This window comes from Rhodoferax sp. EU05-FHT12H12 (assembly GCF_058791215.1).
This window is the reverse complement of the sequence record NZ_JBYTDI010000004.1, coordinates 169,552-225,053: the sequence shown is the minus strand read 5'-3', so window position 1 is coordinate 225,053 and position 55,502 is coordinate 169,552. Positions and strand designations below refer to the sequence as shown.

Genomic DNA, 55,502 nt, shown 5'->3' with positions numbered 1-55,502 from the left:
AACGAATGCCTCGTGCAGATGCCCGAGATGCTGGCGGCCGCCGGCTGCAAGACAAAACAACCCGACGCCGTGATTGCCTGCGTGGGCGGTGGCTCCAACGCCATGGGCATCTTCCACCCCTACATCCAGCACGACCAAACCCGCCTCATCGGCGTGGAAGCGGCGGGTGAAGGCCTGGAGAGCGGAAAACACTCGGCCTCCATCCAAAAGGGCAGCCCCGGCGTGTTGCATGGCAACCGCACCTACGTGCTGCAAGATGACAACGGACAGGTCACCGAGACGCACAGCATCAGCGCGGGCCTGGACTACCCCGGCGTGGGCCCCGAGCACGCATTCCTGGCCGACATCGGCCGCGCCGAGTATGTCGGCATTACCGACAAGGAGGCGCTGGACGCCTTCCACTACCTGTGCCGCACCGAGGGCATCATCCCGGCGCTGGAATCCAGCCACGCCGTGGCCTATGGCATGAAGCTGGCCAAGACGATGCGCCCGGATCAGTCGGTTCTCGTCAACCTCTCCGGCCGCGGTGACAAGGACATTGGCACGGTGGCCGACCTGTCCGGTGACGATGTGTACGACCGCCCTTCGATGCGCGGCCATGTGGTGAAGGGAGCCTGAACATGGGACGCATTGACACAACCTTTTCCGCATTAAAAGCCCAGGGCCGCAAGGCGCTGATTCCCTTCGTGACCGCGGGCTATCCCTACGCCGATGTGACCCCCGAACTGATGCACGCCATGGTGGCGGGCGGTGCAGACGTCATCGAACTTGGCGTGCCCTTCTCCGACCCCAGCGCGGACGGCCCCGTGATCCAGAAGGCCGGTGACAAGGCCCTGGCCTTTGGCATTGGTCTGGTGCAGGTGTTGGCCATGGTGCGGAAATTCCGCAAGACCAACAACACCACGCCTGTGGTCCTGATGGGCTATGCCAATCCGGTGGAGCGCTACGACCAGAAACACGCCAAAGGGGGAGTGAGCAGCCCCTTCGTCAAGGACGCGGCAGAAGCCGGTGTGGACGGTGTGCTGATCGTCGACTACCCGCCCGAAGAATGCGAAGCCTTTGCGGCAGACCTGCGTGCGCATGGCATGGACCTGATCTTCTTGCTGGCCCCCACCAGCACCGATGAACGCATGGCCCAGGTGGCGCGCGTAGCCAGCGGCTATGTGTACTACGTGTCGCTCAAAGGCGTGACCGGCTCGGGTGCGCTGGACGTGGGCGCCGTAGAAGCCATGCTGCCCCGCATCCGCCAGCACATCAGCACACCGGTAGGCGTGGGCTTTGGCATTCGGGACGCAGCCACGGCCCAGACGATTGCCAAGGTGTCGGACGCGGTGGTGATCGGCAGCAAAATCATCCAACTGTTGGAGGACCAGCCGCGGGACCAAGTGGGTGCCACGGTCAAGAGTTTCCTGAAAGAGGTACGCGTCGCGATGGATTCAGCGGCGCAAGGCGGCTGACATACAAAGAACCCCAAACAAAAAACCCCGCCATAGCGGGGTTTTTTCAAAGAAGTCGGCTTGTTTACGCTTGCGACCGTGCGCGGCGACGTGCAACAGCACCCACGATACCCAAACCAGCCAGCATCAGTGCCAACGACTCGGGCTCGGGAACGGCCGACACGAAATTGGCAGAGTACTGCATATTGGCAACGCCCCAGCTTGACCAGTTGCTGTCGAGCGTCAGAGGATCCACGCCAGCGGAATTGAGGAAGCGGAATCCCCCGGACATGCCACCATCAGAGCTAGAGCCGGCGATGCCAACATTGGATGCAGCGCCGCTGAAGCCTGCAACAGTCAAATAGGCAATATAGCTACCCGAAGAGAATGTCTTATTGATGCCACTGAACGACAAGGACTGTGCGCCACCTGCGTAGGAGAACACCGAACTTTGGTACAGCGCAGGACCAACAGCCTTGACACCATCCCAGGCAGCGATGACCAAGCCCAATGTGCCAGCATTACCGCTGTCTGCAAAAAAAGACCAATCAGTCAGCGTTCCACCTGCCGAGTTGAACACCTGTCCGTAACTTGTGGTGTCTGGTTGGCCAAAGTAATAAATCGTTGAACCGTGCACATTGGAAAAAGACTGCGCGTTCGCAAGGCCGGCCAACAAGGACATGCATGCTGCTACAACGTATTTGGGTTTCATCATATTTTTCATCGTTCACAAACTCCCGGTCAGAATAGTCGAGTTAAAAACACAGGGGAGTATCCCTACAGGCACCGAGGTCACCAATAGTCCGAATGGACTATTGGTGAGGAAATACAATCACACAAAAACTGATGCTGGATTGAATAATCTGGCAGGACGAAAACCAAAGGTCTATTTATGAGCTGGCTGGAAAAACTGCTACCCCCGAAGATTCAGCAAACCGATCCTGCGGACCGCCGCAGCGTGCCCGAAGGTCTGTGGATCAAGTGCCCCAGCTGCGAAACCGTGCTCTACAAGACCGATCTGGAGCAGAACCAGAACGTCTGCCCCAGCTGCAGCCACCACCACCGCATTGGCGCCCGTGCGCGCCTGAATGCATTTCTGGACAACGAAGGCCGCTTCGAGATCGGCCAGGAAGTCCTGCCCGTGGATGCCCTGAAATTCAAGGACAGCCGCAAATACCCTGAACGCCTCAAAGAAGCCCTGGAAAACACGGGCGAGACCGATGCGCTGGTGGTCATGGGCGGTGCGGTGCACGGTATCAGCCTGGTGGCCGCGTGCTTTGAATTTGAATTCATGGGCGGCTCCATGGGTTCTGTGGTCGGCGAGCGCTTTGTGCGTGGCGTCGAAACCGCCATTGAACAAAAGGTGCCCTTCCTGTGCTTTACCGCCACCGGCGGCGCGCGCATGCAGGAAGGTTTGCTCTCGCTGATGCAAATGGCCAAGACCAACGCGTCTTTGACCCGCCTGGCAAAAAAGGGCCTGCCTTACATCAGCGTGCTGACCGACCCCACCATGGGCGGCGTAAGCGCCGGCTTTGCCTTCCTGGGCGATGTGGTGATTGCCGAACCCAAGGCGCTGATCGGCTTTGCAGGCCCGCGCGTGATCGAATCCACCGTGCGCGTGACGCTGCCCGAAGGCTTCCAGCGCGCTGAATTCCTGCAAACCAAGGGCGCCGTCGACTTTATTTGCGACCGCCGTGAACTGCGCAAAACCGTGGCCGACACGCTGGCCATGCTGCAGCGCCAACCGGCGGATGCCGTGATCTAAACGACCGGCACCCCAAAGACAAAGAGGCCCTCGCGGGCCTCTTTTGCATGGTGCCAGCAGGTTTAGCCTGACGTAGCCACCAGTACGGCAGCCTGCAACGAGCCCAGCACGATCAGCGTAATCTGGATCAACACCAGCAGCACCAGTGGCGACAAATCGACGCCCCCCACCAAAGGCAGCACCCGGCGAATCGGCGTCAGCGGCGGCTGCACCAAGCGGTCCAGCAAATCGGCCAAATACGACTGCGTTTGCACCCACGACAGGATGGCATAGACCAGCACCAGCGCCGTCATGCCCGACAACGCCATGCGCACCACGCCAAACAGCGCCAGCACCACGACGGACACCAGGCTGGCGCCCAAGCCATTGAGCAACCACAGGATGGAGAACTGGGCCAGCTGGATCAACAAGGCCCCCGCCAGACTAGCCGTGTCCCAGCGGCCCATGGCGGGCAGTACACGCCGCAGTGGCAACACCAACCAATCGGTCAACGCAAAGATGAAGCGCCCCAGCGGGTTGCCCGAGCGGGCCGACAGGGGAATGCGCTGGTGCTGCATGTACAGGCGCAGCAAACAGGTGCTGGTGAGCAGACCGGAGACAACTTCGAGCAACAGGGAAATGATTTGGTAGAGCATGGCGGTGTTGGGGCAGTGCGAGCGCATCATAGCGGCTGCCACCCCTCTTACAATGGAGGGTTGCGGCCAAAGCCTACAGGCTGGCCGGTTCTGCCAACGTACTTCCAACGCCCCATGTCCGACCAAAACCAAGCTGCCCCCGCCCCGCAAGACGACAACCAGTTGATCCTGGAGCGCCGCGAAAAACTCAAGGCCTTGCGCCAGCAGCAGGCCGAGGGCAAGGGCGTGGCCTTCCCCAACGACTTCCAGCCCGAGAACAAGGCAGCGGAGCTGTTTGAGGCCTACAACGAGAAGACGGCCGAAGAGCTGGTGGCCTTGGGCGCCACCGCCAAGGTGGCCGGCCGCATGATGCTCAAGCGCGTCATGGGCAAGGCCAGCTTCTGCACGCTGCAAGACTCATCTTTCGGCCCCAGTGGTGGCCGCATTCAGCTGTATGTGCGCGGCGAAGACGTGGGTGTGGACCTGTACGCGGCCTTCAAACACTGGGACTTGGGCGACATCGTGGCTGCCGAAGGCACGCTGTTCAAGACCAAGACCGGTGAACTATCCATCCACGCCACCAGCATCCGCCTGTTGACCAAGAGCCTGCGCCCCATGCCCGACAAGTTCCATGGCATGGCCGATCAGGAAACCAAGTACCGCCAGCGCTATGTGGACCTGATGACCGATGTGGAGGCGCGCCAGCGCTTTGTGGCCCGCAGCAAGGCCGTGAGCGCCCTGCGCGAGTTCATGGTGGGCCATAACTTCCTGGAAGTGGAAACGCCCATGCTGCACCCCATTCCCGGTGGTGCCAATGCCAAACCCTTCAAGACGCACCACAACGCGCTGGACCAGGAAATGTTCCTGCGCATTGCGCCCGAGCTGTACCTCAAGCGCCTGATCGTGGGTGGCTTTGACCGCGTGTTCGAGATCAACCGCAGCTACCGCAACGAAGGCATCTCGGTGCGCCACAACCCCGAGTTCACCATGATGGAGTTCTACGCGGCCTACTGGAATTACCAGGACCTGATGGACTACACCGAGACGCTGATCCGCGACGCAGCCATGAAAGCCACCGGCAGCCTGCAACTCAGCTACGCTGGCAAACCCGTGGATCTGGAGCAGCCGTTTGAGCGCCTGACCATCGTGGAGGCCATCCAGAAATACACCGACGCCGGCGACAACGTGTTCGACGCCACCTGGCTGACCAATGCGGTGAAGAAGCTGGGCTTGACCGAAGCCAAAAACCGCCTGGAAGGCCGCACGCTGGCCAGCCTGCAGGTGCTGTACTTTGAAGAAACCGTGGAAGAGAAGCTGTGGAACCCCACCTTCATCATGGAGCACCCCACCGAGATCTCGCCACTGGCCCGCGCCAACGATGACCGCCCCGAGGTGACGGAGCGCTTCGAGCTCTACATCACCGGCCGCGAGTTTGGCAACGGCTTCAGTGAGCTGAACGACGCCGAAGACCAGGCCGCCCGCTTCCAGGCCCAGGTGAACGCCAAGGACAGCGGCGACGACGAAGCCATGCACTTCGACCACGACTTTGTGCGTGCGCTGGAGTACGGCATGCCCCCCACCGGCGGCTGCGGCATCGGCATCGACCGCCTGATGATGCTGCTGACCGACAGCGCCAGCATCCGCGACGTGATCCTGTTCCCCGCCCTGCGCCGCGAAGTTTGATTCAGGTTTGAAGCCAAATCGGCACCCAGCCCACGCAGAATCTGCGCAAGCAGCTATGAAAATGGTAGCAACGCCCACGCTGCGCTACCTGAACGGCTACCCCGCAGACACGCTGGGCCAGGTGCAACGCATGCTGGATGAGGGCCGCGTGGGCAGTTGGCTGACCCAGCGCTACCCGCAGGCCCATGGTGTGCGGACCGACAAGGTACTGTACGACTATGTGCAAGACCTCAAGTCCGACTACCTGCGCAGCACCGAGCCTCTGAGCAAGGTGGCGTTTGACAGCAAGTTGCATGTGGTGAAAAACGCGCTGGGCACGCACACCACCGTCTCGCGCGTGCAAGGCAACAAGCTCAAAAGCAAACGCGAGATCCGCGTGGCCAGCCTGTTCAAGGACACGCCCGAGCCCTTTCTCAAGATGATCGTCGTGCACGAGCTGGCGCACCTGCGCGAGCGCGAGCACGACAAGGCCTTCTACAAGCTCTGCACCCACATGGAGCCCAGCTACCACCAGCTGGAATTTGAAGTGCGCATCTACCTCACGCACCTGGAAGCCACGGGTGAGCGCTTGTGGGTCGCCGCTGCCGCGGACTGAGTCTGTGCCATGGTTGCAACTACCGACACCCGCCTGCTCTGCTTCAACAAGCCCTATGGCGTGTTGAGCCAGTTCACGCCCGAAGGCCGCTGGCGCGGGCTCAAAGACTTCATCGCCATTCCCGGCGTCTATGTGGCGGGCCGGCTGGATGCGGACAGCGAAGGCCTGCTACTGCTCACCAACGACGGCAAGCTGCAGGCCCGCATCAGCGACCCGCGCTTCAAGATGGAGAAGACGTACTGGGTGCAGGTGGAAGGCGAGCCCAGCGAAGTGGCCTTGCGGGCGCTGCGCGACGGCGTCCAGCTCAACGACGGCCCCACATTGCCCGCGCGTGCGCGGCACATGGAGGCACCTGCCAGCCTGTGGGAGCGCGATCCCCCTGTGCGCTTCCGTGCCAACATCCCCACCACATGGCTGGAACTGGTGATCCGCGAGGGACGCAATCGCCAAGTGCGCCGCATGACGGCGGCGGTCGGATTCCCAACCCTGCGACTGATTCGCGCGGCCGTTGGCCCCTACACGCTGGAAGGTCTGGCGCCTGGCGCGCTGCGTGATGCGCCGCCACCGTAGGGGCTAGCGCGGCTTACGCAGCGGCGTGAGCAAATCGCTCAAGCCGTTGTGGTCGATCTCATGCATCAGTTGTAGCAGGCGGCCAATCTCACTCTTGGGAAAACCTTCCCGCGCAAACCAATTCAAATAATCACCCGGCAGATCGGCAATCAGACGCCCTTCGTATTTGCCAAACGGCATGCTGCGTTCCACCAGTTTCTGCAAATCCTCTGGCTGCATATCAACCGCCCGCCCGTTTGACCGTGTGCCCCTGCGCCTGCAGTAGTTGCATCACGCGCTCCACATGGTCGCCCTGCACTTCAATCACACCGTCTTTCACCGTGCCGCCCGAACCACAGGCCGCCTTGAGCTGTTTGCCCAGCGCCACCAGCTCCGCATCCACCAGCAGCACGCCCCGTACCAGCGTAACACCCTTGCCTGCGCGACCCTTGGTCTCGCGCGACACACGCACCACCCCATCGCCCGCAGGACGTTTGGGGGCGTTGCAGATGCAGGCCGCAAGGGCCTGGCGGCACACCGGGCAGGTGCGCCCTACTTCGGTGGAGTACACCAGCCCACCCAGATCCGACAGTGACAACTTGGCCATGGCGATTGCGACTCAGCGGACGATGATTTCTGCGCGACGGTTGCGTGGTTCGTCCACGTTCGCCTCCGTGGGTACCAGGGGCTCACGCTCCCCGCGGCCCACCGCCTCGATCAGCTCGGGCTGGAACCCTTGCTCCACCAGCAGGGTACGCACCGCCTGGGCTCGCTGCAAGGACAACACATCGTTGGCCTGGGGTGAGCCCGTGCGGTCGGTATGCCCCACCACCACCAACTCGCCGCCGGGCAAGGCGCGGGCTTGCGCCAAGATGGTCGGCAACTGCGCTTGGGAGTCCTGCGTCAGCGTGGCGGTACCCGGCTCGAACTGCATTACAAAACGCTGCACACCGGGTGGCTGCAGTGCCAGCAAGGCACCAAACTGTTTCTGCACCGCTTCGGCGGTCGTCTGGGTGCGGTCCACCGTGCCGGTGCGCTGCACAGCGGCCACGGCGTAAGGCTGGTCCAACTGCTGGGTACCTCCGGCCCCCTGCACCTGTACCGCCGTGCTGCGGCCATCGGCATCCGGCAGGAGCGTGACCCGGCTCAGCGGAGCACAGGCTGCCAACAACGCCGTCAGCGTGACGGGCAGCAGTGTTTTGAACCACAGAGCGCGCATCACAGCACCTCCACAATAAAGTCGGTGCCCCGCACACTCACGGTAGACGAGGGTGTCTGCACCTTCACGTTCTCCGGATGCAGCTTGCCCAGCAAGCCGGTCACCATGCGGATGGTGCCCAACAGCACCTGCACGGTCAGGCTGCCGGTCTGGGTCGTGGCATCGAACTGGAAACGGGTGATGTCCACTTGCGAATTGGGCCCGATGGTGATTTGCGTGCCGTCACGCAAGAGCAAAACCGCTGAGCCCTGGGGGCCGGTCACGATGCGCTCGGCCGCTGCCACGCCCCCACCCGGGACAGCGGGGCGCACGGTGTCGCCCTTGGCCACCTGCACGCTGCCATGCACATTTTTTAGCGTGCCGCTGCGCACGTCTTGGGCCCAGCCGCTGCCCACACTGGCAACCACCAGCAGCAGCATGGCAGTCCGCTGTATCCATCGCATTCCTATTTGGCTCACCCACATCCCCTTGTTACAGGGAAGGAATGGTAACGGATGTCGGTATGCCCGGTGGCGCAGCAGCAGGCGCAAATCACTATCATTTTGATAGCTGCTCGCGCAAATTCGACGGGGGCTATGTGCCAAAATGCAGCTTACTCTGAACGCCATGTCCAAAAACACCAATTCCCGCCAAAGCGCCTGGGCCACCAAGGTCCTGGCCATCATCCGCAGTGGTAACAGCCAAGCCGCAGTGGCCCAAATCAAGGTGGCCCCCACGGTAAAAGACTTGCAGCAGCTGCGCAAACTGATGCAAGCCCAGAAACTCCCCGCCGACCGCCTGCTCGATGAGGCCATTGACGCCAATCTGGCACTGCTGTCAGCCCCTCGCCTGCACCGCGCCCCCTGACATCGTTACACCCGTTTACCAGTCCCTGGTACGGAGCTGCCACCTACAATGCGGGCGGCCGAATAAAAAAGTCAGGAAGACACGCGGTCACACATCGCATCTTGGGAGTCAGCACGTGAACTATCGACTACGTTTGGGGGCTTGCCTCATCACCACGGTGATGGCCGCCTGCGCCCAAGAGCCACCGCGCCTTGCGCCCCAAGTACAAACGGCCAGTGTTCAGCGGCTCATCATCCGTTTCACCACGGCACAGGCCATTTGGGGTGGGTCCGAATTGGCCCAACTGCGCACAGCGCTGATGGCCGACGTACAGCCCATCGCGGCCGTCTCTGATACGGCCTGGGTCTATGCCGTTCGGGCCCAGCCAGGCCAAACCTCTGCCGCTTTGCTTCAAGCCCTGCGCGCACGCCCCGAGGTGGTCCATGTGGAAGCGGACCGGCTGGTCCGAAATCCTTGAGGGCCTCCCGCATGCGTATATGGAAAATCCTGGCATGGGCAGTGGCGTCGCTTGGGGGCCTGGGAGCCTCCTTGGTCGCCCTCTCGCAGACGGACAGTTGGCAGGAGCCCCGCGCAAAAGACGCCGAGGAGCGCGCCCGCCCCGCCGACTTACCAAGAGCACAGGTGCTGTACGAACGCGTGATCGTGAAGTTCAAGACACCAGCAGCGACGCGTTTCGCCGCCGTCAACACCCAAGACCGCGTCCGCGCACTCAATGCGCCAGGCGGCGTACAAGTGCTGGGGCAAAAAGCAGTGTCACTGGACTATCTGAAGTCAGTCTCTGCACAAACCCATGTGCTGCATGTGGACCAAGCCCTGAGCCGCGACGAAATCACGGCACTGACCCAGCAGCTGGCACAAGATGCCAACGTGGAATACGCTGAAGTGGATGAGCGGGTGCTGCCCCATTTCGCGCCCAATGACCCAGAATACGGGACCAGCCAGTGGGCCTGGCAGTCCTCCGCCACCTATGCCGGGGCGACCAACACTAGCGCAGCCTGGAACAAGTTCACCGCCGGCGTGCAAGCTGTCAGCGGCAGTGGTGTGGTGGTCGCTGTGCTGGACTCCGGCCATGTCACACACGCTGACCTCAGCGCCAACATCCTGCCGGGCTACGACTTCATTTCTGCCGACGTGCTCCCATACGCGCCGTTCAGCACGGCCAACGACGGCACGGGACGTGACGCCGACGCGGGAGACCCTGGCAACTGGAACACGGATACGCGCAACGGCTGCAGGACCTCCGACTCCAGTTGGCACGGAACGCGGGTTGCCAGCATCGTCAGTGCCGTCGGCAACAACACAACAGGCATGATCGGGATTGCATATGGTGCCAAAGTGCTACCGGTGCGGGTTCTGGGTACTTGTGGCGGTTATGTTTCAGACATCGCCGCAGGTATGCGATGGGCAACGGGTCTGGCAGTGGCAGGAGTACCCAACAACGCCAATCCCGCCAAGGTGCTGAATCTGAGCCTGGGCAGTGAGGGCACATGCCTCAACACATTCCAGGATGCCATCAACGAAGTTCGCGCAGCGGGTAGCATCGTCGTGGTATCGACTGGCAACGAGGGCACCACCAACAGCATTACACAGCCCGCCAATTGCAAGGGGGTGGTGGCGGTGACCGCCCATGCGCAAAACGGCGGTAGTCCCAGTTTTGCCAATGTGGGGCCAGGCACCACAATCAGTGCGCCAGGGGTCAGTATCCTGGGGGCAACCAATAGCGGACTGACCGTACCCAACGCATCCCCCGCCGGCGACACCTACGTGGCTGGAAGCGGCACCAGTTTCTCTGCCCCCATGGTGTCAGGGGTTGCTGCCTTGCTGTTGCAGATCAAGCCCACCATGGGCGTCGACGAGCTGACTTCTCGTCTGGTCGATTCCGCCAGGGCATTCCCCTCGGGAACTTACTGTGCGGGCAAAACGGCATGCGGCGCTGGCATGCTGGACGCCGATACGGCAAGTGCCCTGGTTTTGGCGGATACGGCGCCCACTACCAGTGCAAGCGCCAGCAGCACCGACCCGGTGGCACGCGGCACACTGGTGACATTGACGGGCACCGCGACTGCAGGCGCCTCCGGTGGCAGCACCATCAGCAGTGTGGGCTGGACCCAATTGTCGGGTCCTGCCGTGACGCTGACCGGTGCCAATAGCAGCTCTGCCAGCTTCACCACACCCAGCACGTCGGACGCTACAGGCATCACGTTCCAATTCCAAGCCACTGCGTCCAACAGTCTCACCTCCATCAGCAGGGTGTCCATCACGATGGTGTCAGCACCGTCCCCGGTGAGCAGCTCGGGTGGAGGGGGTGGCGGAGGTGCGCTGCATTGGATGGAAGTAGCGGCTCTCGTCGCCTTGGCCCTAGCGTCCCGATGGAAGCACCGCGGGATACCAGCGCCGCACCAGTAAAAGCGCCAGCACCGCCATCGCCCCACCGGCGGCTCCCGCTCCATGTGCAGGGTAATAGATCGGGATGTCCAGCCAGTCGACGGAGGCTGCTATTCCCGCGTGTTGCCAAGCCAGCTTGGCAAACAGGACCAAGCCGAGCCCCGCCCCCGCAAGCCGCATTCGCCCCTGTGCGGCCAGCATATGCAGTGCGGCGCCGCTCACCGCACCATGCAGAGCCCCGGAGGCACCGGCGTAGTAGTGGCAGTCAGTATCGGCCACCACCTGCAATACCACCCCCAGCATGCCTCCCGACAATGCCAGCAGCTGGCAACGCAGTGGCACCCAGCCCCGCAACGACCAGCACAGCAGCACGGCAGCCAACGCATTCACCACGGCATGCGGCAGAGTCAGGTGCACCGCTTGTGCGGTGATCGGTAACCACACAGCACCTTGTGCGAAGGCGGGGCGCACATAGCGCAAAGCGCCGCTGGCCCCCGGCCAGAGCTGCAAAACGACGACCACTAAGGCCAGTGGCCCACCCCAGCACCACGACAAGGGCTTTGCGGGAGTCCGTGGCGGCACTGGCAGAGTGCTCAGGCAATCCAGTCCAGCGCCTGCATGTAGTCGGGGTGCACCATGAGCGCATCCCAGTCCATGGCGGGCGTGGTGGGCAGCAGGGCTCGGCGGCGAGCTTCGCTGGCTTCCAGGGCTTGCCATTGTCCCTTGAGCTGGGCTTCGGTCAGGCCGTCAATCAACTCATCCACGGCCTTGCCACCGCCTTCTGCGCTGGGCATGGACTGGTTGCACAGCAGCACCAGGTCGCAACCCGCATTGAGCGCCACTACGGCCGCCTCGGTGTAGCTGACCTGTTTGCCATCAATCAGGCGTGCACCCGCCATGGACAGGTCGTCGCTGAAGATGGCACCGGCAAAGCCCAGTTGGGCACGCAGGATGTCATTGAGCCAGGTGCTGGAGAAACCGGCTGGGCGCGCATCCACCTTGGGGTAGATCACATGGGCGGGCATGACACTGGTGGTCACGGTGTTGAGCCAACGGTACGGTGCGGCGTCGTCCGCCAAAATGGCTTTGAGGCTGCGCTTGTCGACCGGGATCTCGGTGTGCGAATCGGCCTTCACAAAGCCGTGGCCGGGGAAGTGCTTGCCACAGTTGGCCATGCCGCTTTTTTGCAGGCCATGCATCAGGCTCTTGGCGAGCAGACTGACCACGCGCGGGTCGCGGGCGAAGGCGCGGTCGCCAATCACGCTGCTCTCGCCGTAGTCCAGGTCCAGCACCGGGGTAAAGCTCAGATCCACGCCACAGGCGCGCAGCTCGGCGCCCAGCACATAACCGGTGGCGGTGGCGGCATTGGTAGCGTCCAGCGGGCCTGCTTTTTTGGCCGATGCGGTGCCAGCTGCTTCGCGCAACCACATCTCGCCCAGGGCGCGCATGGGTGGCAAGTGGGTAAAGCCGTCGGTCTTGAAGCGTTGCACACGGCCACCTTCGTGGTCTACGCAGATCAGCAGATCGCCGCGCAGTTTTTTGATGTCGCGGCACAGGGCGGTGAGTTGTTCGCGGTTCTGCCAGTTGCGGGCAAACAGGATCATGCCGCCCACCAGGGGGTGCTGGAGGCGCTGGCGGTCCAGCTTGGTGAGGCTGGTGCCGGCAATGTCGATGATGAGAGGGGCGTGAAAGGTCATGGTGCGGGCCAATATTTGCTATGTATTTAGGAGCTGCTTGCGCATATTTTACGAGGGCTAGCGCTTCTTTTTATGCCTATCTTTAGGTAAAAATCGGGGGCAGCAGTGCGCTCGCACCAATTTGTTACAGGTTGTCCCAAATGCTGCTGATAGACTCATTCCCGAGCCTCGGCGCCCCTGGCGCCGCCCCACCAACGCAGCCCTGGAAACGCCACCCACCGTGTTTGGATTCCTCAAAAAACGTGAGAACAGCACGCCGATACAGGCCGTGCTACTGGAAGAACCTGTCGTTCGGCGCATGGAACTGGAAGAACGCATGGCCTACCGCCGCGAGCGGCTCTACCAGTCCATCCGCGAGACCTTTTTGTCCATGGAAGTGGTGTCCCATATGTACCGCTTCAAGGTCATGCCGGTGGACGAGCGGCACCACCGCTTCATTGCCATGATCGATGTCGCCAAATCGTTTGTCACCGGCGCCAACAGCAAGACCAAGAGTTTTGCGGCGATGGAGCACGACATGCGCATCAATACCTACAAGCGATTTGGTATCCTGATTGATGGCATTTACTGGCGTGTGAGTGAAACCGAAGACCAGTTTGAGCGGCATGCGCGGGCCAGCGACCCGGCACGGCGCGGTGATTTTGAACCCGTTGGGCAAAGCGCCCAGGACAAGCGCCCCAGCGGCACCTTGTCGCGGGCGGGCTACCAGCCCATTTCGGTGGAAGAGCAGGCGGCCTTCATGGAGGCCCTGCAGCGCGGTGCCGCCTTGCCAGCGGTGCATGTCGGCGATCTGGAATACCAATCGGACTTGGCGCCTCTGGACGGCGGCATCATGATTGGCGGCACCCAGTACGGCAAGCTGTAGCCAGGGTTTAAGGCGTGGTCTCCACCACGCAAAAACTCGCCGCGTAGTCGGTCTCGTCGGTGACCGTGATATGCACCGACAGCGCTTTGTCTTCACACCAGGTCTTGAGCGCGCCATGCAGCACGATGATGGGCTTGCCGCTGCGCTCATTCGCGATTTCACACAGTCGCCAGGTCATGGGCATACGCATGCCCAGGCCAATGGCCTTGCTGAAGGCCTCCTTGGCGCTGAAGCGCGTGGCCAGGTAGCGCACACCGCGCTCGGGCCAGCGGGCACTGCGGGCCTTCCAGGCTGTGAACTCGGCATCGGACAGCACCTTGGCCGCAAAGCGGTCGCCATGTTTGTCCAGGCTGGCACGGATGCGGCGCACATCGCAGATATCGGTGCCAATGCCGTAGATCACACGCCGCCCTTCATTGCCCCAGGCAGGCCAGGTAGGCTTTGACCGTCGCGTCGTAGCCCAGCTCCAGTGCATCGGCAATCAGCGCGTGGCCAATCGACACCTCTTGCAGCCCGGGCACCTGCTGCGCAAACGCAGCCAGGTTGTCGCGGTTCAGGTCGTGGCCCGCATTGACACCCAGCCCCACATCCAACGCCGCCTGTGCAGCGGTGGCAAAGCGAGTCAGTTGGGCGCCCTGCTCCGCCGTGCCCCAGGCCGCAGCATAGGGCTCGGTGTAGAGCTCAATGCGGTCTGCGCCCACGGCCTTGGCGGCGGCCATGGCAGCGGGGTCGGCATCCATGAACAGGCTCACGCGCAGGCCCAGCGCATGCGCATCGGCGATCAGGGGCTGCAGGCGTACGGCATCGTCGGGGAAGACCCAGCCGTGGTCGCTGGTGAACTGGCCTTCAGAGTCCGGGACAAAGGTCACCTGGTGCACCGGCAGACCGCGCTGGCGCAGGTCGCGCACGCAATCCATGAGGTTGTGGAAGGGGTTGCCCTCCACGTTGTATTCACGGTCTGGCCAGGCCTTGAGCAGCTCGGCCAGGTCCAGCACGTCTTGTGCGCGGATGTGGCGCGCATCGGGCCGCGGGTGCACGGTGATACCCATCGCACCCGCCTGCAGGCACACACTGGCAGCGCGTGTGACGCTGGGAATGCCCAGGTGGCGGGTATTGCGCACCAAAGCCACTTTGTTGAGGTTGACTGAGAGATGGGTTTTCATAGTCAAAGGTTCGCTATAGCGCCTGAATGTCGATCATCATCTGCCGCGTGCGCAGCGTCTTTACGCCGCAATGGTAGTGCAGCAGCGCGCGCAACTGGGGTTTGAGGGCGCCCATCAGTTCGGCACAGGCGCGCAGGGTGGTGGTGAAAGGGGCGTCATCGTGCAAAGCATGCTGCAGACGCAACCACTGGGCGCCTGTCAGGCTGGCCCGGTCCTCGGCGTGGGCCTGGCGCAAACCGCCTTCGGGTACCAGCACGTAGTGCGCATCGGGCGCCAACGCGCCCAGGGTCATGGTCTGCACATCCAGACGTGGTAAAAAGCCCACCTCGCGCAACAGCAGCAACTCAAAGGTGCGCAGCGCCCCCTGCAGCACTTCGCCATGCTCGCTGGCAATGATCTGCACCACATTGGCATACACATCGAACAGCACCGCATGGGGGTCGTCGCGCGCCAGCAGGGTCAACAGCAATTCATTGAGGTAGTAGCCGGAGAGCAGCGCATCGCCCGTGGGCATGACATGGCCACCCTGCCACTCAGCACTGCGCAGGGTGCGGATCTCGGCATCGCCCCCATACGCCACGTGCAACGGTTGCAGCGGCAGCAAAATGGGGCGGAAGCTGGAGCTGGGTTTTTTGGCCCCCTTGGCCACCAGCGCAATACGCCCGTAGTGGCGGGTGAACACTTCCAGAATCAGGCTGGACTCGCTCCAGTCGTAGCGGTGCAGCACATACGCGGGCTCGTCGGAGATGCGCTTGGTGGCCACGCGACGAAAAGTTACTCGTAACCGAAGGAGCGGACGCGGGCCTCGTCATCGGCCCAGCCAGAGCGCACTTTCACCCACAATTCCAGAAACACCTTGGCGTCGGCCAGCTTTTCCAGCTCCACACGGGTTTCCATGCCGATGCGCTTGATGCGCTCGCCCTTGTCACCGATCACCATGGCCTTGTGACCGTCGCGTTCCACCACGATGGTGGCGGCAATGCGCAGCAGGCGCTTCTGGCCTTTTTTCTGCGGTGGCTCTTCTTCAAACTTGTCGATCACCACGGTGGAGGTGTAAGGCAACTCGTCACCGGTCAGGCGGAACAGCTTTTCACGCACCAGCTCGCTGGCCAGGAATTTCTCACTGCGGTCGGTGAGTTCGTCTTCGGAGTACCACCAGGCTTGCTCGGGCAGGAACTTCTCGCAAATACCCAGCAGGCGGACAATGTCTTTGGAGTTTTTGGCCGACAGAGGGATCAACTCGGTAAAACTGCCGCGCGCCTGCATAGCCTGCAACCAGGGTGCCAAACCGGCACGTTCTTTCACGTTGTCCAGCTTGTTGGCCACAAGCACAACCGGAATGCCAGCCCCCAACAGCTTCAGCACCTTTTCGTCGGCCGACGTGAAACTGCCCGCCTCAACGACAAACAGCACCAGGTCCACATCGGCCACCGCGCCCTGCACCGTTTTGTTCAGCGACTTGTTCAGGGCGTTGCCATGAATGGTCTGGAAGCCGGGCGTGTCGACAAACACAAACTGCGTCTGCCCTTCGGTGCGCATACCGGTGATGCGGTGGCGCGTGGTCTGTGCCTTGCGCGAAGTGATGCTGATCTTCTGGCCCACCAGGGCGTTGAGCAGCGTGGACTTGCCCACATTGGGTTTGCCCACGATGGCCACCAGGCCACAGCGTTGGCCCGCGCCGTCGGCACCGGGTGTGGACAGCTTCGGTGTGCTCTTGAGCAGGCCCTGCAGCATGGTGTCCAGATCGTTCTGCACTTCAGGTTTGGGGTCTTTTTGACCACCAGCCCCCGTGGAATCTGCGCCAGCAGCTATATTTTTAGGAGCATTCATGGTTTGACCTTTGATTTGATGGTTTGCAGCATGGCGGCAGCGGCGGCCTGTTCTCCGGCTCGGCGGGACCCGCCAATACCGCGCTCGGACAGGCGGAGCTCCGGGATCTCGCATTCCACATCGAAGCTTTGCTTGTGGGCCGCGCCCTGGGTGCCCACCACGGTGTAGACCGGCAACTTCATTTTGCGACCCTGTAGCCACTCCTGCAACTCGGTCTTGGGGTCCTTGCCAATGGCCTCCATTTGCGGGTTGATCTCGACCGCCTCAAACAGGCGGTGAACCAGGGCCTGCGCCTTGGCAAAACCGGCATCCAAATAGACAGCGCCAATGATGGCCTCCAGCGCATCAGCCAGGATGGACGCGCGCTTGGGCCCACCCGAGCGCATTTCGCCTTCGCCCAGTTTGAGCACATCCGGCAACCCCAGGCCCAGGGCCAGTTGGTGCAAGGTGTCCTGCTTGACCAGATTGGCCCGCACCCGGGACAAGTCGCCTTCAGGCAGCGCGCCCAGCCGGGCGTAAAGCAAATCGGAAATGGCCAGCCCCAGGACCGAGTCGCCCAAAAACTCCAGGCGCTCGTAGTGGTCGGCCGAAAAGCTGCGGTGGGTCAGTGCCCGCGACAGCAAGGAAACGTTCGAAAATTGGTGTTGCAGGCGCTGCTGCAACGCGGTTAAACCAGCTGCCACGTTATTTGGATTGCCCGGTGTACTTGAGCGTCAGAAACGCGGGGCCAACGAGGTGAATTTCGCGCTGGTAGGCAAAGGACACCACCACCTTGTCGCCCTGTTTGCCCACTTCCAGGTCTTTGCCGGTGATGGAACTGATCGCATCAATCTCGGTCGCCTTGTCAAAAATGGAACGCACTTCCACCACCGACTGGCCTGCCGATGCACGTTGTACCGCTTTTTGCACGGCCATGAATTCGAGCACGGTAGGAAACACCTGCGCGGCCACCACGCCGGCCATGGCCAACACACCACCGACAAAGATCAGGCCGATGAAGGAAATGCCGCGTTGCTTGGATTTGGTTTGCACTGTCATTGTTGAATCCCTACCCATGGTTTGCGTTGAAACGTCAATTAAAGCTGCCAATCCGCTTGAGGTTGCCAAAGTTCATCCAGACAAAGAACGCCTTGCCCACAATGTTCTGGTCTGGCACAAAGCCCCAGTAGCGCGAATCCAGCGAATTATCGCGATTGTCACCCATCATGAAATAGTGCCCCTCAGGGACTTTGCAGGTCACACCTTCCACGGTGTAACTGCAAGCCTCGTATCCCTCGAATTTGTCGGCACCAGGCACAAAGGCCGGGCGGTCTGGATCATTGAGGACCCGGTGCTTCCGCTCCCCAAAGGTTTCTTCGAACTGCTTGAAGTAGCGCATGGCGTCTTCGTCGAAAAACTCTGGCAAGGCCGCAGTGTCCACCACCTGGCCATTGATGGTGAGGCGCTTGTTCAAGTACGCCACGGTATCACCTGGCACGCCGACCACGCGTTTGATGTAGTCCAAACTGGGCTTGGGCGGGTAACGGAACACCATCACATCGCCCCGCTGGGGCTTGTTGCCCTCGGTGACCTTGGTATTGAGCACCGGCAGGCGAATGCCGTAAGTGAACTTGTTCACCAAAATCAGGTCGCCCACCAGCAGTGTGGGAATCATGGAGCCCGACGGTATCTTGAAGGGCTCGAACAGAAACGAGCGCAGCAGGAACACCACAATAATCACAGGGAACAGCCCCGCGGTCCAATCCAGCCACCAAGGCTGCATCAGCAACTTGACTTTGGCCTCACTGATGTCTCCATCCACCTGGGCAATGCCCATCTTGCTGAGATCGGCGCGGCGCTGGATGTCGTTGGTCTCCAAAGCAGCAACCGCCTGCTGGCGCTGCGGCAAAAAGTAAAAGCGCTCAGCCAGCCAGTACACCCCCGTAACCACGGTCGCCAAAAACAACAACAGGGCGAAGTTGCCATCTACCAAGCCCAAGTACCACGAACCCGCATAGAGCCCAAATGCCGCAAGAACGGCTGCCGTCAACGCTTGCATCAATCTTCCACCTGCAAAATGGCCAAGAACGCTTCCTGTGGTACTTCCACCGAGCCGATTTGTTTCATGCGTTTTTTACCCGCTTTTTGTTTTTCGAGGAGCTTGCGCTTGCGGGAAATATCACCGCCGTAACACTTGGCCAACACGTTTTTGCGCAGCGCTTTGATTGTCTCACGCGCAATAATGTTGGCGCCAATGGCGGCTTGGATCGCCACGTCGTACATCTGGCGTGAAATGATCTCGCGCATCTTGCCCACCACGGCCCGGCCGCGGTACAGGCTTTGGCTGCGGTGCAGCATGATAGACAGGGCATCGACCTTCTCACTGTTCAGCAGAATGTCAACTTTGACAACATCGGCCGCACGGTATTCCTTGAAGTCGTAGTCCATGGAGGCATAACCCCGGCTCACGCTCTTGAGCTTGTCAAAGAAGTCCAGCACGATTTCGGCCAGCGGCATCTCATAAGTCAACACGACCTGGCGGCCCTTGTAGGCCATGTTCATCTGCACGCCACGCTTCTGGTTGGCCAGGGTCATCACCACGCCCACATACTCCTGTGGCATGTAGAGGTGCATGGTGACGATGGGTTCACGGATCTCGGCCGTCTTGCCAACCTCAGGCATCTTGGAGGGGTTCTCCACCATGATGACTTCGCCGTCGTTCTTCATCACCTCGTAGACCACGCTGGGCGCGGTGGTGATCAGGTCCTGGTCGAATTCACGCTCCAGGCGCTCCTGCACGATTTCCATGTGCAACAGTCCCAGGAAACCGCAGCGGAAACCAAAGCCAAGCGCTTGGGACACTTCGGGTTCATAGTGCAGCGACGCATCGTTGAGTTTGAGCTTTTCCAGTGCGTCGCGCAGGGAGTCGTATTCGCTGGCCTCGGTCGGATACAGGCCCGCAAACACCTGGGGCTGGATTTCCTTGAAGCCAGGCAAGGCCTCCGTGGCGGTAAACGCAGCGCCGCCCGTGCCGGCTTTCACCAGGGTCACGGTGTCACCCACTTTGGCGGCCTGCAGTTCCTTGATGCCGGCAATGATGTAGCCCACCTCACCTGCTTCGAGCGACTGGCGTGGCTGGTTGGCAGGCGTGAACACGCCCAGGTTGTCAGCGTTGTAGGTCGCCCCCGAAGCCATCATCTTGATGCGCTCACCCTTGCCCAGGCGACCATCCACCACGCGCACCAGCATCACCACACCGACATAGCTGTCAAACCAGCTGTCGATGATCATGGCGCGCAGTGGGCCGTCGGGATTGCCCTTGGGCGACGGGATCTTGGCCACGATGGATTCAAGAATGTCGTCGATGCCCAAGCCGGTCTTCGCAGAGCACACAATCGCCTCGGTCGCATCAATGCCAATCACATCTTCGATCTCGCTGCGTGCGTTGTCCGGATCGGCATTGGGCAGGTCAATCTTGTTCAACACGGGCAGCACTTCCACACCCAAGTCGAGTGCGGTGTAGCAGTTGGCTACGGTCTGCGCTTCCACACCTTGTGACGCATCCACCACGAGCAAAGCACCTTCACACGCAGACAGTGAACGGCTCACTTCATACGAGAAGTCCACATGCCCCGGCGTGTCGATCAAATTGAGGTTGTAGACCTGCCCATCCTTGGCCTTGTATTGCAACGCAGCGGTCTGCGCCTTGATGGTTATCCCACGCTCTTTCTCGATGTCCATCGAGTCCAGAACCTGGGCCTCCATCTCACGCGCCTCCAAGCCACCGCAACGTTGGATCAAGCGATCGGCGAGCGTGGATTTGCCATGGTCAATGTGGGCAATGATCGAAAAATTTCTGATGTGATTCATCAACGACAAGCTTCAAGTGATTGAATTAAAACGAGCAGGCAAGAAAAAAGGGCGCATCGTTAGACGACGCGCCCTGAACCAACAATCTTTGGCAACTGCGAAGGTTGGAAGCCCATTGTAGGCAAAAAGTCCAGAGAGCACAGCCCAAAAAACCTGATTCAGGGGAAGTTGCGACACCGCAACAAAAAACTTATCAACAACTTATTAACAAATTTGACGCAAAAGCACTGGACAACTTGTGGGGGAGTTGTGGATCAACTGTGGGGTTCTTCCTACCGTCCCATATGATGGACTTTGGAGCTACACATATATCCAATGACTTCCGTAGAAACCCCATATTCTAACCAGTGCTTTCAACAAACCACGGAAGTTAGCGATCGCCCACATCGGGAGAGATGGGGCGACCATGTCAAAAAACTCGACGAACAGCCCAACAACCCCAAACCCAACTGTGGTTTAGGGTCTTGGTATTGGCCTATCGCCCAGGCCGGATAACCGCGAATTGGGTCCACTCCCCGCGGCGGAACAACACATTCAGTGGCTTGGTTTTGTCCAGCTTGCCCAAGGCAGCCTCAAATTCCTTGACAGAAGCGACTTCAGTATTGGCCAACTGCACAATCACGTCCCCCTCGCGCAAGCCTGCACGTGCGGCCGCATCTGCCGCAGCCTCGACACGCACGCCGCCCTTGAGGTTGGCCTCCTTCTTTTGAGCGTCCGTCAAATCGGCCACACTCAAGCCCAATGTCTGCGCAACAGTAGAGGCACGAGGCTTCTCTTCCTTGCCAGCAGCCTTGGCCACCGGTTTGTCACTTTCCACCTCCGCAATCACCACACTGAGGTCTTTGCTGCTACCGCGACGGAACACAGTCACCGTACTCTTGGAACCCGGCTTGGTGCTACCCACCACACGTGGCAAGTCACTGGATTTCTCAATGGCCTTGCCATCGAACTTGGTAATGATGTCACCGGCTTCGACGCCAGCCTTTTCAGCGGGTGACCCAGCCTCCACACCGCGCACCAAAGCCCCAATGGGTTTACCCAGGCCAATCGACTCAGCCACTTCTTTACTCACCTGGTCAATCTGCACACCAATGCGGCCACGCGTGACGCGGCCATTGCTACGCAGTTGGTCACTCACTCGCACGGCTTCGTCCATGGGGATGGAAAACGAAATACCCATCGAACCACCCGAACGCGAATAGATCTGGCTGTTGATACCGACGACTTCGCCACGCATGTTGATCAGCGGGCCACCCGAATTACCGGGATTGATCGCAACATCGGTCTGAATGAAAGGCAGGTAGTCGCCAGTATCCCGCTGTTTGGCGCTCACGATGCCGGCGGTCACGGTGTTGTCCAGCCCAAAAGGTGACCCAATCGCCATCACCCACTCCCCCACGCGCAGCCGGCTAACGTCACCCACCTTCACGGCTGGCAGGCCGGAGGCGTCAATCTTCACTACGGCGACATCAGTCCGTTTGTCGGCCCCGATGATGCGGGCTTTGAATTCGCGCTTGTCCGTCAAGGTGACCAACACTTCATCCGCATCCTCGATCACATGGGCGTTGGTCATGATCAGGCCATCCGAAGTCAGAATGAATCCGGAGCCCACGCCACGTGGCTGGGCCTCTTCGGGTTGCTGCTGGGGACGGTTCTGGCGTGGGGCTTGGCGAGGCGTGTTCGGAATGGGCAATCCAAAACGTCGAAAAAACTCAAGCATTTCTTCTTCGTTCGGTGCACCTGACGGCGTGCGCACACTGACTTTTTCCAAGGTCCGGATATTCACGACCGACGGCCCGACTTGGTCCACCAAATCCGTGAAATCCGGCAGCCCCCGGACGCCCTGCGCGAAGACAGACGTCACAGGCAGTACGGTGCCCACAACCCCCAGGCACAGCGAAGCTGCCACCCACAATGTTCTCAAAGGTTTCAGTTGCATAGATTCCATTGCTCCAGTTTTTCGTGAACGTGTTTCAGACCATGAACGCGGCATCGAGACTCAGCGATGACTTACTTCTTGCGCTCCAGGCCCTGCACAAACAGCGCCAATGTGGGGGCCGGCGCTTCGCCCACCGCCGTGATCCACCAGGCATCCAAGCGCCGCGTGTGCGTCCGCGTGGCGCCGCCCAATTCCGTGGCGCCTTCGCGGCTATGGCGGCGGACATCAAAGGCCTCTACAAACAGTGACACTGTGGCCAGCCCGTCGGAGAACATCCACTGCATGGTCTGCTCCGCACGCCCCGCAGCTCCCGCCAGCAGCGCCACCGGTCGGGTGTAACAGCCCATCGGTTTAAAACCCGGTACCGCTTTGGCCATGTCCCAGCCCTGCGCCTTGGCGGTGGTCTTTTGCAGATCGCGGCGCTCCACGCGGTAGCCATCTGTGGCTGCCATCATCTGGGTAAGCTTGGCCTTGTTGACGGGGGCATCCAACTGCAATTCGGAAAAGGCAGCCTGCTCCAGAACTTTGCCGTCCGGATCCAGGGTTTGCAACTGCACCACCAGGCCGGATCGTTTCTCACTCCAGACCCTGTAGCCGTAACGCAAGGCATCTTTGGGGAGCAACTGCACCACCTCAGCGTCCAGGCCAGCAATACGCTCACTACCCACCAGTTTCATTTGGTAATGGTCACCAATGCCCGCCGTATTCGATTTGAGCAAGTTGGGAAACAGTCCCAGTGACTCACGGTTCTCGGTTACTGCCACCTTGGACTCAGGGAAGAATGTCACGACCTCATCGTTGCGGCGAAAGGTTGCACGTGGCGTGCCACTCAAAGATTCCACACGCTCCACCTGCTGGTCACCATCGCACACATGCCAGATCCTGGCACTGGCCATCTGTCCGGCGGCGGACACAACAAAAGTACCGGTGTAAGTGCGATGCCTGGATGCCTCATGCAGACGCATCAGCCAGGCGTTGATAGAGACCTCTTCCGCTACTGCAGAAGACGACAGCACCCCCATCCATAGCGCGAACAAAGGAGCCGCAAACAAACGCAGGCGTTTCACCGCGCGGGCCTTTCATAGGTGGCATTTCGCAAGAAGCCCGAAGGCATTTGCCATGCCGAATGGCCGCCCATTTGCTGGTGGGCCGCCATCAAAGCATCCAGTTCAGGGTCGCGCAGCATCACGGGGGCGACCTGCAAGGCTGCTGTGTCCACGATAGGCGCAGGCACTGCCGCCAGTTGTGACGGTGACGTGGGCGCAGCGCCCCACCACATGCCCACCGACACGATTCCCACCAAGACCGTAAAAGTGGCGCCTGCGGCCCAGCGCCACGGACCATTGGCGGATACATGCGCCAATGGCAACGTCGCCGGAAGCCCGCGCGCGGGCTGAAGCACCACCGGGGAAGCGACGATCTCCTGGGCCAGACGCAGCTCCAGGCGCCCCAGAAAGGCGAGGTCTGCACGCTGTGGTGCCAAAGCCTGGCTACGCAGCACGTCCCCTGCCACATGGTAAAGATGCCAATCATTGGCCGACGAGTCCTGCTGCGCCAAGTCGGCAAGCAGCGCATCCAGCTCGGCAGCGGGCAAGTCTCCGTCCATCAGGGCAGAAATGCGCTCATTCAAGGGCTGGCTGTGCGTGTTCATAATTCCATTCCTACCAACGTTTTCCGGTCTGCTTTTCCAACAAGGGCTTCACTTTTGCCGAAATGGCCTCCCGGGCCCGGAAAATCCGGGACCGCACGGTGCCAATCGGACAATCCATGGCCACAGCAATCTCCTCGTAACTCAAACCTTCAATTTCGCGCAGTGTCACCGCCTGGCGCAACTCTTCGGGCAAAGCGTCCATCGCGGTGTTCACCACACCGGCAATCTCTTTCGCCGCCAGCTCCGATTCCGGGGTCTCTTCGGTACTTGGTTCGTATTTGGGCCCGGAAGTTTCATCTTCCTCTGCAGAGGACAAAAAACTCTCCGACATCGTGGGGTTGCGCTTGAGCTCCAGCAGAAACTTCTTCGCTGTATTTACCGCAATCCGGTAAAGCCAAGTGTAAAACTGGGCATCCCCTCTAAATTGGTGCAGAGCGCGGTACGCGCGGATGAAGGTCTCCTGGGCAATGTCTTCGACCAGGTCCACATCCCGTACCATGCGCCCCACCAAACGCTGTATGCGACGCTGGTACTTCAGTACCAGCAGACCATAGGCCCGCTGGTCCCCGGCCAAGGTCCGCTCCACCAGGAGCAGGTCGACATCGTTGGGGGAGGCCGACGGCTCCGTCATGACAACAACCCTTCAGGATCGGTCGAAGGAGATGGCGTCAAGCCATGTACCGTGGAATGCACCAACGCGCGCCGCAAGGCATGCCAGGTTTTGGGTGGGCCACCAGGTGCCTGCTCCAGCCAGACGAACACAGAAAAGCGGCCCGTACCTTGCAGCGAGACAAGCACCACGCGCTGAAAATCCAACACGATACGCACACGGGAGACTGGGGTATCTTGCGAGGTCACCCAAAGCCAGTGCTCACCGTCCCATCGCAAGATACCCGCTGGCGAACGATGCCAAGCCCAGGCAGCGCTGGCCGCAGTCAAGAGAAGCAGGATCGCTTGCACCCCCAGCGCCCACGCCGAGAATTCCACAGAGGTGGCCCATGCCATCGCGCAGAGGCTGGCCAGCGCCAGCAACACACCTGCCAACACCACGCGGGCATGCCAACGCGAGCGGCCTACCTGGAAACTAACCGCAGGAGGTCGGTGCATCGTCCCTTGGGGCAATGGCGAAAATCAGACGCGCTTGAACACCAGCGTGCCGTTGGTGCCACCAAAGCCGAAGTTGTTCTTCACGGCCACATCGATCTTCATGTCCCGCGCCGTGTTGGCACAGTAGTCCAGATCGCACTCGGGATCTTGGTTGAAGATGTTGATGGTGGGCGGGCTCTTCTGATGGTGCAACGCCAGCACGGTGAACACCGACTCCAGACCACCCGCACCACCCAAAAGGTGACCCGTCATGGACTTGGTGGAGTTCACCACCATCTTCTTGGCGTGGTCGCCCAAGGCCGCCTTGATGGCGTTGGTTTCGTTGATGTCGCCCAGCGGTGTGGAGGTCCCGTGTGCGTTCAGGTAGTCCACCTGGTCGGGATTGATCCCCGCGTTACGCATGGCACTCAGCATGGCGCGGCGCGGGCCGTCCATATTGGGGGCGGTCATGTGGCCAGCATCGGCACTCATGCCAAAGCCTGCCAGTTCGGCATAAATCTTGGCGCCACGCGCCTTGGCGTGTTCGTACTCTTCCAGCACCATCACGCCTCCGCCTTCTCCCAGTACAAAGCCATCACGGTCTTTGTCCCATGGGCGCGAGGCCGTTGCGGGGTCGTCATTGCGGGTAGACAGTGCGCGCATGGCGGCGAAACCGCCAATGCCCAGTGGCGACACCGTGGCTTCCGAGCCACCGGCAACCATCACATCGGCATCGCCATACTCGATCATGCGACCGGCTTCGCCAATACAGTGCAAGCCGGTGGTACAGGCGGTCACGATGGCAATGTTCGGGCCCTTGAAGCCAAAACGCATGGACACATGGCCCGCCGTCATGTTGATGATGGAGGCCGGCACGAAAAATGGGGAGATGCGGCGGGGACCGCGGTTGGCGTACTCGGCGTGGGTATTCTCGATCATGGGCAAGCCGCCAATGCCGGAACCAATCACACAACCAATGCGGGTGGCTTCTTCGTCGCCCAACGCGTCACCCGTCTTCAAGCCGCTGTCGTTGACGGCCTGCACTGCGGCGGCAATGCCGTAATGGATAAAGGTATCCATGGTACGGGCTTCTTTGGACGTCATATAAGACTCCAAGTCGAAGTTGCGCACCTCACCGGCGATCTTGCAGGCAAAGGCCTCGGGATCGAACTTGGTGATCGTGGAGATGCCTGACTTGCCAGCCAAAATATTCGACCAGGCTTCGGACACCGTGTTACCCACGGGACTGATGCAACCTAAACCTGTAACAACGACGCGGCGACGGGACATAGAGATCTGAAATTCAGCAGTTCGTCAATGAAATGCCGCCAGCAGCGGCATGGGGAGCATACGGGATGCGGCAGCACCCGCCGGGTGCTGCCCAAGCCGATTAGGCCTTTTTGTGGGACGTCGCGTAGTCGATCGCGTTTTGCACGGTCGTGATCTTCTCCGCGTCTTCGTCGGGGATCTCGATCCCGAATTCGTCTTCCAAAGCCATCACCAGTTCCACGGTGTCCAGGGAGTCGGCACCCAGATCGGCCACGAAGGCTTTTTCGTTGGTGACTTGAGACTCTTCAACGCCGAGTTGTTCAGCAATGATTTTTTTGACACGGACTTCGATATCGCTCATGGGTTCCCTCTAAGGGTTGTAAAAGAATCCGAGATTTTACCCGCCCTAGAGACTTGTCTCTAACCGGGCCGCCGCTCAGACTTCGGCGGGGTTGAATCACTTACATGTACATGCCGCCGTTGACGTGCAATTCCTGCCCCGTCACATAGCTGGCTTGAGGCGAGGCCAGGTAGGCCACCGCGTGCGCAATATCACTAGGTTTGCCCAGATGGCCCAAGGGAATTTGACCCAGCAAGGCTTTTTGCTGGTCTTCGCCCAGGCTGGCGGTCATGTCGGTCTCAATAAAGCCAGGGGCCACACAGTTGACGGTGATGTTGCGCGAGCCCAGCTCGCGCGCCAGCGCCCGGGTCATCCCGGCCACACCGGCCTTGGCGGCCGCGTAGTTGGCCTGGCCAGGGTTGCCAGAGGCTCCCACCACCGAGGTGATGCTGATGATGCGGCCATAACGCTGCTTCATCATGGTGCGCAACACCGAGCGGCTCATGCGGAACACCCCCTTGAGGTTGGTGTCCAGCACCGCGTCCCAATCGTCATCCTTCATGCGCATGGCCAGCGTGTCGCGGGTGATGCCGGCGTTGTTCACCAGCACGTGCAGACCGCCCTGCTCCTTGGCAATGGCATCCACCAGCGCATCACCAGCGGCACCGTCCGTCACGTCCAGTGTGCGACCGTCGCAGCCCGGAAAGGCCGACAGCGCCTCACGAATCTTGGCCGCGCCTGCGTCGGACGTGGCGGTGCCAATCACTTTCACACCCTTGCGGGCCAGCTCCAGCGCAATGGCGGCGCCAATGCCGCGCGAGGCGCCGGTCACCAGGGCTACCTGGCCTTCAAATTTCACTTCGCTCATGCCAATACTCCCTTGACGTCTTCCAAGCTGGCGGGGTCGAACAGCGCAGCACCGTTCATTTCCGCATCGATGCGCTTGACCATGCCGGCCAGCACCTTGCCGGGACCGCACTCTACCAAGGTCGTCAGACCACGTGCCTTGATGGCTTGCACACACTCCACCCAGCGCACTGGGCCAAAGGCCTGGCGGACCAGGGCGTCGCGGATGCGGTCTGCATCCACCTCTACGGCCACGTCAATATTGTTGATGAGGGCGATCTGGGGCGCGGCAATCTCGATATCTTCCAGACGTGCCTTGAGTTTCTCGGCCGCGGGCTTCATCAAACTGGAGTGAAACGGTGCCGACACGGGCAGCAGCAGCGCACGCTTGGCACCATTGGCCTTGAGGATTTCGCAGGCCTTGTCCACCGCCGCCTTGCTGCCGGCGATCACGGTCTGGGCAGCGTCGTTGAAGTTCACGGCTTCCACCACTTCAGAACTATCCGGGCCGAAAGCCTCCGTCGCCTCTGCGCAACCCGCTATCACTTTTGCAGCGTCCATGCCCAGAATAGCCGCCATGGCGCCCACGCCCACGGGCACGGCCTCTTGCATGGCCTGGGCGCGCAGGCGCACCAGCGGCGCGGCTTGCGCCAGCGTCAGCGAACCTGCCGCCACCAAGGCGGAATACTCGCCCAGCGAGTGGCCAGCCACGGCCTGCGAGGCCACGCCGGTTTCAGACATCCAGACACGGTAGGCGGCCACACCGGCCACCAACATCACGGGCTGGGTATTGGTGGTCAAGGCCAGAGCTTCTTTGGGGCCCTCATGGATCAACTGGGCCACGTCTTCGCCCAAAGCGTCGGAGGCCTCGCGCAGAGTCTCGGCCACCACAGGGTGATCGCCCCAAGCGTCCAACATGCCCACGGATTGGGAGCCTTGGCCGGGAAATACAAATGCAAATGGTTTCATAGAGATTGGCAATGAAATAGGGCTTTAGCCCGCATGGAATATGCACGAGCAGCTACAAAGTCAGGAGCACCGCACCCCAGGTGAAACCACCGCCTACACCCTCGAGCATCAGGGTCTGGCCTGGCTTGACCTGGCCAGCTCGCACCGCCGCGTCCAACGCCAGCGGAATCGAGGCCGCCGAGGTATTGCCATGCTGGTCCACCGTCACCACCACTTTATCCATGGGAAGTTTCAGTTTTTTGGCGGTGCTCTGCATGATGCGGATGTTCGCCTGGTGGGGAATCAGCCAGTCGATGTCCGCCTCGGTCTTGCCGGCCTTGGCCAGCGTGGCGCGGGCCGCGCTTTCCAGAACGCCCACCGCCAGCTTGAAAACCGCCTGTCCATCCATCTTTAATAGAGGGTCGCCCAGAATATGGCCGTTGGCCACATGGCCCGGCACACACAAAATGCCCACGTGTTTGCCATCGGCATGCAGATCGCTGGCGAGAATGCCGGGCGTTTCCGAGGCTTCGAGCACCACGGCGCCCGCGCCGTCGCCAAACAACACGCAGGTAGTGCGGTCATTGAAATCCAGCAGGCGGGAGAACACCTCGGCACCCACTACCAGCGCCTTGGTTGCGGCGCCCGTCTGGATCATGGCGTCGGCAACTGAGAGAGCGTAAACAAATCCGCTGCATACGGCCTGCATGTCAAACGCCGCGCCGCCGTTGGCACCCAGCTTGTTCTGCAAAATACAGGCAGTGGAAGGGAAAACCATGTCCGGGGTGGACGTGGCCACAATGATCAGGTCAATGTCCTTGGCTTCCAGGCCAGCCGCTTGCAGCGCACCTTTGCAGGCCTCCAAGGCCAAGTCGCTGCTGTACACACCGTCGTCCACAAAGTGACGCGCGCGGATGCCAGTGCGCTCCACGATCCACTCGTCTGAAGTTTCTACACCAGTCGCAGCCAGTTGGGCCACCAGGTCGGCGTTGCTGAGGCGGCGGGGAGGCACATAGCTACCAGTGCCGGTGATTCGCGAATATCGTCTCATGGGTGTTATGGCGGGCACCCGTTCAGGCTACTGCGTTGCTTCAGACGCAGCCAACAAAGGGGCTGCATGGGCAATGCGGACCTGAACGCGGTCCAGCAAGTTGTTTCGGGCTGCATCATACGCCCGGTTCAAAGCGTTGCTGAAAGCCAGCACATCCGCCGAGCCATGGCTCTTGAACACCAGGCCACGCAAGCCCAACAACGCAGCACCGTTGTAACGACGGTGATCTACGCGGTTTTTCAGTGCTGTTAGCACCGTATAAGCCGCAATAGCCGCCATTTTGGTGAAAATATTTTTAGAGAACTCGGCTTTAAGGAAGTTGCCGATCATGGATGCCAGACCTTCGCTGGTCTTCAGCGCCACGTTGCCGACAAAACCGTCACACACCACGATATCGGCGGTGCCTTTGAAAATATCGTTGCCTTCGACGTTACCCACAAAGTTCAAATCGCCGGATTTAGCTGCATTTCGCAGCAATTCACCCGCTTTTTTGATGACTTCGTTGCCCTTGATGACTTCTTCACCAATATTGAGCAAACCCACCGAAGGCGATTCCTTGTTGGTAAGCACAGACACCAGTGCCGACCCCATGACCGCGAACTGCAACAGGTGCTCGGCCGTGCAATCCACATTGGCGCCCAGGTCCAGCACCGTGGTGGCGCCGCCCGTGGCATTGGGGATTTGACCTGCGATCGCCGGACGCTCGATGCCGTCCATGGTTTTGAGGATGTAGCGCGAAATCGCCATCAGTGCGCCCGTGTTACCCGCCGAGACGGCCGCCTGGGCAGCCCCATCCTTCACCTGTTGAATCGCCACGCGCATGGAAGAGTCTTTCTTCTTGCGCAACGCCACCTCCAATGGGTCGTCCATGGCAACAACTTCAGTTACGGTGATCCGTGTGGCACGGGGGTGCGAGAAGCCTTGGAGTGCATCGGGCAAACCGACCAGTATCAGCGCAGCATCTGCGTGCTGCTCCAGGAACTGGGTACAGGCGGGCAAGGTGACCTGGGGACCGTGGTCGCCCCCCATGCAATCAACGGCGACAGTAATCATGCGAGCATCATTCCAACGACAAGGAAGTCAAACATCCGAATATAGAGGCCATAAATGACAAAAGCCCGTTGCTACAGGAACTGTAGCTTCGGGCTTTTGGAGATTCAGGCGAATCAGGCTTCGGACTTGGTCTTCAGCACCTTGCGACCACGGTAGAAACCGGTGGGGCTGATGTGGTGACGCAGATGGGTTTCACCGGTGGTGGATTCCACGGCAATACCGGGCACAACCAAAGCGTTGTGCGAGCGGTGCATACCGCGCTTGGAAGGAGATTTTTTGTTTTGTTGAACGGCCATGGTCGGCTCCTGAGCAAAAGTGCTGCACAGGGTGTGGCAACACGGGTTAGGTTGGTAAAACGCGGCGGAGTTGCGCGCGAAGCCTCAGATTATAGCCCAATGTAGGCCTGTTAGCCAAGGCCCTTGTCTTTGAGCTTCTGGAGCACGGCAAACGGATTGGGCTTTTCATCGGCGATGTGCTCAAAATCCGCATCCACGGCTTCCAGCTTCACGGCCTGGGGGCAGGTCTCGTGCTTGGGCACAGGGGGAATGGACATCAACAGCTCGTCCTCCACCAAGTCCACCAAGTTGAATTCCCGGCTCAGCACCAGAACATCCTCTTCCGATTCTTCGTCCTCGACTTCGGCCAAGGCTTCCGTGGCGACAAAGCGGAAATCACGCGTGAACGCGATGTCCACATCCACCGGTGTCAGACAGCGCTGGCAGGTCATGGTCAGGACGGTACGCCCAGACAGGTGTACCCAGGGCTCATCCACCCCGGCGGCATCCGAGCGGATGGTGCCTTGGGCGCCAAAATGCACGGCGACAGCGTCTGCGGCTCCCTGGGTTTCTTCGCACAAACGCAGCATCTGGGCCAAAGGCACTTGGCCCTTCAACTGGCCGTCGATCTTGGCGAAAGTCAGGATGTTCAGGCTATGGGCTGAATATTCATGTGTCATGCGCGCAGTGTAAGAGAATCGCCCCATGCAAGACTCCGCCCCCCGCCAACTCGTTTTAGGCTCCACCTCGGCCTACCGCCGCGAACTGTTACAGCGCCTGCGCGTCCCCTTCACCGTCGCAGCCCCTGATGTGGACGAAACCCCACAGCCCGGCGAGACCCCTCTCGCATTGGCGCGCCGACTGGCACTGGCCAAAGCGCGGGCCGTCGCCGCACAACACCCAGACTGCGTGGTGATCGGCTCTGACCAGGTGGCCGATCTGGACGGCGAACCGCTGGGCAAGCCCGGCACCCACGAACGTGCCGTTGCACAACTGCAGAAAATGCGCGGCAAAACCGTGGTTTTCCAGACGGCTGTGGCCGTGGTGTGCCAAGCCAGCGGCTTCCAGCAGGAGGATGTGGCCCCGGTTCGGGTCGTATTCCGAGACCTGAGCGATGCGGAGATTGAAAATTACCTGCGCGCCGAGACTCCGTATGACTGCGCAGGCAGCGCCAAAAGCGAGGGCTTGGGTATCGCATTGCTGGCGTCGATTGACAATGACGACCCCAGCGCCCTGGTGGGCCTGCCGCTGATCCGCACCAGCCGCATGCTGCGCGCGGCCGGCATCCCACTGCTGGGATCGGTATGACACAGACGCCCTCCCCCAAAGGTACGCTGTACTTGGTGCCTGCGCCGCTGGACTTTGGCTGCGTCACCCAAAGCCCGCTGGACCAAAGCATGCCTGCCCACACGCTGGCCGTGGCAGCCCGTTTGCGGCATTGGATTTGTGAAAATGCCAAAAGCACACGTGCTTACCTCAAACGCGTAGATGCCAGCCATCCGCTGGGCACAGCTCTACAAGAACTGACCATTCAGGAACTGCCGCGCGAGGTGCACAAGAAAGGCGACCATCTGGGTGGCTTTGATGCCACCCCCCTGCTGGCCGCAGCACGACAGGGGCACGATGTGGGACTGGTCAGCGAGGCGGGCATGCCCGCCATTGCAGACCCCGGTTCATCGGTGGTGCGTGCAGCGCACGACCTGGGCCTGCGTGTAGTACCGCTGGTAGGGCCGGTGTCGCTGCTGCTGGCGCTAGCCGCCAGCGGACTCAATGGGCAGAACTTTGCGTTTGTGGGTTATGTGCCGGCCGATCCGGCCGAACGCAACAAGCGTATCCGCGAGCTGGAATCGCTGGCGCTAAAAACCGGGCAAACCCAGCTCTTCATCGAAACACCCTACCGCAACACCGCCCTGCTGCAGGGCCTGCTGCAAACCCTGCAGCACAACACACGCTTGGCCACCTCCAGCGGACTGACGCTGGAAACGGCCAATACCCACAGCAACCTGGTGAAACAGTGGAAGCAAAGCGGCTGGACGCTGGACAACGCCACCCCCACGGTCTTTGCGATCGGCCGCTGAGGTCGGGCGGCTAGCGCCCCAGGCAGGCAGTCGAGCCTGGGTGCGTACTTAGTGGATGGCCGGCAAAGAGCGCAGGGCACGCACCGCGCCATCACCAATCGAGGCACCAAAGCGCTTGACCAGGCGCTCGGCCACGTTGTCCTTGCGGGTGTAGTCGATGATGTCCTCGGCCTTTACCACCTCACGCGCTACGTAGTCCAAGTTGCCCAGCTGGTCAGCCAAACCCAGTTCAATGGCTTGCTGGCCGGTCCAGAACAGGCCGCTGAACATGTCGGGAGTTTCCTTCAGGCGTTTGCCCCGGCCATCCTTGACCACCGCAATAAATTGCTGGTGAATCTGGTCCAGCATGGCTTGGGCAAAGGCGCGCTGCTTCTCGGTCTGCGGGCTGAAGGGGTCCAAAAATCCCTTGTTCTCACCGGCTGTCATCAGGCGGCGCTCCACGCCCAGCTTGTCCATCAGACCGGTGAAGCCAAAGCCGTCCATCAGCACACCAATGCTGCCCACGATACTGGCTTTATCCACAAAAATCTGGTCCGCCCCCGCGGCGATGTAATACGCGGCCGAGGCACAGGTTTCTTCCACCACGGCGTATACGGGTTTGTTGTACTGGGCCTTGAGGCGTTTGATCTCGTCGTTGATGATGCCGGCCTGCACCGGGCTGCCACCGGGCGAGTTGATCAAGAGCACCACGGCCTTGGCGCCGTCGTCTTCAAACGCGGTACGCATCGCAGCCACCACAAACTCGGCGCTGGCATCCGCACCCGCCGCAATCTCCCCCTGGATGGACACCACCGCAGTGTGGGGCGTACTCACGTCGGTGGTGGTTCCGCCTTGCTGCAGGCCGAACCACAGCAGGGCCGACAGGAACACCAGCCATGCGATGCGGATGGCATTGCGCCAGCGCCGCGCAGCGCGCTGCTCCACCAGCGTCGCCATGGCCAGTTTCTCCAGCGTGGCCCGCTCCCACCCAGCCGCCGGGGCAGCCGCGGAAGACGCTACGTTATTGATAGCTGCTTGCGCAGCATCCACGGGGGCTGATGCCGGATTTGATGCAGATTCAGGGGTCGGCGGGACAGAATGTTCAGACATATCAGAAGGCGACAGGTTGTAAGTTGGGGGCAGTATGCCAGTGCACGACACCATCGGCCTCCGTGAGGGCAATGGAAACCAGCCCCCCGCGGCAGGGACCAGTGCGGCACTGGCCCGTTTGTGGGCTGTACATGGCGCCGTGGGTGGCGCAGATCAGCCAATTGCCGGTCATGTCGAAAAAGCGGTTGGGCTGGTAGTCCATTTCCATGGGCACGTGGGAGCAGCGGTTCAGGTAGGCATAGGCCTTGTCGGCATACCGAATGGCAAATCCGTAACAGGTCTGGCCGCAATAGACCACATCAAACGGCACGGCCTCGCCGCTATTCACCAGATCGGCGCTGTTGCACAGGGCAATGGCCACACCAGCAGGTCCGAGTGTCATGGCTGTCTCCTCAGGCGTAGGCCAGCAACCAAGCCTGCAGCTCAGCCACCGAATGCGCCACATGGCGCGGCTGCAGCGGCGTAAAGGCAGCGGGTTCATGTGCCCCGTAGCTCACGCCCACACTGGCACAGCCGGCATTCAGGGCCAATTGCAGGTCGTGGGTGGTGTCACCAATCATCAGTACGCGCTCGGGCGGCACCCCAAACTCGGCCATCAACTCCTGCAACATCAGCGGGTGGGGCTTGCCGGCAGTCTCGTCCGCAGTGCGCGAGCCATCGAACACCCCCCGCAGCTCCACCGCCTGCAAGGCTTCATTAAGTCCCGAACGGCTTTTGCCGGTGGCCACCGTCAGCAAATGGCCCGCGTCTTTCAGCGCACCCAACATGGGCAACACGCCGTCAAACAGGCTGATGTCGTTCTGGTGCAGCACATAGTGGTGTTTGTAGCGCGCGCCCAGCAGCGGGTACTTCTCTTTGGGCACATCGGGCGCGGCGTGGGCCAGTGCCTGCATCAGGCCCAGACCAATCACATAGGCGGCGTCCTTGTCGCTGGGCACGGTGCCCCCCACATCGGCCACCGCTGCCTGGATGCAGCGGGTGATGATGGCCGTGGAATCAAACAGGGTGCCGTCCCAGTCAAAGGCGATGAGGTCAAACTGGCGGGTGCGGGTGGGATTGGCAGACATAAAAACGGTGGGTTTGCTAAAAATCAGGCCGCCGCCGGTACGGCAACGTGCAAGAAATCGGACAGTTCGGGCGGTAGCTCGGCAAACAACTCGACCTTTATGCCGGTGAGCGGGTGCTTGCACTGAAAGCGCCAGGCATGCAAAAACATGCGCTTGAGCGGCGCTTGAGCGGCGCCACGCGCCAATTCCTTGTTCAGGACGAAGTCGCCGTACTTGTCGTCGCCGGCAATCGGCATGCCTTCGGATGCCAGATGTACGCGAATCTGGTGCGTGCGCCCGGTCTTGATGGTCACCTCCAGCAGCGAGTAGCCGCGCTGACCCGTGGCATCGGCAACAGCCGGCACGCCAGAGGTGGCGCGAACCTTCACCAGCGACAGGGAGGGCATAGCATCCGGGTGGTCCTTCTCGACCACCTTCACACGGCGCTCGCCCGCATCCGCGCCACCGTCTTTGCTGGCCAGCAGGTACTTGTGCAGGGACTTGTCCAGCACCTTCTTATTGCTGGGCCACTGCCCCACTACCAGCGCCAGGTAGGTCTTGCCGGTTTCGCGCTCGCGAAACTGGTCTTGCAGGTTTTTCAGGGCGCTGCGCTTCTTGGCAATCAGCAAAATGCCGCTGGTTTCACGGTCCAGGCGGTGCACCAGCTCCAGAAAGGTGGCCTGAGGCCGCGCCATGCGCAGTTGCTCAATCACCCCAAAACTGACTCCCGATCCGCCATGCACCGCCACGCCGGCAGGCTTGTCGATGACGAGGAAATGGTCATCTTCAAATAATACGGAGAAGGTTTTGGCGGGGGTCCGGCTGCTCGCCTGGGCTGCCACCTGCTCCGCCATGGCCTGGGCTTTTTGCTCCACCCGCTCGGACATGCGCACCGGTGGCACCCGCACCACGTCCCCTGCCTCGACCCGGGTGTCGGCGCTGGCACGGCCTTTATTCACACGCACCTCGCCACTGCGGATGATGCGGTAGACATGGGTTTTGGGCACACCCTTGAGCTCGCGCATCAGGAAGTTGTCCAATCGCTGGCCAGCGCTGTCTTCGTCCACCGTCACCGATTTGACTTGCGGCAGGGTTGGGGCTGGATTGCCCTCTATAATGTGTTTCACTAGCGTCGCGCCGTAAGTGGTTGATTTGTCTGGAGTTTAGTCCACACCCCACCAAACGTTACGCTGGAAGGTCGATGCCGCCACGCTGCCTTGCTTGCAAATCACACGCCACTTGCCTGTGATGGCCCGCAAACAGCAGGGTCAAGCCGACGAATTGAAACCCTGAAACGGAATACCCCAAACTCGCAAACCCACGGTTTGCGAGTGGAATGAAACGAGATGTTTGTGTTGCTGAGCCTGATGACCTTGTGCCTGCGGAGCGTCTACGCCCCGTTGGGTGGCACATATCGGCCTGCAGCCCCGGTACAACCTGCGCAACGTGCTACTATTTTGATAGCAAGTTCACAAACCCATCCCCTCGTCCCCATCCCTGCGCCTACGCTTCGTCACCTCGTGTGACCTGAAGTTCTCCGGCAATTCCACCTCACTTCAATTCGTCAGTCCGGCACCGTACGCCCATCCCGGGCATGTGCTTATTGAAGAAGGATGCAATCCATGAAACGGATGCTGATCAACGCCACGCAGGCTGAAGAACGCCGCCTGGCCATCGTCGACGGACAAAAACTCCTCGACTACGAAATTGAAATTGAAGGGCGCGAACAGCGCAAGGGCAATATCTACAAGGCCGTCGTTACCCGCGTCGAGCCTTCGCTGGAAGCCTGTTTCGTCGACTACGGCGAAGACCGCCACGGCTTCCTGCCGTTCAAAGAAATCTCCAAGATGTACTTCAAGGAGGGCGTGTCAGCCTCCCAAGCCCGCATCCAGGACGCCATCCGCGAAGGCCAGGAACTGCTGGTGCAAGTGGAAAAAGAAGAACGTGGCAACAAGGGCGCAGCCCTGACCACCTTCGTCTCGCTGGCCGGCCGTTATGTGGTCTTGATGCCCAACAACCCCCGTGGCGGTGGCGTTTCGCGCCGCATCGAGGGCGACGACCGCGCGGAGCTCAAAGAAAACATGGACCAGTTGGAATACCCCAACGGCATGTCCATCATCGCCCGCACCGCCGGCATCGGCCGTAGCGCACCTGAGTTGCAGTGGGACCTGAACTACCTCTTGAAGCTGTGGACCGCGATCGACGGCGCCGCCAAGGGCGGCAAGGGTGCTTACCTGATCTACCAAGAGTCTTCGCTGGTAATCCGCGCGATCCGTGACTACTTCAACCACGACATCGGCGACATCCTGATCGACACCGACGACGTGTACGAACAGGCCCAGCAGTTCATGGCCCACGTGATGCCCGAGCACGCAGCGCGCGTGAAGCGCTACCGTGATGACGCACCGCTGTTCAGCCGCTTCCAGATCGAACACCAGATCGAATCGGCCTACGCCCGCACGGTGCAACTGCCCTCCGGCGGCGCCATCGTGATCGACCACACCGAAGCCTTGGTGTCCGTGGACGTCAACTCGGCCCGCGCCATCAAGGGCGGCGACATCGAAGAAACCGCCACCCGCACCAACCTGGAAGCCGCTGACGAAGTGGCGCGCCAGATGCGTCTGCGCGACTTGGGTGGCCTGATCGTGATCGACTTTATCGACATGGAAGAGTCCCGCAACCGCCGCGAAGTGGAAAACCGCTTGCGCGACGCGCTGCGCCAGGACCGTGCCCGCGTGCAATTCGGCACCATCTCCAAGTTCGGTCTGATGGAAATGAGCCGCCAGCGCCTGCGCCCGGCCCTCTCCGAAGGTGCCTCCATCCCCTGCCCGCGTTGCGGTGGTTCCGGCCACATCCGCGACACCGAGAGCTCGGCGCTGCAGATTCTGCGCATCATCCAGGAAGAATCCCTCAAGGACAACACCGCCTCCGTGCTGTGCCAGGTGCCCGTCGATGTAGCGTCCTTCCTGCTGAACGAGAAGCGTACCGAAATCGCCAAGATTGAGCTCAAGCAGCGCATCAACGTGCTGATGGTGCCCAACAAGACACTGGAAACACCGAACTACAAGCTGGAACGCCTGAAGCACGACGACCCGCGCCTGGACCACATCGAAGCCAGCTACAAGATGGCGGATGACATGGAAGAGGCCACCGGCGTGACCCGCCGTTCGCAAGAGCCGACCAACAAGCAGACCCCGGTCATCAAGGGCGTGCTGCCGGACGCACCCGCCCCCATCGCCCCGCCCAAGCCCGAAGTGGCCAAGCCGCAGGCTGCAGCGCCTGTCGCCAAGCCCGTTGTGGCGGCGCCTGCGCCCGCAGGCAAAGGTTTCTTTGGCTGGATCAAGGGCCTGCTGGGTATGGAAGAAGCCGCACCCGTGGCCAAGCCCGCACCCGCGACCGCAAAGACCGAAGACAAGCGCGAAGGCCGTGACGGCCGTAGCCGTGATGGCAACCGCAACGGTGGCCGTGGCGGTGAACGCAGCGACCGTGGTGGCGAACGTGGCGAAGGCCGCAACAGCCGCGGTGGCCGCAATGAGCCCCGCGCCGACGGCCGTGGCCCACGTGACGAAAACCGTGGCGAAGCCCGTCCCGAAGGCGGTGCAGAGCGTGGTGAACGCGGTGGTCGCAATGGCCGCAACCGTGGTGAACGCGGCGAGCGTGGTGAGCGCCAGGGTGGTGCCCAGCGCAACGAGCGCATGGACGCCGGTGCAGCCGTAGCAGGCCAGGAAGTTCAAGTGTCCGCAGGCGCTGACAACGGCAACGCCCCCCGCGGCGATGGCCGTGGCGAACCGCGCCAAGACCGCGCCCCCCGTGGTGAAGGCCGTGGACGCAACCGCGGCGAAGGTCGCGGCCCGCGTGAAGAGAACGCTGAGCGCAGCGCCGAGCCCCGCCAGGATACACGCGCCGAGGAAACCACAGACGCCCGCCCAGAAGGTGCCGCAGATGTGAACACCGAGGTCCGGGGAGAAGGTCGTGAAGGGCGTGGTCGTGGACGCAATCGCAATGGCCGCCGCGACGAACGTGGCCCACGCCAGGACGAAGGCAACCGCAGCGATGCGGAGCCGCAATCCGCACTCGCTTTCGCTGACACCACCCCCAGTACCCAAGGTGATGCTGAAGCAGCCCCTGGTGAAGCAGGCACACCCGCCGACGGGCGAAATGCCAGCGGAGAAGGCCAACGCCGCTCACGTGACCGCTATGGTCGTGACCGTGGCAACCGCCAGGAACGTGGCGAGCAGCCAGACGCCCAGCAACAGCCCACAGACGAAGCGCCGCAAGTAGCCGTGGCCGTCCCTGTTGAGCCACAGCCCGCCGTTGCGGTAGCCCCCGCCCCTGTGGCGATGGCCGTTGCACCGACCGTTGCACCCGCCACCCCTGCAGTGACTGGCAGCATGCCCAAAGTAGCAGGTTATGCACTGCCTACCGAGTCCTTGCAGCAAGTGGCCCAAGGTTCAGGCCTGCAGTGGGTGAACTCGGATGCAGCCAAGATTGCTGCCGTACAAGCTGCCATTGCAGCCGAGCCCAAGCCCGTACATGTGCCCCGCGAGCGCCCTGCCCCTGTGGTGGTGGACGCGGGACCGCTGGTGCTGGTGGAAACCCGGCGCGATCTGCGCAACATGAGCTTGCCGTTTGAAGAAAACACGGCAGGCTAAGTAAAAAGGGGCACCGCGGTGCCCCTTTTTTTGGTCTGTCAAAAGGCCGTTAAAACAGGTCCACAGCGCCGATCTTCAGCGCATCCCCAAAAAAGCCCTTGCGCACCAGCTCCGCGTGGCTGAACACCTTGTTTCGACCGTTGTGCTGGGCATAGTCCACCGCACGCTCGGCGTGCTCCAGCGCCGTGCTGGGCGAGTCGTCCGGCGTGATGCGGGTAAAGCCGGCACAAATGGTGACGCGTCCCACCTGAGGGAAGTTGAACTTCTCGATGTTGGCGCGAAAACGTTCAAATGCTGCCAACACCAGGGCTTCGTCGGGGCAGTGCATGAGCACGGCAAACTGCTCTCCGCCCAAGCGGTATAGCCGGTCATAGGTGCGGAAGGTGTTGTTCATGATGCGTGCCACCAGCAACAGTACCTCTTCGGCAATCAGGTGGCCGTTCTTGTCATTGAGCAGGCCAAAGTTGTCGATGCTGATGGTGCCCATCCAGTAGTTGGGCGGCACCCGGTGACGGCGCTCCTGGCCCGGCGCCACGGTCACCTTCAAAGACTCCGACTGGGACTCGGGCCCCTCGCCAAGCTCGTCGAGCACGGCGCTGTAAAAGGTGTCGTCCAGGGACTTGCGGTTGAGCAAGCCGGTCAGCGCATCGCGGTCGCTGTAGGCCAGCAGGTGGTACATATTGCGAAACACATGCTGAACCTGCGCCAGTGTTTGTACCTGCTCCTCCGTCAAGGCCGACGCGGAGTGAATCTCCAGCACACCTTCGTCCTCGTTGAGGGTCTCGGCAAACAATGGGAAGTAGGTGATGCGAGGACCGTCTTCGCCAGCCCAGGCGATCTCGATTCGCTCACGGTTTTGCAGGGCCCGCAGGCGATCCCGGTTGTCGTCGAGCAGAGGCAGTTTTTGGAAGTCCACCCGCAGCGGGTCCACCACCTTGCCCCCTCCCTTGGCGTCCAGCGTCGCCACTTCCAGCCAGCGTTTGATGCCTTCTTCGCTAACCACCCGCGCAACAATGACACGTTGAATGGGTACCAGGTCAATCAAGGCCTTGGACAGCGTGAGCTCCAGCAGATCGCGGTCGCGGTGGTCTGTGAGCTTGATCAGGTGGTCTATGAGTGTGGCCATGGGCCGGATAATAGCCCTGAAAGTTCAGCGCGTCACGCTTTGGCGGCCGCCTTGTAGGCCTGTGCAGCAGCGGCCATGTCCTGCCTCTGTTCCGCCAGTTCGGCCAGGGCGCACCAAGCATCCCGTTTGAGGTCAGCGTCCTTGAGCATGGTCAAAGATTGGCGCAGCATCTGCTGGGCTTTGCCCCACAACTCCAGCCGTGCACACATGACACCGGCCAAGTACTGCAGCAAAGGGTCGCCGGGGTTGGCCAGTTGCAAGGACTCAATACGCTGCAGCCATGCAGCATCGGGTGTGCCGGTGGCCTGGGCAAAGCCTTTTTCCAGTACACGCACCACGCGCACCCGCAGTGCAGGGCTCAATGCGTCCAGACGTTCACCGATGGCAGTCCACAATGGCAACACCCACTGGCGCGACAGGGCCACATCGCCGCCCAACTGGAGGCAACGCTCCGCCGCCTCCAGCGCGACCTCAGGCATATGCCTCTCGGCCATCTCCAGCGCCTCCCAAGCGCGCTGCAGTTGCATGGGGTCATGGGCCGATCGCAGAACTTCAAGTGCCAGTCCGCGTGCAATCCCGGCACCGGCCACCTCCGAAAAGGCACGGTGTTTGGTTAGCAAACGCACGGCATCGAGTGCTGCACGCGACTGCCCCGCCAGGCGCGCCGCCTTGAGGCGCAGGCGCAGGGCGATGGTGCGGCGAGCTGTGCCCTGCGGCAGTTGGTCCAGCCACTCCAGCGACTGCGAGGCATCGCGGTCTTCAAAGGACCAGCGCGCTGCGCGCATCAGCACGCCATCCCGTCCATCCTGTGCATCACGCGGCCGTGTCAGCTCCAGCGCACTCTGGAAATGCTGCTCGCGCCGGCTGCGGTCTTGCAGGGCGTGGGCGCTCTCGGCCGCAATCAAGTGAGACATGGTGCGCAGCCGCACGCCGTGGGCGGTGTGCTCTTCGCTGCTGCGCAAGGATTCTTCCAGCGTCACCACCAGCTCGGCTGCCTTGCGAGCCCGCACAAAACGCCCCGCCACCAGGTTGGAGAGGGAGTCCAGCAGCGCCTCGTGCATCGCGCGCTCTTTGTAGAGCAGACGCCAACGCTTGGCCTGCACCGGAATATGCAGCAGGCCCGACAGGGCACGCAGTGCGAGGTGCAGGGTTACAAACAACACCGCCAGCAACACCAGCACCAGGTTCAGCGACAGGTCGATACGGTACGGTGGCCAGTACAGCGTCACCGTGCCCTGGTTGTTACCCGCAAACAAGGCGCTTGCCACCGCCACCGCAAACAAGGCGAGAAGCCAAAGTGCCGCCCGCATCTCAGCGCCCCGCCGCTGCAGTGGTGAGCGCCGCCAGGGTCTCGTCCACACGCGGCAGTTCCAGCGCACGCGTCTGGCCTTGCAGCTGCTGCAACAAGGTCTGGGCGGACTGCGTCTTGCGCGAAGACGCATCAAAGTAACGGGCCAAGGCCGCGGAGGCTGCGGCCAGATCCGAACGCGCAGCATCGTTGTGACGCGTAAGCAGGCCCAGCCGGGCATTGAGCAATTTGAGCTTGAGGTTCTCGCGCAGGAAAAACGCCTGCTCTGGCGTCAGCAGAACCGCGTCGGGGTTGTCAATGCGGCTCACCCGCACCAGGCTGCGCAACTCGGCATGCACCACCGCAATGGCACGATTCCACCAACCGGCCATCGATTCCGCGTCCTTGCGCTTGAGGCTCTCAGCCGGGCGGGCCAAAGACACCGCGTTGGCAACCGGCAGATCGTCAGTGAGCTGCACCAGTTCATCAAGCTTGACCAACAAAGCGGGCAAATCGGCCAGTGCCGTGGCCTTGATGCGCGCCACATCCTTGGCGATGGCGCGCTGCACCGGGGTCAGGCGCGGCTGGGCCGCACGGGCCACGCGCAGTTCGGCGGTCTTGAGGGCGGCCAGCAAGGGCTCGGCACTGCCGGTGAGTTGTGCCTGTTGCTGCGCCAGGCGCACGGCGGACTCAATGTCGACCACCAGGTTCTCGTCACGCGAGCGCGACAGGCTTTGCATCAGCTCTTCGAGCTGGCTGCGCTGCAGGGACACCTCGCTCAAACGCGCCTCCGTCATCGCCAGCTTGGCCGCAGTTTCTATCGCCAGCTCCTGAGCTTGGCGGGCGATGGTTCGCGCCTCGTTGGCCTGGGAGCCGGTATCTGCACTCTGACGCGCCAATTGCTCCTGGATCGTGCTGAGCTTTTGCCACAACAAGGCGCTGGCCACCAAGCCCACGACGGCCACCACCGCCACACCACGTAACCACCGACGCGAGGACTTCACGGTCGGCAACAAAGCTGCAGGCGGGGACTGCTCCAGAAAGGGGGCTTCAACAGGGACAGCAGACTCGGCGTTCATTGCAACGATTCTATCGACGCCATCAGCGCCGGCAGCGCGGGGCGTGACTCCCGCACCACACCAAAGCCGGCTTCACGTGCAGCCTTGCCAATACGCGGATGGGTCACTACTGCGCGGGCGGCCTGCCACGGCTGCGCCGGGCACTGGGCTTGCAAATTGGCAATCGCTTCTGAGCTGCTGAACAACCAAACCGTGCCATCGCTGGCAGCGGCATAGGCCTGCTCCCGCTGCCGGGCATCCAGTTGCGGCTGCTGGCGTTGGTAGGCCACCACAAAATCCACCTGTGCACCGGCTGCCGTGGCCTGTTTGGCAAACCAGTCTCGACCCACACCCTCGTCACTGCCAGCACCGTCCACCGTGGTACCACGCACAATCAGCAGGCGAAAGCCCGGGCGCATTTGTCCGCGCACCACATGCCACAGGGCCTCGGAGTCAAACAAACCGGCGGCATGGTCGGGCGAGTCGATCCAGGGCGCCTCGGCCCCCGCACGCAAAAGCGCCGAATAGCTGCCTGGGCCGGTCACATATGCTCTCTTTTTAATAGCTGCTTGCGCAGTAAACACGGGGGCTAGGTCGGGTTTTAATGCAAAAAAATGGTCAACCGCATTGCGGCTGACAAACATCACCGCATCCCACTGCGCGATCTGCCGCCAGGCCTCTTGCACGGCCTGCGGCTGCGCCGTAGGCCGCACCTCGATCAAGGGCAGGCTCGTGGCTTGGTAGCCGGCACCTTGCAAGGTGCTAACCCACTTTTGGGCTTCGCCTTCGGGACGGGTCACGATCACACGCATGGCTTCAAACTCCGGGTGGGGACATGGCCTGTACACCGGCCTGCAGGTGCAGGGCCACCTGCTCGCCCAGGGCCGTGGCATCGGCCAGGCTCTGCACCGGGCCCTGGGCCTGTGCGGTGACCAGGGGATGTTGGCCTTCGGCATCACCCCAAGCCGCGCGGATATGCAGCTGCGTGCCCTCCAGCGTGGCGTAGGCCGCCAGCGGCATGGAACAGCTGCCGCCCATCATGCGACTGACCGCGCGCTCGGCGGCCACGGCCAGCCAGGTGGGCGTGTGGGCCAGATGCTGCAGCGCGGCGCGTACATCCTCACGGCCCGTGCATACCTCAATACCCAAGGCGCCTTGCCCAGCTGCTGGCAGCAGCTGCTCCACCGCGAAGGTACTGCGGATGCGGGAGGCCAGCCCCAGGCGTTTGAGCCCGGCAGCCGCCAGCACGATGCCGTCGTACAGGCCTTCATCGAGCTTGCGCAAACGGGTGTCCAGGTTGCCGCGCAGGGGCTCAATCGTCAGGTCCGGGCGCATGGCGCGCAACAGAGCCACGCGGCGCAGGCTGGAAGTGCCCACCACCGCACCTTGCGGCAAGTCGAACACACTCGCGTAACGGCTGGACACCCAGGCGTCGCGCGGGTCCTCACGCTCCATCACGCAGGCCAGCTCGAACCCTTCGGGCAGCTCCATGGGAACGTCTTTGAGCGAGTGCACGGCGAGATCGGCGCGCCCCTCTTCCAACGCCACTTCCAGCTCTTTGACGAACAGGCCCTTGCCACCCACTTTGCTCAGCGAGCGGTCCAGGATTTGATCACCCTTGGTGGTCATGCCCAGCAGGGTGACAGAGGCGCCTTGCTGCTCCAGCAAAGCTTTGACATGTTCTGCTTGCCAAAGGGCCAGCCGGCTCTCGCGTGTGGCGATCGTAAAATGAGGCAAAGTCGTAACCTGCTAGTAATCGGTGGAATGCCTTCGATGCTAGCATGGGCGCGATCCTTGCTTCCCTCGAAGCCCCTCCCACCCCCCTCGATCCAGACCCATGAAAAAAGCACCTGCCGCAGAGACGGCCAAGCGCAGCAAAGACAACGAGCGTCCCTTGGTTGAAGACATCCGCCTCTTGGGCCGGATTTTGGGCGATGTGATTCGGGAACAGGAGGGCGTTGAAGCCTACGAACTGATCGAGCAGATCCGCACCTTGTCGGTGGCATTTCGCCGCGATGCCGACCACGAGGCCGACAAAGCACTCAAGAAGCTGCTCAAGGGCCTGAGCGGGGACCAGACGGTCAGCGTGATTCGCGCCTTCACCTATTTTTCGCATCTGGCCAACCTGGCCGAAGACCGCCACCACATTCGCCGCCGCGATGTGCATGAGCGCGCTGGTGACACACAAGAAGGCAGCATCGAAGTCGCCATGTCGCGCCTGCGCTGGGCCGGCATTGCGCCCAAGACCATCTCGCAAACCCTGGCGCAAAGTTATGTCTCGCCCGTGCTCACCGCCCACCCCACCGAAGTGCAGCGCAAGAGCATTCTGGACGCCGAACGCGACATCGCACAGTTGCTGACCACACGCGACGAAATCAAGCAACGCGCGGTGTCAATCGACAGCCGGAAAGACGCACTCACCCCCAAGGAACTGGCCGCCAACGAAGCCCAGATGCGCGCCCGCGTGATGCAGCTCTGGCAGACGCGCCTGCTGCGGTTCAGCAAGCTGACTGTGGCCGACGAGATTGAGAATGCGCTGAGCTACTACGAGTCCACCTTCCTGCGCGAGATTCCCAAGCTCTACGCCGACCTGGAAGACATGCTCGGTACCCAGCCCGTGCACAGCTTTTTGCGCATGGGCCAGTGGATTGGTGGCGACCGTGATGGCAACCCCAACGTCAGCGCCCAGACCCTGGAGTACGCGCTGCGCCGCCAGGCCGAAGTGGCGCTACGCCACTACCTGACCGAGGTGCATTACCTGGGCGGTGAGCTATCCATCTCCGCCATGCTGGCCGACTGCACCCCCGAGATGCAGGCCCTGGCCGAACGCTCCCCCGACCAGAACGAACACCGCAAGGATGAGCCCTACCGCCGCGCCCTGACCGGCATGTACGCGCGCCTGGCGGCCACGCTGAAAAGCCTGACCGGCACCGAGGCCGCCCGACACGCCGTCGCACCGCAAAACCCCTACCTGCTGGCACAGGAGCTGGTGGCCGACCTGCGCACCATCGCCGCCTCACTCAAGGCCCACCACGGTGCCGCCCTGATCAAGCAGCGCCTGCACCCGCTGATCCGTGCGGTGGAAGTGTTTGGCTTTCATCTGGCTACGGTGGACTTGCGCCAAAGCTCTGACAAGCACGAGGAAGTGGTGGCCGAGCTGCTGGCCACGGCCCGTGTGGAAGCTGACTACAGTGCGCTGGACGAAGCCGCCAAGCGCACGCTGCTGCTGGGTCTGTTGAACGATGCACGCCCGCTGCGCGTACATGGCGTGGAGTATTCGGCCCATGCCCAGGGAGAACTGGCGATTTTTGCCGCCGCCAAAGTCATGCGCGAGCGCTTTGGGCATGAGGCCATCCGCCACTACATCATCAGCCACACCGAAACCGTGAGCGACTTGCTCGAAGTGCTGCTGCTGCAAAAAGAAGTGGGGCTGATGCGCGGCACACTGGACGCACAAGCCACGGCCGACCTGATCGTCGTGCCGCTGTTCGAAACCATTGAAGACCTGCGCAACGCCGCGCCCATCATGCGCGACTTCTACGCCCTGCCCGGCGTGGCGGAGCTGGTCAAGCGCAGTGGCTCCGAGCAGGACATCATGCTGGGCTACTCCGACTCCAACAAGGACGGCGGCATCTTTACCAGCAACTGGGAGCTGTACCGCGCCGAGATCGCATTGGTGGAGCTGTTCGACGTGCTGGCGGCCCAACACAAGATCCAGCTGCGCATGTTCCACGGCCGTGGCGGCACGGTCGGACGCGGCGGCGGCCCCAGCTACCAGGCGATTTTGGCCCAGCCCCCCGGCACCGTGCGCGGCCAGATCCGCCTGACCGAGCAGGGTGAGGTGATTGGCTCCAAATACGCCAACCCCGAAATCGGCCGGCGCAACCTCGAAACTTTGGTGGCCGCCACGCTGGAAGCCACGCTGCTGCAACCGACCAAGTCCGCCACCAAGGCGTTTCTGGAAGCGGCAGCCGAGCTGTCGCAGAACAGCATGTCTGCCTACCGCGCGCTGGTGTACGAGACCCCGGGTTTCACCGAGTATTTTTTCAGCTCCACCCCCATTCGCGAGATTGCCGAACTCAACATCGGCTCTCGTCCCGCCTCGCGCAAGGCCTCGCAAAAGATCGAAGACCTGCGCGCCATTCCCTGGGGCTTCAGTTGGGGCCAGTGCCGCTTGACATTGCCCGGCTGGTTTGGCTTCGGCTCTGCGGTGCAAAAGTTCATCAGCAACGGCACCGCAGCCGAGCAGAAAGAGCGCTTGGCCCTGCTGCAGAAGATGTACAAGCAATGGCCCTTCTTCGGCACCCTGCTCTCCAACATGGACATGGTGATGGCCAAGAGTGACTTGGCACTTGCGTCACGCTACTCCGAACTGGTGGGTGATGCGCGCCTGCGCAAGAAAATCTTCACCGCCATCGAGGCCGAATGGCACGCCACAGCCCAGGCCCTGGCCACCATCACCGGCGAGAAAAACCGCCTGGCCAACAACGCCGCCCTGCAGCGCTCCATTCGTCACCGCTTCCCCTACATCGACCCCTTGCACCACCTGCAGGTGGAACTGGTGCGCCGCTACCGTGAAGGCAAGGCCGACGAACGCGTGCAACGTGGTATCCACATCTCCATCAACGGCATTGCCGCCGGGCTGCGCAATACGGGCTAAAGTGACCCTGCGCATCGTCGGATGCGCAGGACCCCACTACCGCCAACGCGCCTCGATGCGTGCGTACTCGCCCGATTTGTAGATTTTTTCCAGCCCGGCATCAAACCGGGCGATCAGTGTCCGCAGACCTGGCTGCCGCTTGGTGAATGAGAGGTACAGCAGTGGCTCCACCAGCACGCCGCGCTGTACGAACGCTTGTCCCAGTTCGGGATGTACGCGGGCGATTTCCTGCGCAACGCGGTCATACACCAGCACGTAATCCACGCGACCGGCCACCAGCTTGCGCAAGGAAATGAGGTCCGAAGGTGCCACATCGCGCACCATGCGAGAGTCGTTGTCAAACGCCTCGCCATAGTCGTAGCCATTGGTCACACCAACACGGCGCCCCAGCAGGTCAGCGGGCTCCACCCGGGTGGCCGTGGCACCCTGCACCCGGCCATAGATGGCAATGCGGGCCTTGAACAAGGGGCGCTTGTGCCAAAGGTATTTGCCTTCGGTGCGGGCATCGCGCAAGGTGTCGAAACACCCTGCCAACGTACCGTTGTCCACCTCTTTCATGCAGCGGGCATACGGCAGAGACACCAGCTCAACATCCACACCCGCAGCCGCCCAGGCTGCGCGCGCCAAGTCCACGGCCAACCCCACCGGTTTGCCCTCAGCCACATACGAGTACGGGCGCCAATCGTCCTCCGCGCCGATGCGAACACGCTCCGCCGCAGCCACATGGCCGACACCTGCGGCACAAAGTGCCAACCACATGGACGGGAACACCCAACGGAAACACCGGAACAACAAGGCCGCCCTCATTGGGCAATCAACCCACGCACCGTCGCCAACTGCCTGCGCGACACCGACAGCAGCTCCTCGACCCCTTGCAGCCGCACAGCCCAGCCCTCACCCTCTTCGGCGTCATAGTGCTTTTCCAGCGCACGAATGGCCCAGCGCGCCACGATGGCGTTGCGGTGGATGCGCAGGTAGTGCTCGGCGTATTTGGTCTCCAGGTCGTTGAGCGCACCATCCAAGATGTAGCTGCGCGCCGCGGTGCGCACGGTGATGTATTTCAGCTCGGCCTTGAAGTACAGGACCTGCTGCAGCGGCACGCGCTCGGTGCGGTGCCGCTCCTGGATCACCAGCACTTCGTTTGAAGCAAAAACACCGCCCAGCCCCGATGAAACATGCGCAAGCCGCTCTGCTTTTTGTAGCGCCGCTTGCAGCCGCTCCAGCCGGACCGGCTTGGTCAGGTAATCGGCGGCCTCCAGGTCAAAAGCCTGCAGGGCGTGCTCGGCATGCGCCGTGACAAACACCACCACCGGCGGCTGCGGCAGGGTCTTGAGGGTTTGCGCCAGTGCCAGCCCATCAGCCCCCGGCATGTGGATGTCCAGAAACACCACATCCAGCCGGCGCCCGCGCAAGAACTCCAGTGCCTGGCCCGCATTGGCAGCTTCGGCCACCACCTCGGCACCCGGGTTGTAGCAGTCGCCCAGCAGGGTGCGCAGGCGGGCACGGGCCAGGGCCTCGTCATCCACCACCATCACCTGCAAACGACGAGAGAGAGGGACTGTTGCAGTCATGCGGGAAACTCCATGCGAACCTGGTACACACCATCTTTGAGGCCACAGCGAAACTGGGCCTGTACATCGTGCAACAGGGCCAGACGGTCCTGCACATTGCGCAACGCCAGGCCATGGCCTTCCGAGCCCTGGCCTGCCGGCACCGTGTTGGTGATCTTCACCACCACCATAGCACCGCGGCGCTGGGTGGAGATGCGAACAGCCGCCCCTGTGGCGCTGGGCTCCACGCCGTGGCGCACGGCGTTTTCCACCAGCGGCTGCAGCAAGAGTGGCGGCAACTTGGCGTGGTCCGCCTCGGGGTCCAGCGCCCACTCGACATCCAGGCGCTCGCCAAAGCGCACCTGCTCAATGGCCAGGTAGCGCCGGGCCAGCGCAATTTCATCGGCCAGCGTCACGGCAGCGCCCTGGTCCATCAGCGCATGGCGAAACAGGTCACTCAGGTCTTCCAGCAGCGCCTCAGCCTTGGCGGGCTCGGCGCGCACCAGCGCAATGGCGCTGTTGAGTGTGTTGAACAAAAAGTGCGGGCGAATGCGCGACTGCAGTTCGGCCAGGCGCGCCGCGGTATCGGCTGGGGTGCGCCCCTTGGCGCGCATCACCAGCGCCGCCACCAAAATAGACGAGAGCAAGGCACCGCTGCTGGCACTGCCCACCCACGGCGCATCCAACAACAGGCCCGAAACAACAAGCAGGCCACAGCCATAGAGCCCGGCCACCGCACCCAGCCCGATGGCCACGGCGTACTGCATCGCAGGCCGCAGGCGCGCCAGCCAGCGCTTGGCCACACAGGCCGACAGCAGCCAGGCCAGCGTGGCCGGCAGAGCCCCCCCGGTGACGAGCGAAAAGCGGAGCACCCAATTCCACGGCGTAGCGGCGGCAAACATCGATGCCACCCCCAGCGCAAGTTCCACAAACAGCACCGCCCGCAACACCACACCGATTTGGCAGGCATCGAACACCAACGCCGGAGCCTTGCTGTCGGCCACGGGCTCTGGGCCCAGCTCCTGGAACGTCGATAATATTTGGGTGTCGTTCATGTTCAGCAGATTTTGACTCCATTCTGAGAAGCGTCTCCCATGTCCCAAAACCAATTCGATAAAAAGTCCCAGGCGTGGTCCGCGCTGTTTTCTGAGCCCATGAGTGATCTGGTCAAACGCTACACCTCCAGCGTGTTCTTTGACAAGCGCCTTTGGCAGGCCGACATTACCGGCAGTCTGGCGCATGCCGAGATGCTGGCAGCGCAGGGCATCATCAGTGCCGAAGACCATGCATCCATCCAGAAAGGCATGGCCCAAATCTGGGGCGAGATCGAATCCGGCGCCTTTGAATGGAAGCTGGACCTCGAAGACGTGCACCTGAACATCGAAGCCCGCCTTACCCAGCTGGTGGGCGATGCCGGCAAGCGCCTGCACACCGGCCGCAGCCGCAACGACCAGGTCGCTACCGACGTGCGCCTGTGGCTGCGCAGCGAAATTGACCTGATTGGCGAGCTGCTGGTGGACCTGCAAAAGTCGCTGGTCGATGTGGCCGAAGCGAATGCCGAAGTCATCCTGCCCGGCTTCACCCACCTGCAAGTGGCCCAGCCCGTGAGCTTTGGTCACCACATGCTGGCCTATGTGGAAATGTTCAGCCGCGATGCCGAGCGCTTTAACGAAGTGCGCCGCCGTACCAACCGCCTGCCGCTGGGCAGCGCCGCCCTGGCCGGTACCAGCTACCCGCTGGACCGCGAGCGCGTGGCCAAGACCCTGGCCATGGACGGCGTCTGTCAGAACAGCCTGGACGCCGTGAGCGACCGCGACTTTGCGATCGAGTTCACCAGCGCCGCCACCCTGACCATGGTGCACATCAGCCGCATGAGCGAAGAACTCATCATCTGGATGAGCCAGAACTTCAGCTTCATCAAGATTGCCGACCGCTTCACCACCGGGTCAAGCATCATGCCGCAGAAGAAAAACCCCGACGTACCCGAGCTGGCACGCGGCAAGACCGGCCGCGTGGTCGGCCACCTGATGGGCCTGATCACGCTGATGAAGGGCCAACCCCTGGCCTACAACAAGGACAACCAGGAAGACAAGGAGCCGCTGTTCGACACAGTGGACACACTCAAAGACACGCTGCGCATCTTCTCCGAGATGATTGGCGGTCAGGTGAATGCAGCCACCGGCCAGAAGGAAGGCGGCATCAGCGTGAACGCCGAAGCCATGGAGCGCGCTGCCCTGAAGGGCTACGCCACCGCCACCGACCTGGCCGATTACCTGGTGAAAAAAGGCCTGCCCTTCCGCGATGCCCACGAGACCGTGGCCCACGCCGTCAAGGCCGCCCAAACCCACGCCTGCGACCTGTCCGAGCTGCCACTGACGGTGCTGCAAGGCTTCCACGCCAGCATCGAGAAAGATGTCTACGAGTGCCTGAGCCTGCGCGGCTCGCTGAACGCCCGCAACATTTTGGGCGGCACGGCGCCAGCGCAGGTGAAGACGCAGATTGCGCGGCACCGCACCCGCCTGGCTTAAGGCGCACATGCTGCGCCGCCACCTGGGACTTCTGGCCCTGTGCCTGGCCGGCAGCAGCTGGCTCGGGCTGGCCCGGGCCGCAGAGCCCACGCTGCAGTTTCTGAACCGCAGCGAAGCCGCAAGCCTGATGGCGGGACCCGGCGCCCAGCCCTACTTTGAGGCCATGCAGACGCCCGAGCTGGTGGCCAAAACCCGGCTGGACCTGCTGAACCTGCCCCTGGCCACCGCACGTGAACAGGCCCGCGCCCACTACGCCAGCGAAGTACAAGAGTTCTCTGCCGACGAACAGGCCATGCTGCGCTGGGCCGTGGGTGCGCTGTGGCCCACGCTCACCGAGAAGGCCCCGCTCTACACCCGCACGCCCTGGAAGTTTGCCAAGGTCAGCGACAAGGTGGAAGGCGGCTTGCCCCATACCAGGGGCGACACCATTGTGTTCAGTGCCGGGCTCATGCAGAGCCTGCTGGCACCCTACCGCGCCAAAGAGCTGGCCGGATTGCAAGGCTTTCTGAGCTACCTGCTGGTGCACGAGCAAACCCATGTGCTGCAGCGTACCCAGCCCGCACTGTTCGACACCTTGGCCAGCGAGGTGCTGGGCTTTACGCGCGTTGCCGCACCACAAACGCCGTCCTTGCTGGCGCGTGGCGTGGTCAACCCCGACGCCCCGTTGAGCGAGTGGATATTTCCGTTGCCCGACACGCCCGGCCAAGCCGTGCTGCCTTACCTGCAGCTCAGCAACCTGAAGACGCCCAGCATGCCGCGCGACTTTCAAATGCTGGCCGTGATGTACCAGCGGGACCAAGGGGAGTGGCGCATGCAGGAGCGCGATGGCCAGCCTGTGACCCAGCCGCTGCTGGGTGTTGCCGCCTATGTGAATACCTTCCCGGACCGCAACGGGCTCTACCACCCCTACGAGATTGCGGCCGACCTGCTGGGCTACTGGCTCGGTGGCCGCGCCGACGCCAGCGCCCGCCACCCGGTGCGTCTGGCCCTGCAGGCTTGGGCCAGCAAGTCGCTGCACTAGAACTTACAATCCAAATAGACCTCTAGCGCCCGTGGAATATGCGCGAGCAGCTACTGAATTAATAGCACTCGCAGCACCCATCACCCCGCCAGCACCGTCTCCAAATCATGCGCCAAATGGTCCACGGCCTCTTCGGTGGTGGCCCAGGAGCACATGAATCGGGCACCGCCGCCGATGAAGGTGTAGAAGGTCCAGCCCAGGGCCTTGAGGCGGGCAATCGCGGGGTCGGGCAGGTTGACGAATACGCCGTTCACCTCGGTGGGCAGCAGCAACTCGGCTCCGGCGATGCCGGCAATTTTTTCGGACAGGCGGTGGGCCATGGCGTTGGCATGCGCCGCATGGCGCAGCCAGGTGCCGTCGGTCAGCATGGCCAGCCAGGGGGCGGAGAGGTAACGCATCTTGGAGGCCAGCTGCCCGGCCTGCTTGCAGCGGTAGGAAAACTCTTCGCCCAGCTTGCGGTCAAAAAACACAATCGCCTCACCAATCGGCAGGCCCATCTTGGTGCCGCCAAAACACAGCACGTCCACGCCGGCACGCCAGGTGATGTCGGCCGGCGCCACCTTGAGGGCGGCCACGGCGTTGGCAAAACGTGCGCCGTCCATGTGCACTTTCAGGCCGTGCTCTTGCGCGATGCGGCTGATGCCGCTGATCTCGCCCTTTTGGTAGACCGAACCCATCTCGGTGGACTGGGTGAGCGTGACGACCTTGGGCCGCGGGTAATGCACATCGGTGCGGCGGGTGATGACTTCCAGCACCCCGGCCGAGGTGAGCTTGCCGTGGCGGTGCGGGGCGGAGAGCAGTTTGGAGCCGTTGGAGAAAAACTCGGGCGCGCCGCACTCATCCGTTTCCACGTGCGCGGTGTCGCTGCAAATGACGGCCTGGTAAGACTGGCACAGCGAGGCCAACGCAATCGAATTGGCCGCCGTGCCGTTGAAGACGAAGAAGACTTCGGCATCGGCCTCAAACACCTCACGCAGGCGGTCGCAGGCCAGGCGGGTGGCGTCGTCGTTGCCATACGACGCGGCAAACCCCGTATTCGCCGCAGCAAACGCCTGCATGGCCTCGGGGCAGATGCCGGAGGTGTTGTCGCTGGCGAATTGCAAGTGGTAGCCGGGAGGGATGTGGGCAGGGTTTGGCAAAGTGGTCATGGCGGTGTAATATCGTTTCAGCGGATATTTCCGGTATATCGAACAAAAATCCATTCTACCGACCAACACCACGATGGCGCAAGTCCCCCACTCCACTCCCTTGACCGAAGGCCCACCGGCCGTCGGCTCCAAACTGCAAGACGCGCGCAAGGCGCAACAGCTGTCGCTGGACGAGCTCTCCAAACGCGCGGGGGTGTCCAAGTCCATGCTGTCGGAGGTGGAGCGCAACCAGGCCAACCCGACAGTGGGTGTGCTGTGGCGCCTGGCCACGGCGCTGGGCATCAGCCTCACCGACCTGCTGGGCAATACCCCGGCGGACAAGGCCACCCCCACGGTGGAGCTGGTGCCGGCCCACACCATTCCGGTCACCACCAGCCCGGACGGCAAGTGCACGCTGCGCATCCTGGGGCCCATTGCCTTGGCGGGGCGGGTGGAGTGGTACGAACTGGCGGTGGAACCCGGCGGCGTGCTGGCCTCCGAGCCGCACGAGGCGGGCGCGAAAGAACACCTCTCGGTGCTCAGTGGCAGCCTCACGGTGCAGGCCGCCGACAGCAGCAAGGTGCTCAAGGCAGGCGACAGCGCACGTTATGCGGTGGATGTGCAGCACGCCATCAGCAACACTGGCAAAGGCATGGCCAAGGCGGTGCTGGTGGTGGAGCATTTGGGCTGATTTTTATGTCAAACAAGCCTCTATAGCTTATGGAATATGCGCGAACAGCTATTAAATGGATAGCAAACTACCGAGGCCACTTCCACGACTCACTGGCAAAGCGCTCGGCCAAAAAGTCCAGCAGAGCCCGCACCGCGGGTGAGAGGTGCTTGCGCGAGGGGTAGAGCGCGTAGATGGACATCATGGGCAGTTGCCACTGCGGCAGCACCACCTGCAAGCTGCCGTCGGCCAAGTGCGGGCTGGCCAGGTAGGTGGGTTGCATGGCCACCCCGCCGCCAGCAAGCGCGGCCCGCAGCAAGGCCGTGGCCTCGTTGGCACTGAAATGGCTGCCCACCTGCACCTCGGCATGTTCATCGCCACGCTGCAGCTTCCACACGCTTTTGCCGAAGTTGGCATAACTCAGGCAGCGGTGGGTCAGCAGGTCCGTGGGAATCTCCGGCGTGCCGTGCTTGGCCAGATAGCCGGGGGACGCCACCAGCACCGAGGCACAGGGCGCCAGCACCCGGCCGATGAGCGCCGGGTCCGGCTCGGCGCTGATGCGGATGGCCAAATCGATGCGCGCCTCTACCAGATTGAGTGCGCCTTCGCTGGCATTGAGGTCGATCTTGAGCTGCGGGTAGAGCGCCAGAAAATC

The 55,502-nt window shown here is 61.9% G+C and carries 60 protein-coding genes (2 of these 60 only partly in view); 17 read left to right on the top strand and 43 right to left on the bottom strand.

The genetic code is table 11. The features are described from left to right. On the top strand, positions 1-618 hold the end of the coding sequence (gene trpB / locus AC3WS7_RS13305; protein ID WP_296470462.1) for a tryptophan synthase subunit beta. The gene continues 642 nt to the left of window position 1, outside the view; the window shows 618 of its 1,260 coding nt (coding positions 643-1,260); the start codon falls outside the window, past its left edge; its stop codon occupies positions 616-618. A gap of 2 nt (positions 619-620) precedes the next feature. After that, positions 621-1,457, top strand: coding sequence for a tryptophan synthase subunit alpha (gene trpA, locus AC3WS7_RS13300; protein WP_492656694.1), 837 nt, complete (start codon positions 621-623; stop codon positions 1,455-1,457). Positions 1,458-1,521: 64 nt separating this feature from the next. Here the strand turns inward: trpA and AC3WS7_RS13295 are convergent, their stop codons facing one another. Next, positions 1,522-2,118 carry a PEP-CTERM sorting domain-containing protein gene (locus tag AC3WS7_RS13295; protein WP_492656693.1) on the bottom strand — a complete coding sequence of 199 codons (597 nt, stop codon included), beginning with the start codon at positions 2,116-2,118 and terminating at the stop codon, positions 1,522-1,524. A gap of 210 nt (positions 2,119-2,328) precedes the next feature. On the opposite strand from AC3WS7_RS13295, the gene accD reads away from it, so the two are divergent. After that, positions 2,329-3,201, top strand: coding sequence for an acetyl-CoA carboxylase, carboxyltransferase subunit beta (gene accD, locus AC3WS7_RS13290; RefSeq protein ID WP_296470467.1), 873 nt, complete (start codon positions 2,329-2,331; stop codon positions 3,199-3,201). Positions 3,202-3,263: 62 nt separating this feature from the next. Here accD and AC3WS7_RS13285 read toward each other — a convergent pair whose 3' ends face one another. Beyond that, positions 3,264-3,836 carry a YggT family protein gene (locus AC3WS7_RS13285; protein ID WP_296470528.1) on the bottom strand — a complete coding sequence of 191 codons (573 nt, stop codon included), beginning with the start codon at positions 3,834-3,836 and terminating at the stop codon, positions 3,264-3,266. A gap of 114 nt (positions 3,837-3,950) precedes the next feature. Between AC3WS7_RS13285 and lysS the strand changes: the two genes are divergently transcribed. From lysS to AC3WS7_RS13270, 3 genes are read left to right on the top strand one after another with little or no spacing between them, the layout of a single operon-like run. Next, positions 3,951-5,498 (top strand): lysine--tRNA ligase, encoded by a 1,548-nt coding sequence (lysS, locus tag AC3WS7_RS13280; protein WP_492656692.1) that lies wholly within the window; start codon positions 3,951-3,953, stop codon positions 5,496-5,498. Positions 5,499-5,553: 55 nt separating this feature from the next. Continuing rightward, on the top strand, positions 5,554-6,093 hold the full coding sequence (locus tag AC3WS7_RS13275; RefSeq protein WP_492656691.1) for a YgjP-like metallopeptidase domain-containing protein: 540 nt from the start codon (positions 5,554-5,556) through the stop codon (positions 6,091-6,093). Positions 6,094-6,102: 9 nt separating this feature from the next. Next, positions 6,103-6,663 carry a pseudouridine synthase gene (locus AC3WS7_RS13270; RefSeq protein WP_492656690.1) on the top strand — a complete coding sequence of 187 codons (561 nt, stop codon included), beginning with the start codon at positions 6,103-6,105 and terminating at the stop codon, positions 6,661-6,663. Between the two features lie 3 nt (positions 6,664-6,666). Here the strand turns inward: AC3WS7_RS13270 and AC3WS7_RS13265 are convergent, their stop codons facing one another. The 4 genes from AC3WS7_RS13265 to AC3WS7_RS13250 are packed head-to-tail and all read right to left on the bottom strand — an operon-like array spanning position 6,667 to position 8,319. Beyond that, on the bottom strand, positions 6,667-6,882 hold the full coding sequence (locus AC3WS7_RS13265; RefSeq protein WP_296470475.1) for a DUF3820 family protein: 216 nt from the start codon (positions 6,880-6,882) through the stop codon (positions 6,667-6,669). Position 6,883: 1 nt separating this feature from the next. After that, positions 6,884-7,240 carry a translation initiation factor Sui1 gene (locus AC3WS7_RS13260; RefSeq protein WP_492656844.1) on the bottom strand — a complete coding sequence of 119 codons (357 nt, stop codon included), beginning with the start codon at positions 7,238-7,240 and terminating at the stop codon, positions 6,884-6,886. A gap of 21 nt (positions 7,241-7,261) precedes the next feature. Then, entirely contained in the window at positions 7,262-7,861 is a 600-nt protein-coding gene (locus AC3WS7_RS13255; RefSeq protein ID WP_296470483.1) for an OmpA family protein, read from the bottom strand. Then, the gene (locus AC3WS7_RS13250) at positions 7,861-8,319 is read right to left on the bottom strand and encodes a FecR family protein (RefSeq protein WP_492656689.1); all 459 of its coding nucleotides are present in this window, start codon (positions 8,317-8,319) and stop codon (positions 7,861-7,863) included. The genes AC3WS7_RS13255 and AC3WS7_RS13250 overlap by 1 nt, the downstream gene beginning before the upstream one ends. 148 nt (positions 8,320-8,467) lie before the next feature. On the opposite strand from AC3WS7_RS13250, the gene AC3WS7_RS13245 reads away from it, so the two are divergent. The 3 genes from AC3WS7_RS13245 (at position 8,468) to AC3WS7_RS13235 (ending at position 11,113) form a co-directional block, all read left to right on the top strand. Continuing rightward, a complete protein-coding gene (locus AC3WS7_RS13245) occupies positions 8,468-8,707 on the top strand; it encodes a hypothetical protein (RefSeq protein ID WP_492656688.1) in 240 nt (79 codons plus the stop codon). A gap of 115 nt (positions 8,708-8,822) precedes the next feature. Next, positions 8,823-9,164 (top strand): hypothetical protein, encoded by a 342-nt coding sequence (locus AC3WS7_RS13240; RefSeq protein ID WP_492656687.1) that lies wholly within the window; start codon positions 8,823-8,825, stop codon positions 9,162-9,164. A gap of 11 nt (positions 9,165-9,175) precedes the next feature. Next, on the top strand, positions 9,176-11,113 hold the full coding sequence (locus tag AC3WS7_RS13235; RefSeq protein WP_492656686.1) for a S8 family peptidase: 1,938 nt from the start codon (positions 9,176-9,178) through the stop codon (positions 11,111-11,113). Here the strand turns inward: AC3WS7_RS13235 and AC3WS7_RS13230 are convergent. Both AC3WS7_RS13230 and nagZ read right to left on the bottom strand, forming a co-directional pair. Further along, positions 11,066-11,602: a rhomboid family intramembrane serine protease gene (locus AC3WS7_RS13230; protein ID WP_492656685.1), complete on the bottom strand. Its 537-nt coding sequence runs from the start codon at positions 11,600-11,602 to the stop codon at positions 11,066-11,068. The genes AC3WS7_RS13235 and AC3WS7_RS13230 overlap by 48 nt on opposite strands. Before the next feature lie 83 nt (positions 11,603-11,685). Next, the gene (nagZ, locus tag AC3WS7_RS13225) at positions 11,686-12,789 is read right to left on the bottom strand and encodes a beta-N-acetylhexosaminidase (RefSeq protein WP_296470494.1); all 1,104 of its coding nucleotides are present in this window, start codon (positions 12,787-12,789) and stop codon (positions 11,686-11,688) included. Positions 12,790-13,009: 220 nt separating this feature from the next. Between nagZ and AC3WS7_RS13220 the strand changes: the two genes are divergently transcribed. Then, entirely contained in the window at positions 13,010-13,654 is a 645-nt protein-coding gene (locus AC3WS7_RS13220; protein ID WP_296470496.1) for a hypothetical protein, read from the top strand. A gap of 7 nt (positions 13,655-13,661) precedes the next feature. On the opposite strand, the gene acpS is transcribed toward AC3WS7_RS13220, so the two are convergent. The 21 genes from acpS to AC3WS7_RS13115 all read right to left on the bottom strand — a co-directional run bounded on the left by acpS (position 13,662) and on the right by AC3WS7_RS13115 (position 31,634). Next, a complete protein-coding gene (gene acpS, locus AC3WS7_RS13215; protein ID WP_296470498.1) occupies positions 13,662-14,057 on the bottom strand; it encodes a holo-ACP synthase in 396 nt (131 codons plus the stop codon). Positions 14,058-14,067: 10 nt separating this feature from the next. Continuing rightward, positions 14,068-14,817 (bottom strand): pyridoxine 5'-phosphate synthase, encoded by a 750-nt coding sequence (locus AC3WS7_RS13210; RefSeq protein WP_296470499.1) that lies wholly within the window; start codon positions 14,815-14,817, stop codon positions 14,068-14,070. A 13-nt stretch (positions 14,818-14,830) separates the two neighbouring features. Continuing rightward, complete coding sequence (gene recO, locus AC3WS7_RS13205) at positions 14,831-15,580, bottom strand: DNA repair protein RecO (protein WP_492656684.1); 750 nt, start codon at positions 15,578-15,580, stop codon at positions 14,831-14,833. A gap of 11 nt (positions 15,581-15,591) precedes the next feature. Then, entirely contained in the window at positions 15,592-16,551 is a 960-nt protein-coding gene (gene era, locus AC3WS7_RS13200) for a GTPase Era (RefSeq protein ID WP_492656843.1), read from the bottom strand. Positions 16,552-16,643: 92 nt separating this feature from the next. Then, on the bottom strand, positions 16,644-17,330 hold the full coding sequence (rnc, locus tag AC3WS7_RS13195; protein ID WP_296470505.1) for a ribonuclease III: 687 nt from the start codon (positions 17,328-17,330) through the stop codon (positions 16,644-16,646). Position 17,331: 1 nt separating this feature from the next. Then, positions 17,332-17,685 (bottom strand): DUF4845 domain-containing protein, encoded by a 354-nt coding sequence (locus tag AC3WS7_RS13190; protein ID WP_296470508.1) that lies wholly within the window; start codon positions 17,683-17,685, stop codon positions 17,332-17,334. Between the two features lie 34 nt (positions 17,686-17,719). Next, on the bottom strand, positions 17,720-18,685 hold the full coding sequence (lepB, locus tag AC3WS7_RS13185) for a signal peptidase I (RefSeq protein ID WP_492656683.1): 966 nt from the start codon (positions 18,683-18,685) through the stop codon (positions 17,720-17,722). After that, a complete protein-coding gene (lepA, locus tag AC3WS7_RS13180; RefSeq protein ID WP_296470513.1) occupies positions 18,685-20,496 on the bottom strand; it encodes a translation elongation factor 4 in 1,812 nt (603 codons plus the stop codon). The genes lepB and lepA overlap by 1 nt, the downstream gene beginning before the upstream one ends. 475 nt (positions 20,497-20,971) lie before the next feature. Then, positions 20,972-22,435, bottom strand: a complete 1,464-nt coding sequence (locus AC3WS7_RS13175; protein ID WP_492656682.1) for a DegQ family serine endoprotease — start codon at positions 22,433-22,435, stop codon at positions 20,972-20,974. Between the two features lie 71 nt (positions 22,436-22,506). Beyond that, positions 22,507-23,502 (bottom strand): MucB/RseB C-terminal domain-containing protein, encoded by a 996-nt coding sequence (locus tag AC3WS7_RS13170; protein WP_492656681.1) that lies wholly within the window; start codon positions 23,500-23,502, stop codon positions 22,507-22,509. Continuing rightward, the gene (locus AC3WS7_RS13165) at positions 23,499-24,086 is read right to left on the bottom strand and encodes a sigma-E factor negative regulatory protein (RefSeq protein WP_492656680.1); all 588 of its coding nucleotides are present in this window, start codon (positions 24,084-24,086) and stop codon (positions 23,499-23,501) included. Before AC3WS7_RS13165 ends, AC3WS7_RS13170 begins: the two co-directional genes overlap by 4 nt. 10 nt (positions 24,087-24,096) lie before the next feature. Beyond that, complete coding sequence (gene rpoE, locus AC3WS7_RS13160; protein ID WP_492656679.1) at positions 24,097-24,717, bottom strand: RNA polymerase sigma factor RpoE; 621 nt, start codon at positions 24,715-24,717, stop codon at positions 24,097-24,099. Further along, positions 24,714-25,193, bottom strand: coding sequence for a hypothetical protein (locus AC3WS7_RS13155; protein WP_492656678.1), 480 nt, complete (start codon positions 25,191-25,193; stop codon positions 24,714-24,716). Before AC3WS7_RS13155 ends, rpoE begins: the two co-directional genes overlap by 4 nt. 24 nt (positions 25,194-25,217) lie before the next feature. Then, positions 25,218-26,462 carry a beta-ketoacyl-ACP synthase II gene (fabF, locus tag AC3WS7_RS13150; RefSeq protein WP_492656677.1) on the bottom strand — a complete coding sequence of 415 codons (1,245 nt, stop codon included), beginning with the start codon at positions 26,460-26,462 and terminating at the stop codon, positions 25,218-25,220. Positions 26,463-26,562: 100 nt separating this feature from the next. Further along, positions 26,563-26,802, bottom strand: coding sequence for an acyl carrier protein (gene acpP, locus AC3WS7_RS13145; RefSeq protein ID WP_094479684.1), 240 nt, complete (start codon positions 26,800-26,802; stop codon positions 26,563-26,565). A gap of 100 nt (positions 26,803-26,902) precedes the next feature. Next, the gene (gene fabG / locus AC3WS7_RS13140; protein ID WP_296468571.1) at positions 26,903-27,649 is read right to left on the bottom strand and encodes a 3-oxoacyl-ACP reductase FabG; all 747 of its coding nucleotides are present in this window, start codon (positions 27,647-27,649) and stop codon (positions 26,903-26,905) included. After that, positions 27,646-28,596, bottom strand: coding sequence for an ACP S-malonyltransferase (gene fabD, locus AC3WS7_RS13135; protein WP_492656676.1), 951 nt, complete (start codon positions 28,594-28,596; stop codon positions 27,646-27,648). The genes fabG and fabD overlap by 4 nt, the downstream gene beginning before the upstream one ends. A 52-nt stretch (positions 28,597-28,648) precedes the next feature. Beyond that, complete coding sequence (locus AC3WS7_RS13130; RefSeq protein ID WP_296468568.1) at positions 28,649-29,626, bottom strand: beta-ketoacyl-ACP synthase III; 978 nt, start codon at positions 29,624-29,626, stop codon at positions 28,649-28,651. Positions 29,627-29,653: 27 nt separating this feature from the next. Next, a complete protein-coding gene (gene plsX, locus AC3WS7_RS13125) occupies positions 29,654-30,679 on the bottom strand; it encodes a phosphate acyltransferase PlsX (RefSeq protein ID WP_296468566.1) in 1,026 nt (341 codons plus the stop codon). A 113-nt stretch (positions 30,680-30,792) separates the two neighbouring features. Next, complete coding sequence (gene rpmF / locus AC3WS7_RS13120) at positions 30,793-30,975, bottom strand: 50S ribosomal protein L32 (protein ID WP_105259923.1); 183 nt, start codon at positions 30,973-30,975, stop codon at positions 30,793-30,795. A gap of 110 nt (positions 30,976-31,085) precedes the next feature. Beyond that, positions 31,086-31,634 (bottom strand): YceD family protein, encoded by a 549-nt coding sequence (locus tag AC3WS7_RS13115; RefSeq protein WP_492656675.1) that lies wholly within the window; start codon positions 31,632-31,634, stop codon positions 31,086-31,088. Positions 31,635-31,659: 25 nt separating this feature from the next. Between AC3WS7_RS13115 and AC3WS7_RS13110 the strand changes: the two genes are divergently transcribed. Together AC3WS7_RS13110 and AC3WS7_RS13105 are read left to right on the top strand one after the other, a co-directional pair. Beyond that, on the top strand, positions 31,660-32,262 hold the full coding sequence (locus AC3WS7_RS13110) for a Maf family nucleotide pyrophosphatase (protein ID WP_492656674.1): 603 nt from the start codon (positions 31,660-31,662) through the stop codon (positions 32,260-32,262). Then, the gene (locus tag AC3WS7_RS13105) at positions 32,259-33,032 is read left to right on the top strand and encodes an SAM-dependent methyltransferase (RefSeq protein ID WP_492656673.1); all 774 of its coding nucleotides are present in this window, start codon (positions 32,259-32,261) and stop codon (positions 33,030-33,032) included. Before AC3WS7_RS13110 ends, AC3WS7_RS13105 begins: the two co-directional genes overlap by 4 nt. 48 nt (positions 33,033-33,080) lie before the next feature. Here AC3WS7_RS13105 and AC3WS7_RS13100 read toward each other — a convergent pair whose 3' ends face one another. Genes AC3WS7_RS13100 through AC3WS7_RS13085 form a run of 4 tightly spaced genes read right to left on the bottom strand, consistent with a single transcriptional unit; the run spans position 33,081 to position 36,294 of the window. Further along, entirely contained in the window at positions 33,081-34,121 is a 1,041-nt protein-coding gene (locus AC3WS7_RS13100) for a S49 family peptidase (protein ID WP_296468558.1), read from the bottom strand. 1 nt (position 34,122) lies between these two features. Next, positions 34,123-34,503: a Rieske (2Fe-2S) protein gene (locus tag AC3WS7_RS13095; protein ID WP_492656672.1), complete on the bottom strand. Its 381-nt coding sequence runs from the start codon at positions 34,501-34,503 to the stop codon at positions 34,123-34,125. Between the two features lie 10 nt (positions 34,504-34,513). Further along, positions 34,514-35,188 (bottom strand): HAD family hydrolase, encoded by a 675-nt coding sequence (locus AC3WS7_RS13090; protein WP_492656671.1) that lies wholly within the window; start codon positions 35,186-35,188, stop codon positions 34,514-34,516. A 23-nt stretch (positions 35,189-35,211) separates the two neighbouring features. Beyond that, positions 35,212-36,294, bottom strand: a complete 1,083-nt coding sequence (locus AC3WS7_RS13085) for an RluA family pseudouridine synthase (RefSeq protein ID WP_492656670.1) — start codon at positions 36,292-36,294, stop codon at positions 35,212-35,214. A 495-nt stretch (positions 36,295-36,789) separates the two neighbouring features. Between AC3WS7_RS13085 and AC3WS7_RS13080 the strand changes: the two genes are divergently transcribed. After that, on the top strand, positions 36,790-39,819 hold the full coding sequence (locus AC3WS7_RS13080) for an Rne/Rng family ribonuclease (RefSeq protein WP_492656669.1): 3,030 nt from the start codon (positions 36,790-36,792) through the stop codon (positions 39,817-39,819). A gap of 49 nt (positions 39,820-39,868) precedes the next feature. Here the strand turns inward: AC3WS7_RS13080 and AC3WS7_RS13075 are convergent, their stop codons facing one another. From AC3WS7_RS13075 to hemC, 5 genes are read right to left on the bottom strand one after another with little or no spacing between them, the layout of a single operon-like run. Further along, positions 39,869-40,945, bottom strand: a complete 1,077-nt coding sequence (locus AC3WS7_RS13075; protein ID WP_296468549.1) for a GGDEF domain-containing protein — start codon at positions 40,943-40,945, stop codon at positions 39,869-39,871. Between the two features lie 32 nt (positions 40,946-40,977). After that, positions 40,978-42,255 carry a heme biosynthesis protein HemY gene (locus AC3WS7_RS13070; protein ID WP_296468548.1) on the bottom strand — a complete coding sequence of 426 codons (1,278 nt, stop codon included), beginning with the start codon at positions 42,253-42,255 and terminating at the stop codon, positions 40,978-40,980. 1 nt (position 42,256) lies between these two features. Beyond that, entirely contained in the window at positions 42,257-43,312 is a 1,056-nt protein-coding gene (locus AC3WS7_RS13065; RefSeq protein WP_492656668.1) for a uroporphyrinogen-III C-methyltransferase, read from the bottom strand. Then, complete coding sequence (locus tag AC3WS7_RS13060) at positions 43,309-44,103, bottom strand: uroporphyrinogen-III synthase (RefSeq protein ID WP_296468545.1); 795 nt, start codon at positions 44,101-44,103, stop codon at positions 43,309-43,311. Before AC3WS7_RS13060 ends, AC3WS7_RS13065 begins: the two co-directional genes overlap by 4 nt. 4 nt (positions 44,104-44,107) lie before the next feature. Further along, positions 44,108-45,028, bottom strand: a complete 921-nt coding sequence (hemC, locus tag AC3WS7_RS13055; RefSeq protein ID WP_492656667.1) for a hydroxymethylbilane synthase — start codon at positions 45,026-45,028, stop codon at positions 44,108-44,110. A gap of 100 nt (positions 45,029-45,128) precedes the next feature. On the opposite strand from hemC, the gene ppc reads away from it, so the two are divergent. Beyond that, positions 45,129-47,951: a phosphoenolpyruvate carboxylase gene (ppc, locus tag AC3WS7_RS13050; RefSeq protein WP_492656666.1), complete on the top strand. Its 2,823-nt coding sequence runs from the start codon at positions 45,129-45,131 to the stop codon at positions 47,949-47,951. Between the two features lie 36 nt (positions 47,952-47,987). Here the strand turns inward: ppc and AC3WS7_RS13045 are convergent, their stop codons facing one another. Genes AC3WS7_RS13045 through AC3WS7_RS13035 form a run of 3 tightly spaced genes read right to left on the bottom strand, consistent with a single transcriptional unit; the run spans position 47,988 to position 50,556 of the window. Then, complete coding sequence (locus AC3WS7_RS13045; RefSeq protein WP_296468542.1) at positions 47,988-48,710, bottom strand: substrate-binding periplasmic protein; 723 nt, start codon at positions 48,708-48,710, stop codon at positions 47,988-47,990. A 44-nt stretch (positions 48,711-48,754) separates the two neighbouring features. After that, the gene (locus AC3WS7_RS13040; protein WP_296468541.1) at positions 48,755-49,522 is read right to left on the bottom strand and encodes a LytR/AlgR family response regulator transcription factor; all 768 of its coding nucleotides are present in this window, start codon (positions 49,520-49,522) and stop codon (positions 48,755-48,757) included. Then, positions 49,519-50,556, bottom strand: a complete 1,038-nt coding sequence (locus AC3WS7_RS13035) for a sensor histidine kinase (RefSeq protein ID WP_492656665.1) — start codon at positions 50,554-50,556, stop codon at positions 49,519-49,521. Before AC3WS7_RS13035 ends, AC3WS7_RS13040 begins: the two co-directional genes overlap by 4 nt. Before the next feature lie 39 nt (positions 50,557-50,595). Between AC3WS7_RS13035 and argH the strand changes: the two genes are divergently transcribed. Next, entirely contained in the window at positions 50,596-52,029 is a 1,434-nt protein-coding gene (gene argH / locus AC3WS7_RS13030; protein WP_492656664.1) for an argininosuccinate lyase, read from the top strand. A 7-nt stretch (positions 52,030-52,036) separates the two neighbouring features. Beyond that, complete coding sequence (locus AC3WS7_RS13025; protein ID WP_492656663.1) at positions 52,037-53,050, top strand: hypothetical protein; 1,014 nt, start codon at positions 52,037-52,039, stop codon at positions 53,048-53,050. A gap of 80 nt (positions 53,051-53,130) precedes the next feature. Here AC3WS7_RS13025 and AC3WS7_RS13020 read toward each other — a convergent pair whose 3' ends face one another. Beyond that, positions 53,131-54,198, bottom strand: coding sequence for a threonine aldolase family protein (locus tag AC3WS7_RS13020; protein ID WP_296468535.1), 1,068 nt, complete (start codon positions 54,196-54,198; stop codon positions 53,131-53,133). 73 nt (positions 54,199-54,271) lie between these two features. On the opposite strand from AC3WS7_RS13020, the gene AC3WS7_RS13015 reads away from it, so the two are divergent. Next, positions 54,272-54,868: a helix-turn-helix domain-containing protein gene (locus tag AC3WS7_RS13015; RefSeq protein WP_296468533.1), complete on the top strand. Its 597-nt coding sequence runs from the start codon at positions 54,272-54,274 to the stop codon at positions 54,866-54,868. Positions 54,869-54,935: 67 nt separating this feature from the next. On the opposite strand, the gene AC3WS7_RS13010 is transcribed toward AC3WS7_RS13015, so the two are convergent. Continuing rightward, positions 54,936-55,502: the 3' portion of a LysR family transcriptional regulator gene (locus AC3WS7_RS13010; protein ID WP_492656662.1), read on the bottom strand. The gene runs 336 nt beyond the window's last position; 567 of the gene's 903 nt are visible here — the last part of the coding sequence; its start codon lies beyond the right edge, outside the window — the gene reads right to left on this strand; its stop codon occupies positions 54,936-54,938.

Excerpts from the sequence above, each read along its gene's own strand:
- AC3WS7_RS13265 (WP_296470475.1), bottom strand. The coding sequence starts at position 6,882 with ATGCAGCCAGAGGATTTGCAGAAACTGGTGGAACGCAGCATGCCGTTT.
- AC3WS7_RS13155 (WP_492656678.1), bottom strand. The coding sequence starts at position 25,193 with ATGCACCGACCTCCTGCGGTTAGTTTCCAGGTAGGCCGCTCGCGTTGG.
- AC3WS7_RS13025 (WP_492656663.1), top strand. The coding sequence starts at position 52,037 with ATGCTGCGCCGCCACCTGGGACTTCTGGCCCTGTGCCTGGCCGGCAGC.
- AC3WS7_RS13020 (WP_296468535.1), bottom strand. The coding sequence starts at position 54,198 with ATGACCACTTTGCCAAACCCTGCCCACATCCCTCCCGGCTACCACTTG.
- AC3WS7_RS13045 (WP_296468542.1), bottom strand. The coding sequence starts at position 48,710 with ATGTGGTTGGCACTTTGTGCCGCAGGTGTCGGCCATGTGGCTGCGGCG.
- ppc (WP_492656666.1), top strand. The coding sequence starts at position 45,129 with ATGAAAAAAGCACCTGCCGCAGAGACGGCCAAGCGCAGCAAAGACAAC.
- AC3WS7_RS13295 (WP_492656693.1), bottom strand. The coding sequence starts at position 2,118 with ATGTCCTTGTTGGCCGGCCTTGCGAACGCGCAGTCTTTTTCCAATGTG.
- AC3WS7_RS13275 (WP_492656691.1), top strand. The coding sequence starts at position 5,554 with ATGAAAATGGTAGCAACGCCCACGCTGCGCTACCTGAACGGCTACCCC.
- AC3WS7_RS13090 (WP_492656671.1), bottom strand. The coding sequence starts at position 35,188 with ATGTCTGCCAATCCCACCCGCACCCGCCAGTTTGACCTCATCGCCTTT.
- AC3WS7_RS13235 (WP_492656686.1), top strand. The coding sequence starts at position 9,176 with ATGCGTATATGGAAAATCCTGGCATGGGCAGTGGCGTCGCTTGGGGGC.
- AC3WS7_RS13070 (WP_296468548.1), bottom strand. The coding sequence starts at position 42,255 with ATGCGGGCGGCACTTTGGCTTCTCGCCTTGTTTGCGGTGGCGGTGGCA.
- AC3WS7_RS13075 (WP_296468549.1), bottom strand. The coding sequence starts at position 40,945 with ATGGCCACACTCATAGACCACCTGATCAAGCTCACAGACCACCGCGAC.
- AC3WS7_RS13190 (WP_296470508.1), bottom strand. The coding sequence starts at position 17,685 with ATGACAGTGCAAACCAAATCCAAGCAACGCGGCATTTCCTTCATCGGC.
- AC3WS7_RS13175 (WP_492656682.1), bottom strand. The coding sequence starts at position 22,435 with ATGCAACTGAAACCTTTGAGAACATTGTGGGTGGCAGCTTCGCTGTGC.
- AC3WS7_RS13040 (WP_296468541.1), bottom strand. The coding sequence starts at position 49,522 with ATGACTGCAACAGTCCCTCTCTCTCGTCGTTTGCAGGTGATGGTGGTG.
- AC3WS7_RS13035 (WP_492656665.1), bottom strand. The coding sequence starts at position 50,556 with ATGAACGACACCCAAATATTATCGACGTTCCAGGAGCTGGGCCCAGAG.
- nagZ (WP_296470494.1), bottom strand. The coding sequence starts at position 12,789 with ATGACCTTTCACGCCCCTCTCATCATCGACATTGCCGGCACCAGCCTC.
- AC3WS7_RS13100 (WP_296468558.1), bottom strand. The coding sequence starts at position 34,121 with ATGTCTGAACATTCTGTCCCGCCGACCCCTGAATCTGCATCAAATCCG.
- AC3WS7_RS13270 (WP_492656690.1), top strand. The coding sequence starts at position 6,103 with ATGGTTGCAACTACCGACACCCGCCTGCTCTGCTTCAACAAGCCCTAT.
- AC3WS7_RS13080 (WP_492656669.1), top strand. The coding sequence starts at position 36,790 with ATGAAACGGATGCTGATCAACGCCACGCAGGCTGAAGAACGCCGCCTG.
- AC3WS7_RS13060 (WP_296468545.1), bottom strand. The coding sequence starts at position 44,103 with ATGCGTGTGATCGTGACCCGTCCCGAAGGCGAAGCCCAAAAGTGGGTT.
- AC3WS7_RS13065 (WP_492656668.1), bottom strand. The coding sequence starts at position 43,312 with ATGAACGCCGAGTCTGCTGTCCCTGTTGAAGCCCCCTTTCTGGAGCAG.
- AC3WS7_RS13285 (WP_296470528.1), bottom strand. The coding sequence starts at position 3,836 with ATGCTCTACCAAATCATTTCCCTGTTGCTCGAAGTTGTCTCCGGTCTG.
- fabG (WP_296468571.1), bottom strand. The coding sequence starts at position 27,649 with ATGAGCGAAGTGAAATTTGAAGGCCAGGTAGCCCTGGTGACCGGCGCC.
- AC3WS7_RS13210 (WP_296470499.1), bottom strand. The coding sequence starts at position 14,817 with ATGAAAACCCATCTCTCAGTCAACCTCAACAAAGTGGCTTTGGTGCGC.
- era (WP_492656843.1), bottom strand. The coding sequence starts at position 16,551 with ATGCTGCAGGGCCTGCTCAAGAGCACACCGAAGCTGTCCACACCCGGT.
- fabD (WP_492656676.1), bottom strand. The coding sequence starts at position 28,596 with ATGAAACCATTTGCATTTGTATTTCCCGGCCAAGGCTCCCAATCCGTG.
- lepB (WP_492656683.1), bottom strand. The coding sequence starts at position 18,685 with ATGCAAGCGTTGACGGCAGCCGTTCTTGCGGCATTTGGGCTCTATGCG.
- AC3WS7_RS13255 (WP_296470483.1), bottom strand. The coding sequence starts at position 7,861 with ATGCGCGCTCTGTGGTTCAAAACACTGCTGCCCGTCACGCTGACGGCG.
- rpmF (WP_105259923.1), bottom strand. The coding sequence starts at position 30,975 with ATGGCCGTTCAACAAAACAAAAAATCTCCTTCCAAGCGCGGTATGCAC.
- trpA (WP_492656694.1), top strand. The coding sequence starts at position 621 with ATGGGACGCATTGACACAACCTTTTCCGCATTAAAAGCCCAGGGCCGC.
- argH (WP_492656664.1), top strand. The coding sequence starts at position 50,596 with ATGTCCCAAAACCAATTCGATAAAAAGTCCCAGGCGTGGTCCGCGCTG.
- AC3WS7_RS13095 (WP_492656672.1), bottom strand. The coding sequence starts at position 34,503 with ATGACACTCGGACCTGCTGGTGTGGCCATTGCCCTGTGCAACAGCGCC.
- AC3WS7_RS13165 (WP_492656680.1), bottom strand. The coding sequence starts at position 24,086 with ATGAACACGCACAGCCAGCCCTTGAATGAGCGCATTTCTGCCCTGATG.
- rpoE (WP_492656679.1), bottom strand. The coding sequence starts at position 24,717 with ATGACGGAGCCGTCGGCCTCCCCCAACGATGTCGACCTGCTCCTGGTG.
- lysS (WP_492656692.1), top strand. The coding sequence starts at position 3,951 with ATGTCCGACCAAAACCAAGCTGCCCCCGCCCCGCAAGACGACAACCAG.
- AC3WS7_RS13105 (WP_492656673.1), top strand. The coding sequence starts at position 32,259 with ATGACACAGACGCCCTCCCCCAAAGGTACGCTGTACTTGGTGCCTGCG.
- AC3WS7_RS13115 (WP_492656675.1), bottom strand. The coding sequence starts at position 31,634 with ATGACACATGAATATTCAGCCCATAGCCTGAACATCCTGACTTTCGCC.
- acpP (WP_094479684.1), bottom strand. The coding sequence starts at position 26,802 with ATGAGCGATATCGAAGTCCGTGTCAAAAAAATCATTGCTGAACAACTC.
- AC3WS7_RS13245 (WP_492656688.1), top strand. The coding sequence starts at position 8,468 with ATGTCCAAAAACACCAATTCCCGCCAAAGCGCCTGGGCCACCAAGGTC.
- accD (WP_296470467.1), top strand. The coding sequence starts at position 2,329 with ATGAGCTGGCTGGAAAAACTGCTACCCCCGAAGATTCAGCAAACCGAT.
- plsX (WP_296468566.1), bottom strand. The coding sequence starts at position 30,679 with ATGATTACTGTCGCCGTTGATTGCATGGGGGGCGACCACGGTCCCCAG.
- AC3WS7_RS13110 (WP_492656674.1), top strand. The coding sequence starts at position 31,660 with ATGCAAGACTCCGCCCCCCGCCAACTCGTTTTAGGCTCCACCTCGGCC.
- AC3WS7_RS13015 (WP_296468533.1), top strand. The coding sequence starts at position 54,272 with ATGGCGCAAGTCCCCCACTCCACTCCCTTGACCGAAGGCCCACCGGCC.
- fabF (WP_492656677.1), bottom strand. The coding sequence starts at position 26,462 with ATGTCCCGTCGCCGCGTCGTTGTTACAGGTTTAGGTTGCATCAGTCCC.
- AC3WS7_RS13130 (WP_296468568.1), bottom strand. The coding sequence starts at position 29,626 with ATGAGACGATATTCGCGAATCACCGGCACTGGTAGCTATGTGCCTCCC.
- lepA (WP_296470513.1), bottom strand. The coding sequence starts at position 20,496 with ATGAATCACATCAGAAATTTTTCGATCATTGCCCACATTGACCATGGC.